The following is a 57671-nucleotide window of genomic DNA, read 5'->3' on the forward strand; positions in this document are numbered from 1 at the left end:
TGCAGGCGGTAACGCAGTCTGGGTGCCGTTCTGGGCCTGGCGGTCCTCGCGCCGCTGACGCGGTACCTTCACTTCACTCGTCAGCCTGACGGACCGGCGCAGACGGAACATCCCTGTTCCGGCTGCGCCTTTCGCCAGCATCCATGCTGGCTCTCCTGGCTTCCTCATTCCGTTCAGCGCTGCGAAATGCCTGCCCCAGAACGGCACCCAGCCTGCTCTGAAGCTTAAGTGCGTGTTGTGAAAAAGGGCACGATAGTGGAGGCCAGGGCGCCTCTGCGGCTGCAAGGGCTATCCGCAGCGCTGAGGCTTTTACGTTGAGCCAGGAGTCAGCCGCATGGATGCGGCTGGCAGTTCGGGTTGGCCAGGACGGCCTTACCCGAACGGTGCGTCGGCACGACGTGGAAGCCGAGGGCACCGCGTCAGCGGCGCGAGGACGGCCCTTGCAGTCACAGAGGTGCCAGGGCCAGCACATCAGCACATCAGCACATCAGCACATCAGTATTTTCGCCAAACAAAATGCCGCCACTTTTGACAGTGGCAGCATTTGCGAATGAAGCCTTAATTGACCAGCACTCCCCCCTGGTCTGCTGATTAGCTCATGTGCGGTTTAGGGCATGAGCCTAACTAATGGCCGTTACACCTTCATCCAGCGACGCTCGACGGCGGACACCGCGACCGCTTCCAGTACTTTCTGTACCTGCAAGCCTTCGGCAAAATCAGGCCACATGCGATCGCCTGCCGCGATACCGTTGATCAAATCGCGGATCTCGACGGTTTTCTGATCGTTAAAACCAATACCGTGGCCCGCTGATACGCAGAAGTTGGCGTAATCAGGATGGGCCGGGCCGGTCAAAATGGTTTTGAAGCCCTGACGTCCAGCGGGTTCATCATGGATATACAGCTCAAGCTCGGCCATACGCTCCTGGGTGTAGCGCAGGGTGCCTTTGGTGCCGGTGACCACATAGGTCAGGCCCATTTTGCTGCCGCAGGCGATGCGTGAAGTTTCAAACACACCGTGCGCACCGTTTTTAAAGCGCACCAGCGCGCTGGCCTGATCTTCGTTCTCAACTGGCAACAAACGTGAATGATCTTTCGGATCGGGACGCTGTTTAATCACCGTCATCATATCGCCGCTGACTTCTTCGATATCGCCGACCAGATAGTGCGCCATATTGACGATATGCGCCGCCAGATCGCCCAGCGCACCTAAACCGGCCAGCGCTTTCTGGCAGTGCCAGTCAAGCGGTGTTTCCGGACGCGCCAGATAATCTTCATTATGTGTACCGTAGAAATGGATCACGTCACCAATCTCACCGCGCGCAATGATTTCACGCGCCAGCTGGCTGGTGGGGTTTTTCATGTAGTTGAAGCCCACCAGCGTTTTGACGCCTGCCTGCTGCGCGGCTTGCGCCATCTCTTCTGCATCGGCCACGGACAGGGAGAGCGGTTTTTCCGAGTAAACGTGTTTGCCGTTACGAATCGCTTCCAGCGCCATCTCTTTATGCAGGAAGTTCGGCGCGCAGATATCGACCACATCAATGTTGGGATCGCGTACCAGCTCATGCCAGTCGCCGGTTGAACGGGCAAAGCCAAAGGTTGCCGCCTGTTTCGCGGCCAGTTCCGGGTTCACCTCTGCCAGCATTTCCCGCACGATTTCACCTTTCAGTGCGAAAACAGTGGGGGCCTGCGCGTAAGCAATGGCGTGACAACGACCAATGTAACCACTGCCGATCATACCGATTCTGACTTTGTTCATGCTGCACCTGGAGTTGTGGGTGGGAATTGATCTGGAATATATGTTTCGCTTTTGGCCCCGACAACGACGAAATGAAATATCTGTGATCATACATGCGAGGTATTCGACAGAATCGACAAATCAGAATGTAATTTTGCATAGCATTAGTGACTTACATCACAAACAGGCCCGATATCGAGTGTGATTCGCCGCGTGAGAGGGAAGAGAAACGCAAAATTGACGCTTTATTCAGCAGTCAGTAAAAAATGTGGAAAAGGCCTTTGACAACCCAGAGCCTGCTCGTTATTATGCGCCCCGTTCCAAACGATTCCTCTGTAGTTCAGTCGGTAGAACGGCGGACTGTTAATCCGTATGTCACTGGTTCGAGTCCAGTCAGAGGAGCCAATTTCCAGTTCTCATGCATCCTTGCGAATTTCTGCATTATTTTGATTCAACAGGTGAGCGTGAAAACTCTTCCCGATGTACTTTTATTTTACCCTCCGCATCGGGGAAAATTGGTGGTCAAATCTGGTGTCAGATAGACATAGACAAAGACCCATCACATGCGAATATTGATCGATTAGGTAATAAACTTGCTCACCGCATCTACTGCAAGCTGAAACCGAATTCTCTTTGCAAGTGTAAGCAATTTTGTCGATGCTTTGCCCTGCACCGCTAGCCACACGTTATGCGCCAAATCAGAAGTGATCTATGGCGTACCATTCTATACCTTTAATATCTTGGACGATTTTAACTGGGAAGCACTGGCGATAAAAATCTGTTTGAAGATCCCGGCTTAGAGTATGGTGCAAGTCCTGGACATAATAGTGTTGAATTGTGGATATCTGCTAAAATGCAGAGGGATAAAAGGCCAAAACTGTTGCTCTTGGCCATAGCTTAGCATGCAGAATACAATTTGAGACTTGTAAAGGCATTTACGAATTACGCACAATATAAAGCGCAACTGCGCCGTAACTAATACCGATAATGGCAAGTGATTAAGACAGCCTCTCAAGAATTTCCACATCTTTCTTGCTAAATGTCATGCTGTCATCAAATTTAATAAACCAATCATTACCTTCTATTTTAATCTGAGGGTTAGCATCACCCGAAACTTTAAGAAACCCTTCGTTTACAAAGCTCCTCATATTAGAACTCGCATTCCACAGACCTAAATCACTATTTAGATTAGCTATGGTATCTTCCTTTTTATCATCCTTTACATGGGGGCCTAAATCATTCCTTAGCTTTGAAAGCATCTTTAAATAAGATTTATTTAATTCAATTTTGGCTTTGGCAAGAGACTTAAATGAGTTCATCAGATCTTTATTATTTTTAAGTTGATCGTCTTTATTTCTAGATCTCAAGATTAATAATAAAGATACAAATATTGAAGTTGAACCGGCAGAGTACAGCGCCACCCTAACACTTACTTCTCTCATTATTGCGGCAATTGTGCTGCCTGAAGTCAAAAAGGTCCCAATTGGGGCTAAAATCTCCCAGAGATAGTCTCTTGATGACTTGTTATACACGTCTCTAACCTTTAATGGATTCCACCACTCGGAATTGCCAGATTTATATTTATTATAAAAACCTTTATTGTCTGGCGTCGACAGGACTAAATTAGCTCTGTTTGCTAATAACCCCATTTCAAGATCATCACCTCTTACAGAAGCACGACCACTGCTGTTTGCAAGAAGTGATGTATAGGTTTTCATAGCCTGTTCAACATCATCATTCGCAAAACTATATAAATCATCGTCATGAGTATTATTGATAATATCAACCAATAATTCCATCTCTGAACTATTGAATGAACCGCCATTATTGATAGCATTGGTTATAGAGGATGCTATTCCAGCCATTTTGAAGCCCCCAGTAATTAAATTTCTTTATTCTGTTTAATATCCCATCCCGCTTGCGTTTCTGCACCTTTCGTACCCTGTTCTGTCTGTTCCCAGTAATGAACATTGGCTTTTGCCGACTGGAAATAATAACTGACCATGATTTTATCGGTACTTCCAACGCCAGTGAATTTACAGCCAGTGACCAGGACATCTTCGAGTACTATGCGGGCATATTCAACTTTTTGGCCTCCGGCTTTACATACTGACAGTTCTACGCTGTTAACATGCTTACCAGATGCGCAAAACTTCATAATGGCCGGTGTAGCTTTATCAATAAAAGCCTGCACAGCAAAGTCGCTGAACTGAACCTTGCCTGCGCCCCCGCCACCACCTACTGACATATTACCTGGCTGGCTGGCTCCCCAGTTAAAGGACTGAATATCTATCCAGTTTGTATGGTTAGAGTCGTTAGATTCACCATTGACTCCCTCTACTTTCAGATACATATCTACGGCCATATTAGGCTCCTTTGCTTATATAGAATGATTAACGGTATTAATAAATAATCTTAATCAATCTTTATTTCAACTATTTGGACCAACACTAACTCATTCTAGGACATTTCTTAAAAGGAGCTTTCATGCTCAGGACCATTACAACTAATCAGTTTGTTAACATTTTAAAGATCTAGAATTAATTTGAGGCGGACATAAGGTAACGGCGAAAGTTGAACAGGGCTAACTCACTCTGATTTATTACCGCTAAATATAATAAGCCGAGGGATCGTAGAGTTCGCATACGTCTTTTTGTTAAAAATGGATGGGCTCATCATCCAATATTCTATCCGCTATTTCTATAACGCTTAGGCCTTCCTGGAAGAAATAATTGCAAGCCGCGTGCTGATCTGAACAGATTTTAACGCGGCAATAAAGGGTGGACAACCTTGATCACTGCTCTCCATAGTAACTAAGCGAGGAAATTATCGTGACTGGAACGCGGCACTACCGCAGATAAAGCTGCAAAGCGGGAACGGCAGTATGTTCTGGGATACCGCTCGCACCGGGGAGACCGGAGCACGCCGCAGGTGAACATTGCCGGGAAGTGACTGACTCAGACGGTGTTTGAGGTGAGTATGGGTATGCGCATTCGCGTGCAGGTAATGGGCGGCTATCCGAAGATTTCAGCCTGGCCCGTGTGAATGAGGTAGTGGCCCGCTATATGCAGCAGAAGCGGGACGCCAGACAGACCCGGCAGCAGATCGAGACGTTGCTGGCTCAGATCAGTGGCTTTTTTATTATAACTGGATGGGCTTATAATCCAGTATTCTATCCGCTATTTCTTCAGCGCTTAGGTCTTCCTGGAAGATATAATTAGCTGCCTGGGGATCTGCAACACTATTGCACAGAACATCAATATCATTATCCACTTCTTCTTCAGTACCTTCACTGCGTTGTATTTTTTCAATTAGCTCAATAAGTTCTTTTTTCAGCATATATAACCTCAAAAATGGTAAGCGCGATCTAGTACATTCAAATGATATCTTGGCGTAGTAATAATAATATTATCAACATTATAGAAACCTCCACCATGTTGGATGGGGGTTCAATGATAAAGTAAATAAAATTTACTCTTTCCATTCCATTGGGACTTATGAGCGATTGGCACTTTACCACTTTTATTCGGCTCAAATTGGAAGGGCTCAATCTCTGAAATAAATATAAATTAGTTCCTAATCCACTCCACACATGCCCCTGGAAATCATTCAATAATTTGAACTGTAGATTACATAATTTATCAGTTACAGAGGATGGTAAAAGACCAATATTACCGTGATTTCTTCTGAGCAAATTCCATAAAATATGAGTACGTTAGCTTAAAGCAACAAACGGTAAGTATCCATTCAAGCCCAGTGGTTTCACGCATATGCATTCAAATTCAAACTATCCCTGAAACCTATCTGATCTGCAAGGTTGAATGGACATTAATAATTAATTTCCTTGAAGGCGTTACTGATAAATGATAGTGGGTAATATCGTATTTTGCGATTAGTTAAGATCAGACGTAGGAAAATGAATCCAAGGATCTCAAAAAAATGATACTTCAACATGAACAACCAGGTGAAATATTTGTTCAATTCACCTGGCATTAATTCGTTCATTGTAAATATAAAATATTGGATTCAAGTAATGGATTCACAGCCTCGCCTTCGCTTTCTAATCTCTGGAGATGGAATGTCGGAATCGGATAATTACTATCACTCTGAGAAAAGGCGCTTTTGATGTATAAGGTCAAACTTACAAAATCCCCTTCACCATCTAATGAGATTACTGGCCATTTTTTTTTCTTACATTCATGCCAGTTCTTAAGTTCATTACCTGGGATAACGCTGTAATAACCCGATGTATTTTGAAGCTTATAAATACCTGAATAAATTGTCTGCTCGCCAATAAGGGGGGAGACTTTATCATAGTTTACTGAATTCACATAATACACCCAAGGAGTGTGCCCCCAACTTAGTATCATTAATCCTTTATCGAAAAGCTCATTAGCAATTTCTGTCGTTGTAAACTCTTCTATAAGATCATTCGATTCTGCATTCATAGATATATACTTATCAAACTTACTAATATCTACCACAGCAAAACCTAACGTACCGTACCCATCAAAAACCTGACTAGGCGGGCATGGTAATATCTCGCTTCCGTTGTTTTTCGCAGAAACTATAAAAATATTTAACACCTCAGACATCCGTACATATCTTTCTTTTGATTCTGGCACACCACCTTTAGCAATGAACGGTATGTCAATTGAACTAACAACATACAAATATCGTTTTTCATGCGAATTTATTTTAAAAGAATCGTTATAGAAATCATTAATAGATGCATCATTAGTTTGAATTCTAAAAATAAAATCACTATTAATTTCATGTTCAAGTTGTATTCTATAATTATCTTTAATGGATACAATGCTTTGATTTAATAAATCAACCTCCTCAATACTAAAAACAACCTTACCGATAAAATTTTCAGGTATGAATTGAGTCAGTTCAATAGAGTCTTCACGGTTAAATTGATTTATTAATTCTGCATTTTTTATCGAGCCAGCGCTATCTACAGCGTATACCTTGTGCATTTTAAAGCCCCCTTAACACTTGACTTCTTTAGCCCAATTTTGGGTAACTATCCAGGCTTCAGCAGCTGTTACATTTTTTGCTAAAAGCTGTCCTTTTCTAACTGCTGATGTAATCAAGTGTACATCTCCACGAATATTTTTTAACTCTGGATTATTATAATGAGTCTCCAGAGAAGTTAGCCATTCTTCTTTAGTCATCCCAGACTTTATCACCGCTGAAGGTTTAACTAATGGTTTAGTGCTTGTACCGATACCATTATATCCATGCATCGCACTATGCTCAATATTCGACCACTGTGAACTATCCCAATACATCGCAGGAACATTGGTCTGCGAGTTAAATGGCGTAATTTCTAAATGAGTCGCTACTTCATGAGGAACCATATGATGCCCTTGATTAACAGGGTTTTGTAATGGCATTAATCCTAAAGGATCAATAATTGTGATAGGATCAGTTACGTACAAATACAAATTCAACCCACCCATCAACCCTATCGGGTCCAGTTGCGTATAACGCCCACCGCACGGGTCATAGTATCGGAAAGTGTTATAGTGTAGACCCGTTTCCCGGTCAAGGTACTGTCCCTGAAAGCGCAGGTTCTGTGGCACATCCCAGTCGATACCGGTGCTTTCCCGCGTCGTGCGTCCCCAGGCGGCAAATGTCCCCTGCCAGACGGTGTCGCCACGGCTATCCGTCACCCGATCCGGCAGGCCGTTGATCTCGGTGTGATACCAGTAAACCTCAGCGTGCTGCTGATAACTGTCGACGCGCGCTATCGGTTCGTAGCTGTTTTCTGCATAGACATACTGCACTGCGGCCTCGGGTTTGCTGTCGCTGTGCTCACCCACCATCTGCATCCCGGACCACGCGTAGTGCGTGCATTCCGGCCGCGCCGCATGGCGCCGCCACACCTGTTTGCCGGTGCGACGCCCCAGCGCATCGTATTGATACTGCGCGCGGCTGTATTCGGCATCCCCTTCAATCAGCACCTCGCATATGCGGTGCTCTTCGTCGTAATTAAAGCGCTGCACAATGCCACGCTGGGTGTCATGGCGCTCCGTCATACGACCAAAACCGTCGTACTCCCAGCGGATACCCGCCAGACGTTTCAGCAGGTTATCCCACACCGGATGCAGATCCTCACCGGTGCGGTTATCCGCCGCGTCATACCAGAAACGCTCTTCGCCACCCGGCTGAATGCTGCGCGTCATTCTGCCCGCCGCATCGTAGCCCCACAGCGACTGGCTGTATTTTTCCGCCGGGCTGGCAGGTGCGCCATCCGTCACGATCTGCCGGATGATCTGATCGGCACGGTCCCACTGGTAGCGACGTTCAGACACCAGACGCTGCCGCAGATTATCAACGCTGCGTCGCCGGGTGATGCGCCCGGCAATGTCGTACTCCGTCTCCAGCTCCAGCTCACCCTGGGTACGGTGCGTTTCGCGATGCAGACGATCACGGCGGTAGCCCGCCAGCGCATACGTGCGCCCGCCCAGCGTCAGCTGCATCTCCAGCAGATGGCCGGTGCCATAGCGCAGGAACTGCATTTCGCGCCCGTCAGGGTAGACCGACGCGCTCAGGTTGCCCAGCGCATCATACTGATGGTGATAAGCGCCAGAGTGGTTCTGCTCGCTGACCAGGTTGCCCAGCGCGTCACGCTGAAACACGATCACTTCCGCATCCGCCGGTTCACACTCGCAGATCATCGCCTGCCTCCATGCGGCGTAGGGGAAACGATGGATCTCGGTGTTCAGCGCGTGGTAGTGATATTCGCTGCGATGCTGTGCCGTTTCGCGTGCCGCTATCCTGCCCAGCACATCGTATTCGTAATTCACCACCCGCGGTGCCAGCGGGCTGTTGGGCACCGGGTGGCTGATCACGCTCTCCACCTGTTGCACACCGTTATACTGGTATTCGGTTTTACGTCCGGCGTAATCCTGCTGCTGCGTCAGCAGCCCGGCCGGAGTGTAGTCAAAATGCCACTGCTGCCGGTTGCCGTTGGTGAGCGTCACCAGCCGCCCGGCCCGGCTGAAGTCATAGCGCGTCACCTGTCCGGCGGGATCGATAGCCTCGATGACCTGCCCGCGCGCATTGAGCGTGACCCGGCGCTCCAGCATGCCGTCGATGTTCTGGCCACACAGCAACCCGGCTTTGTTGTATTTAAACAGCGTTTCCCGCCCGTCGGCGCGCACATAGGTTTGCAGGCGTCCCGCGGCGCTCCACGTGTTACCCTGCGCATGGGTGGTGCTGAGCAGTTTTCCGCAGACGTCGTAGCGGCGGCTATCGCCCACAGGGCGTTGACCGCAGCTGAGCATCACCGGGAAGTGGCTGACTCAGACGGGGTTTGAGGTGAGTATGGGTATGCGCATTCGCGTGCGGGTGATGGACGGCTACCCGAAGATTTCAGCCTGGCCTGTGTGAATGAGGAAGTGGCCCGCTATGTGCAGCAGAAGCGGGACGCCAGACAGACCCGACAACAGATCGAGACCTTGCTAGCGCAGGTCAGCGGCTGACGATAAAAGACGGAAAGATCATTCAGATCTCTTCTGGATTTTTGTAAACATTGTCTAACCATGACTATGCTCGTAATTCGTATAGATCTTTTGCTTCTTCATCCATATCCAGACTGCCAAGTGCTCCAAGATCTAAGCTATAAATTTTATCACTCTTATTCTTTAAGTTGATAAAATACCCTAGACCACCGTCTTGACCAATCAAAAAATAGTCAGGTTCTACATCTTGGACAGTATAGATTTCATTTCTCTCAGCGACACTCATAAAATTAAAAATAAAAACAGAATTATCTTGTTTATCTTTTATCTCATAAACATCTGCATCTTGTACTTCTTCAGATAAAAACCGCTTATAAGCACTTGGAAATGCTATATTTAAATTAATCTCTATAAATCTTAACTCTTCTAAAACTTTATTTTTATCCATTGAGACACCTTAACTTGTGCGTAATGAAATTTCAAATCTCAAACAATGGATTTTTTAGTTACTTAATTTGATTCCATCAAAGTAGTTATATGCATAGAAAAGTAATTTCTTAGCTGGTTACCAGGAAATTTATAATCAAGCATCTCTTGTTAGAGCCTGACAGGTTCTTCAGAAGATGCGGGTCGCGCTGGCGCGATGGGCTGCTGAAACGAAAATCCGGAAGGATCACAGAGATCGTTTTCGGCGTTTTGATTATTATACATCTCATTTATGATAACGTTAGTAAATTACTAATTTTCCTGCTGGCCATTTACCATCCCAGCCACAGGGTATATACCCTAATTCATATACTTTAATAATGAAATCAAAAAAATGTCACCTTTTAAAGGTTTTTTATAGGTATCTTACATCAAAAAATTAAAAAAATCCCATTTAAGACTATCTATTATAACATCCTCACTTACACCTTTATCTCTCAACAATGGAAGAAGCTCATTATCAATGATTTTTTTTGCTTCCCGAACAATGACATTCCATTCCTGGTAATCCTTGGTATGTTTTTTCGCCAAGTGGCCAGTTATCTCATTACCGGCTTCAAGAGTAGTATTTTCCCAATCAACATTAGTTATTTCAGTAACAAAATCCGAATTATTTGTTACCTGCCTTACACTCTGTGAAACGGTTTTTTTTCCAATATTTATAAACCAATTAATTTTCAGCAAACGTTCCACTGCTAATCTGGATATATTCATGGTTCCAGCTGATTTGTTATTGCTGTAATTCTTGAAATATTCCCCCCACCAACAACATCATACTCCAGACGGGTTTTTATACTATACTTTACTGCTGTATTAACCTCACCTGGAGTATAACCTGTCGCCTATAAAATATTAACACAGATAAAAATAACTTTTTAATATTTTTTCAGCACATTAGGGTTGAAGACTGAAAGTGTTCTTCCATCCCTATTAATTCCACACGGCATGCAGCCTTTTTTGAAAATTAAAAAAACCTCTTCTAGCATTGATCCCTCTAGATATCCCTTCAAATATCTTTGTGTTGCCACCCAGTTAAGCATATTAATAGCTTCATCAGTTACTTCATTAACAAATAAATCATATTCTCCATTGTCTATTAATCCATTTTTCTTTCTCAGTAAAAATGCCTTTCTCTTACGAATATTATCCTTGAGAACATCCCCCTTTAATTTTTTTGCGTTATCAATTATTTCTTTTTGAGAGTTTTTGTAATCTTTATCAAGAATTAAATCAGAGATCAACGCGGAGAAAAAATCACTCCAATTCAGGTATGGTTCACTCAAGTTTTGATCAAAAAGCAATTCCTTAGCTTTTTTTGGATCCAAAACAACATCATAATTTAAAAGGGGATCATTTGTTCCCGAGAGAAAAAGTGCATCATTAATAAAAACCACTGGTTCCATATAATCATCATATTGAATATTCATACGATTGCTCAAATATGTTAGGCCACTTACTATATACTCTCTGCCAATCAAGTTGATATATTTCTTTTTGGCGAATATAAAAAGCATGCCCCTCCTCGGCATGAGTAAAAGTCTCCGATATTTCAAAAGAGGCTTGAATTCCTAATTTATCAAGCTCATTTTTGTAATCTTCAGAAGCATCATCAAACCACTACCCTTTATTTTTAAGATGTTCTTTGACTTTCTCAGATAACATATGGCTCTCTATAGCTGATCCTTGAGTTTAGTTTTTATATATTCTGTGCATCACCACCCAGCCCAGGGATCATATTTAAAATCTTCATCAATAATTTTGAATTCAATACCTTTCATTCCTAAAGTCTGGAATTCATCTTTAAGAGCTTTAGAGCAAACAGGCTTAGAAAGTTCCTGACAAAAAAACAGGTGTTTTTCAACATCTTTTTTGATGATAAAGCGATCTATTTTATCATAGTATGTTTTATCCAGCCCCCGGGCCTCTGGGGTGTCAGGTAGCCCTGACTCAATATCATGAGAGATATTAAAAAGTGATTTTTCCTTATCAAGGATTTCAATATAATCAACGAGAAAAAACAAGAAGTATTCTTTCTCCGGTTTTTTCTTCTTGAGCAAAGTTATATCAGCATGACGACTAATTTTTCTCACACCGAATTTTTCACATAAATTTAAAAAACCAGAAGAAACTAAATTATCGCTAATTAAATAATCACCATCAAGTTTCTCAGAAGCAGCTTTCAATGCATAGCTTTTGGCAAAGTTAGACTCTACAGGCGGAGAGACAAAAATATCATAATCCGGTAATTCAGGATCCCAATTTTTATCCATAAAATGAGGACAACCAGCATCATCCGGTAAATATTCCATAACATAAAAAATTTCATTTGATTTATTCATAATAATCTCCCTGTAGTCGAATCAATTTTAAACATGCCAGACTCAAGACCATTAGTCGCCCAATTCTGAATATTTTTCACACCTAAAGCTAGCTGAGAATCACTCATTCTATTAGCCTGGCTGGCCAGTTGCGTTAAGCGACCTCTGACCGCTGCCGTATACTGGTTGTGGTTCGACCAGTGTCCTGGCAGACCAATTTGACCGGCAAGCTCCCGAGAACCAGGTAAGAAAATACCATTCGATGCTCCATCTCCATCCCAGCCAATCTTTCTTAATCGTTCAAATATCGACTTAAAGTTTTTATCCTTCATTAACTCTTCGGGAATGAGGTGATGGTTAGCCATTCCATCACCACTGCGTGCACCCATATTTCGACCCAAGGTACAACTACTCAACCCCAGCGGATCCACCCAGTTCAGCGGATCCGGCACATACCCATACAGGTTCAACCCACCCATCAACCCTATCGGGTCCAGCTGCGTATACCGCCCACCGCTCGGGTCATAGTACCGGAAAGTGTTATAGTGCAGACCCGTTTCCCGGTCAAGGTACTGTCCCTGAAAGCGCAGGTTCTGCGGCACTTTCCAGTCAACCCCACTGCTTTCCCGCGTGGTGCGGCCCCAGGCGCTAAACGCCCCCTGCCACACGCTGTCACCCTGCCTGTCCGTCACCCTGTCCGGCAGGCCGTTGATCTCCGTGTGATACCAGTAAACCTCCGCGTGCTGCTGACTGCTGTCAACCCGCGCAACCGGCTCGTAGCTGTTTTCCGCATACACATACTGCACGGCGGAATCAGGCCGGCTGTCGCTGTGCTCACCTACCATCTGCATCCCGGACCACGCAAAATGCGTGCATTCCGGCTGCGCCGCATGGCGCCGCCACACCTGTTTGCCGGTGCGCCGCCCCAGCGCATCGTACTGATACTGCGCGCGGCTGTATTCGGCATCCCCTTCAATCAGCACTTCACATATACGGTGCTCTTCGTCGTAATTAAAGCGCTGCACAATGCCACGCTGGCTGTCATGGCGCTCCGTCATACGACCAAAACCGTCGTACTCCCAGCGGATACCCGCCAGACGCTTCAGCAGGTTATCCCACACCGGATGCAGATCCTCACCGGTGCGGTTATCCGCCGCGTCATACCAGAAACGTTCCTCGCCACCCGGCTGAATGCTGCGCGTCATTCTGCCCGCCGCATCGTAGCCCCACAGCGACTGGCTGTATTTTTCCGCCGGGCTGGCAGGTGCGCCATCCGTCACGATCTGCCGGATGATCTGATCGGCACGGTCCCACTGGTAGCGACGTTCAGATACCAGACGCTGCCGCAGATTATCAACGCTGCGGCGCCGGGTGATGCGCCCGGCAATGTCGTACTCCGTCTCCAGCTCCAGCTCACCCTGGCTACGGTGCGTTTCGCGGTGCAGACGATCACGGCGGTAGCCCGCCAGCGCATGCGTGCGCCCGCCCAGCGTCAGCTGCATCTCCAGCAGATGGCCGGTGCCGTAGCGCAGGAACTGCATTTCGTGCCCGTCAGGGTAGACCGACGCGCTCAGGTTGCCCAGCGCATCATACTGATGGTGATAAGTGCCTGAGTGGTTCTGCTCGCTGACCAGGTTGCCCAGCGCGTCACGCTGAAACACGATCACTTCCGCATCCGCCGGTTCACACTCGCTGATCATCGCCTGCCGCCATGCAGCGTAGGGGAAGCGGTGGATCTCGGTGCTCAGCGCGTGGTAGTGATATTCGCTGCGGTGCTGTGCCGTTTCGCGTGACGCTATCCTGCCCAGCACATCGTACTCGTAGTTCACCACCCGCGGCGCCAGCGGGCTGTTGGGCACCGGGTGGCTGATCACGCTCTCCACCTGCTGCACGCCGTTGTAGTGGTATTCGGTTTTACGTCCGGCGTAGTCCTGCTGCTGCGTCAGCAGCCCGGCTGGCGTGTACGCAAAATGCCACTGCTGACGGTTGCCATTGGTGAGCGACACCAGCCGTCCGGCGCGGCTGAAGTCATAGCGCGTCACTTGTCCGGCAGGGTCAATCGCCTCGGTGACCTGACCGCGTGCATTAAGCGTCACCCTGCGCTCCAGCATGCCGTCGATGTTCTGACCGCACACCAACCCGGCTTTGTTGTACTTAAACAGCGTTTCCCGCCCGTCGGCGCGCACCCAGGTCTGCAGTCGTCCCGCTGCACTCCACTGGTAGCGGTCGGTGTTACCCAGTGCATCAGTGGTGCTGAGCAGTTTTCCGCAGGCGTCGTACTGGCGCTGACTTTGGTAGCCGGAGCAGTCCTCTTCACGGATCAGCTGTCCGCGCATGTCCCACCAGAATTGATGGCTGTTTTCCAGTGCATCGATACGCCGCGTCAGATCCCCCTGCTCATTCCATTCGAAACGGGTCACGCCGCCCGTGGGATCGGTCAGTGCGACGACATCACCCGCCAGGTTATAGTCATACTGCCACTGTGCGCCATCTGGCAGCACCTCTTTGAGGGGCAACGCGTACAGCGGATGCCAGGTGGTGATGCGGGTGCGATCCAGCGGGTCACGCTCCATCGTCAGATTACCGCGTTCATCCCAGGCGTATTCCCAGCGTGCGCCACCCGGCTGCGTCATCGCCAGCAACTGTTCGCTGTCGCCGCTCCAGGTATATGACCAGTGTCCGCCGTGTGCATCGGTCCAGGCGGTGATGCGGCTCAGTGCATCCCAGTGGTGCTCGCTGCTGACGCCTTCATCATTACTGACACGCGCCACCCGCTGCTGCTCATCCGTTTCAATGCGCCAGCTCTCCAGCACGTCACCCTGTTCGTCACAGACCTGATAAGCATCGACACGCCAGTGCCGTGAGTTGAGTGCGGGCCGCCACTGATACTGGACCTTCAGTCCGGTGGAATAGCTGTGCCACGCCAGCATATCGCTCGCCTGATCCCAGCCATAACGACGCGTGACGACAGCGTCGGCGTCCGTCACCGTCGTGAGTTGCCCCTGGTCGTTATAATCATAGGTAACCAGCAGATGCCGGGATCCTGCCGCTATCTGGTAAACCGCGCTCAGACGCCCGTAATGGGTGTCATATTCCAGTTCCACATCCAGCGCATCGTTATCGCTGGAGATACGGAGCAGCCTGCCCTCATCGTTCCAGCTGAAATGCTGTACGTTTTCATGGCGGTCATAAATACGGTGGATGCGCCATTCCCCCGGTCGCGTGGGATCCGGCTCAAACAGCTGATGCTCACCTTCACTGGTTTGCATCACCATCGCGCCGTTCGGGCTGCAAAACAGCTTCAGCCCCTCGCCCTGGAAATCAATCACATCGCCCGCATGCACTTCCCCCATGCCCAGCTCACGGCCAGTCATGTCCTGGTAGATCAGTTGATTGTCCGGCAGGCGCCAGAGGCGCACCTCGAACGGCAGCATCCAGCCAGTACCGAGCATCCCGGTCGCCAGATTGCGGCTGTGGTAGATGCGCTGCCAGTAAAGCGGCATGCGGTCCGGCAACACAAAATCGAGATCCTCTTCCCGTGCCAGAATTTTCGCCCCGGTGGCAATATTCACCGGGTGTAGCGTCTGGACAGCGCCTTCCATCACGATATTCCCGCCGATGGGGCAAACGATATCTTTTGCCAGCCCGCGTAAAATCAGGCGGCTGAAGCCGAAGCGGTAGAGCTCCGGCAGAATACCTACCAGCGCCCCGCCAATCAGGTTACCGGCCATGTATGCCCAGATGTTTTTACCGCTGTGGATATCGCGCACCGTGATGGTATCGCCACCGATGCGTACGCGCGGGTTTTCGCTCAGTTTGATCTCCGCTTCACAGGTACTTTTGTGGCCGTTACGTGCGGCAGGCTGATTGTTGATCAGCACCTTTTTCGAGCCCTGCGCAATAAAATTGCTGCTGGTGACCATATGACCTTTAGTACAGGCCACGGTATCGAGCGGCAGTGGGGTTGCATACGGACTGGCGCTCTCCACCACAGGCTGCATCAGGCTGGTCCAGACGTTCTTGCCCCACTCCTTTACATCATCCACTGAGAGATGGCTGGCGCGCTCGGCTACCGCCATCAGCGCGGCACCAGGGTTAAGCGCGGTCTTCATCGCCGCCGCCACACCGGTCAGTGCTAGCATGCCAACCGCCGCCCAGTCGATGCCATTGTCAACCGCGGCGGGCGCGTTGAGGTAATCACGCGACACGCTGCCCGCCGCGCGCGCGGCCAGCTTCCCTTTGATATGGACGTTGCCGGACCCGCTGACAATAAACGCATCCGGCGGTCCGGGGTCGATCAGGCTGTCGACCAGCGATGCCGCCGCGTTGCCGATCTTCTCCAGCCCTCCACTGAACACCAGCGTAGCAATGGCCACGCCACCCAGCAGCGCCCCAACGCCGGTGCCGGCGGCGATCATGATGCCTGCGACAATCGCTCCTTCCACCAGGCCGCCGACAAAATCCGCCAGCGCCGAACTGTGTACCAGCGGATCGCCAATGCGCGCCGCGAGATAATCTGTCATCCTCAGCCTCCCGGTTGCAGACCCGCTTTGATCGCGGTCCAGAAGGCATCGCCATCGGCATCAAACGGCTGCATGCGGCTAAGGGTAAACGCCAGCAAGTGGTCATCCACCCGCGCCACGGCGAGTTTTTCATATACCATCACATGTTGATTTTCGAAGCGCAGCGCCACCTCGCGGGCAGGGATCCCGGCGATGTTGCTATCTGCAACTTCACTCAGCACCACCTTTTTCATATTGCGTTTAATTTTGCCCAGTTGCTGGCTGAGGTATTTCTCCTCATCCCCTGCCGGGACATCCCAGGCCCGGGTAATGACCAACGTCGCATCAGCGAATTTCAGCACATTGATGGTGTGGTCTTGGACTGCGGCGGGCAGGTTAAGTACGCCTTCTGAGAGGGCAAAAGGGACGGTTTTCATGCTTTATCTTTTCCTTGATCAAATGCCGCTTTAACGGCGTCCTGGATTTGCGCTGGAGTGGGTTCCACTGCGGGTAATGCTCCGGGTTGTTTCAGGTTCAGATCCAGCGTACCGCCGGTGTTGATCTGCCCGGTGCCGGAGGCATCGATATTAAAATTCACGCACTGCAACGTGACCTGGCCGTTTGCGCCTAATTCCAGCACCGATTGGCCCGCCACCAGACGAATGCCGCTGTCGGAAGCCTGCACAATTGCCCCCTGCACTCGTTGGATAAAACCACCGCCCACCAGTTGGGAATGGGCCAGTTGCGTTGCCTCCGTGTGGCTGCCCGACACCGTGCCGTTGTAGTCCTGGGTGACACTGACGGTACGCGAACCACCCACGCTGTGGGTTTCGTCGTTTTTAACATTGGTATCCATGTTCTTCTGCGCCTGAATCCACAACTGCTCCTGCCCAGACTTATCCTCGAAGCGCAGGGCATTGGCGGTTTCTGCGGTGCCATCTTTGGTACGGCTGAGGAAGCCCATCTGGGTTGCACCGGCAGGCAGCGCCCAGGGCGGCATACTCGCCTCGTTATAGACGCGGCCAATGATTAGCGGACGATCCGGGTCACCATTGATAAAATCCACCACCACTTCGTCGCCGACACGCGGGATCTGCACGCCGCCAAATCCCTGACCCGCCCAGGCGCTGGAAACACGCACCCAGCACGAGCTGGTATCATCGCCCTTTGCCAGCCGGTCCCAGTGAAACTTCACCTTCACCCGGCCATAACGGTCGGTCCAGATCGATTCCCCCTTGGGCCCCACTACTTTCGCCGTCTGTGGACCGTGGGTTTTTGGCCATGGCGCGCGCGGTGGCGCACGGAATGTGATCGAGTTCGGCAGCACGGTAAAGGTGATATTGTGCGAGGAGGTAATATCACCGCTGGCATAACTGTTTTCCTCGAAGTTATATTCAGCACTGGTGGTGAGATAAGTGCCGTTATCGCTGAAATGCGGCGCATCGAGCAGCCCAAAGGTGTAACCCGGCGCAATGCCGGTCGCCGTGCCTGTACCACTGACGCTGTGATGCTCCACTTCCCACACTTCCTGGCGGATGCGGGTGTAAAACTCGCCGTGGCTGTGGTCAACAAAATGCCCCGGCCAGTCGTAGACATCCACCGTACCTGGCGTGGGCGCCACCGGGTTCTGCCGCGCCTGCAGCATCCAGGCATTCGGTTTACGGAAGTCATAGTCATCCGTGCTGTACATCCCCGGCGTGACGCTCTCGGCCAGTGACCACTGGCTGATCCCCTCTTCCGTGATGCTGCCACCGGAAGGGGCTACGTGGTAAGGAATGGTGGCATAGCCGCTGAACGCCTGGTGCTGGTCGGTCGCATCGCACAGTACCAGCGTATGCTTATCGGATTCGTGGCGGAACCAGTAGTAGATCCCCTCCAGTTCCATCAAACGGCTGATAAAATCGAAGCTACTCTCCTGATACTGTACGCAGTATTCCCACACCCGGTAACTACTGGCGAGTTTTGATTCGACGTTGACGTTGTACTCTTTCAGCAACGTCTGCACGATTTGCGGCACGGTCTGGCTCTGGAAAATACGCAGGTTACGATCACGTTTCATTGGCCACACGTCGGGCTCAACGGTCAGGGCATGCACCGCATAGCGCGAGCCATTCAGCTCCTCACTGCGCACGGCTACGCGGGTGATTTTGCCGTTGAAGTAACGTGGCGTGAGCAGGTTCTGTGTCGGCAGGGTAAAAGTCACCGACTTGCCCAGCAGAGCATGGCGGTCGATGCGGGCATCGGTCGCCAACAACTCCGCCTGGAGGGTGAATGATTCCGACAGGGCTTCACGCCCGCTGAGTTTCCAAAACAGCAGGCCCTCCGTGGGCAGCTGGACGGTGATGCGTGAGAACATAAGTAAATCCCAGAAAATAATTAACTGTGAGGATCGAGCAGCCAGACACCTTCCGCACTGATGGTGAGTGTCTGTTCACGAGCGCCGTTATGGCTGCTGATCGAGAAGGTGTAGTTGCCCGGTGCCAGTTGCAGCGCGGCAAAACCATTCGCCGCAGGCACCACTGCCTGCTGTTTGCCGTTGACCTGCACGTGTTCACCGGGTTGCAGACGGATGTAGACCTGTGCCACCGGTGCCGGAGGCGGTGCAGGTTCCACTTTAGCCTGAGCGGTCTGGACTTCGGCCTCGGCCACCGGTTTCTCTGCCACCACCGGGGGCGGTGTAGCGGGTTGAGCCACGCTGGTGTTTTGCGCCTGTGCGGGCACGTCATCACCGCCTCCGGCCATTAATATACCCACGCCCAGCCCGACCAGCACACCCGCCGCCGCCAGGCCTGGCAGTGCAAAGCGGTGTTGCAGAAAACGTTTCGCCGGTGATGGCGGAGCCTCGGCTTCCACCTCTTCGAGCGGCACCAGCATGGTGCCCGGCCCACTGATTTTCGCCGCGAGCAAGGGTTCAGATTCGCGCTCGGGCAGCGCCATCAGTTCCGCAAATGCATCGATATTTTGTGGACGATCCTCGGCTTTCAGCGCCAGTGCCTTGTCAATCGCACTCAGCAACGCCGTGGAATAGCCAGCAGGGCGACTTTGTACCAGTGGCTGGTAGTTGTCTTCGATGCTGCGCACCACGCTAACCGGCGGCGGCGCACCGGTGATTAACATGTGCAGTACCGCCCCTAGCGCATAGATGTCAGTCCAGGCCCCCTGCTCGCTTTCATCGTTGTCGCTGTACTGCTCAATCGGCGCAAAACCAGGACGCAACATGGTCTCGCTTTCATCAGACAGGTTACCGATGGTTTTACGTGCGGATCCAAAATCGAGCAGGACGGGTTCGCCATTGCTCAGGATCTGGATGTTGTCGAGCGAGATATCGCGATGCAGATAACCGGCATCGTGAATGGTTTTTATCGCCCCGAGCAATGGGGGGAGAAGACGACGGATCCAGCCTTCGTCGATCTGCTGTGGATTGCGCGCGCGTAGATTAGACAAAGTGGTGCCACTGTAGAACGTCGTCCCCATATAAGCAGTGTCATTCTGCACCCAGAAGCGCAGCACATGTAACAAGTTGGGATGATTGAAACGCGCCAGCAGACGCGCTTCCTGGATAAAACTGTTCAGACCGGCATGGAAGGTTTTGCTAAACCGCTCGCTGCGCAACACCAGATTCAACCCATCACTACGCACCGCCAACGAGGCGGGCATAAACTCTTTGATAGCGATATCGCGCTCCAGCTGATGATCCCAGGCACGATAGACGATGCCAAAGCCGCCACCACCGATGACTTCTTTTATCTCAAACTCATTAAACCGGTAACCCAGCGGCAAGGCGTTGGGTACATTGAGGTGATTATCGTGTTCCGACATAGACGAAAACTCTCTGATAACAAACGGCTTTAGACATCAAACTGGCAAACAAACTCGCCCTGTTCACAACGCACCAGCACCCGACGATAACGTTCATCGCGGGCGTGGGCGCTGAGCAGTATCTGGCTCATTTGCGGCAACAGGGTATTGGTGAGAATGGCATCGACCATACGTCCGCCGGACTCAACTTCGGTGCAACGCTGCACGATCTGACTGACGACGCTATCGTCAATTTCCGTTGAGATTCCGTGATTCTCCTCCAGACGGCGCACAATACGCGCCAGTTGCAACCGGACGATCTGTGCCAGCATCGCGTCGCTCAGTGGGTAGTACGGCACCACCAGCAGGCGTCCAAGCAGCGCGGGCGGGAACACCTCCAGCAGCGGCTTACGCAGTGCATTGCTGAGCGCGTCAGGTTCCGGTAACAATTCCGGATCGGCACACAAGGCGCTGATGAGCTGTGTACCCACATTGGAGGTCAGGATGATGATGGTGTTACGGAAATCGATATGGCGTCCTTCGCCATCTTCCATCCAGCCTTTGTCGAACACCTGGAAGAACAACTCATGCACATCCGGATGTGCTTTCTCGATTTCATCCAGCAGCACCACACTATAAGGCCGCCGGCGAACCGCCTCGGTCAGCACCCCTCCTTCGCCGTAACCGACATAGCCCGGAGGCGCGCCTTTCAAAGTGGAGACGGTGTGTGCTTCCTGGAATTCGCTCATATTGATGGTGATGATGTTCTGCTCGCCGCCATACAGCGATTCGGCCAGCGCCAACGCGGTTTCGGTTTTCCCTACGCCAGACGGGCCACACAACATAAACACCCCGACCGGTTTGTTGGGGTTATCCAGACGGGCGCGTGAGGTGCGCACACGTTTCGCAATCAGATCCAGCCCATGGCGCTGGCCGATGACTCTTTGGTTCAGGGTTTCCGCCAGGTTCAGCACCGCATCGATCTCGTTTTTTACCATGCGTCCTAAGGGGATGCCGGTCCAGTCTGCCACTACGGCCGCCACCACGCTGGCATCCACGGCGGCAAACAGCAGCGGTGCTTCACCCTGCAATTCATGCAACTGCTGCCGGGTGGCATCCAGCTCACTGCGCAGCGCAGTTTCATCTTCAGTGACACAACGTGCACGCAACGCGATAAGTTGATCCACCAGCGTTCGTTCCTGCTGCCAGCGCGCGGTCAATGCCTCTCGCGTAGCGCTGAGTGATGCCTGCTGCCGGGCAATTTCCTGCTGGCGCTCAGGGGCACCGAGCCCCACTTTCGCCTCGCGCCCAGCGATTTCCGCTTCAATGTCGAGTGCCGCCAGACGATGCAAACAATCTTCCAGCGCCGGAGGCTGTGACCCCTGACTGACGGCGACCCGTGCGCAGGCAGTATCCAGCAGCGCCACCGCTTTATCCGGTAACTGCCGCGCCGGGATGTAACGATGCGACAGCTTGACCGCTGCACAGACCGCTTCATCCAGCAGCAGTACTTGGTGATGTTTTTCCAGCGCACTAACCGTACTGCGTAGCATCTGGATGGCTTTGGCTTCATCCGGCTCCTGCACTTGCACGGTCTGGAAACGACGCGTCAGTGCCGGGTCCTTCTCGATATATTTTTTATATTCGGCCCAGGTGGTGGCGCCGATGGTGCGCAGTTGTCCGCGTGCCAGTGCCGGTTTTAGCAGATTAGCGGCATCACCCGTGCCTTGCTGTCCCCCCGCGCCGACCAGGGTGTGAATTTCATCCACAAACATTACAATCGGAGTAGCGCTCGACTGCACTTCGTTGATCAACGCTTGCAGACGCGCTTCAAACTCGCCCTTCATCCCCGCACCGGCCTGCAGCATGCCGATATCCAGCAGCCAGAGTTGTACATCGCGTAATGGCGCAGGCACATCACCCGCAGCAATGCGCAGTGCCAACCCTTCCACCACCGCCGTCTTGCCGACACCGGCTTCGCCGGTCAGTAGCGGGTTGTTCTGGCGACGGCGCATCAATATATCCACTATCTGACGAATCTCTTCATCGCGCCCGGAGACCGGATCGATACGGCCCTCACGCGCTCGCGCAGTAAGATCCTGGGCGTACTGCGCCAGGGTGCTGCTGCCGGTGGCTGCCGGGGTTGCAGCGACCTCCGGTTGGGACAGCGCCTGTTGCGCCTCTTTACTCTGGCTCAGTAAAGCATCGAATTGATCCAACAGCGCATCGACGTTAATGCGTGCAAACTGCGCTGAAATTCCTTTCAGCACACTGGCGAGGCTGTAGGTTTTAAGCAGACCCATCATCAGATGACCGCCACGAATGCGGCTGGCTCCGTATTTGAGCGAGGCATAGACCCAGGCGCGCTCCACGGCACTGTCGATGTGTTCGGCAAGATCGGAGACGGCACTCGCACCGCGTGGCAGACGGTCAAGCGCCGCCACGATATCCCGCGTCAGCGCGTTTTCATCCAGTGAAAAATGACTGATTATCTGCTGTAAGTCACCGTCCTGTTGTTGCATCAGTTGGTGCAGCCAGTGCACCAACTCAACATAGGGATTTCCGCGCAGTTTACAAAAGGCGGTGGCGCTTTCCAGCGAGGTAAATAACAGCGTGTCCAGTTTGCCGAATAATACGGCGCGGCTGATTTCTGACATATCGAATCTCTGTAATAGAAGAAGCAGGCTATGTAACAGGAAAAGGCGATGGGCTAGCGCGAGGCTGCCTCAACTTCAAAAACAAAATCTTCTCGATCGACAGGCTTTGCTGGTTGTCCCAGCCAGCTGGTGTAACCCAGTCGGGCGCTGCCGCCCAGGGTCGCGCCCTGGACCTCGTTCGCGGCGAGGATCAGGCTAAGATCCCACTGCATTTCAATCCCGATGTAGTGTTGCACCCAGTCGCGCACTTCACATGCCCCTGGCGCATCGGGTAAGAAATGGGCATATTGCGCGGCGGTGAGTGGCCCCAAACGCAGGCGAAAACGGTGCTGCACATCGCGCACCGCCACCCCGAGAAAAGCCGATTCACCCAGGCGTGGCATGTGCCGCCCGGCGGCCAGACGCGCCTGATCGCGGCTATCCAGCGTCAGCCACTGCGGTTGGTTTTGCTCCAGCCGCACCGGGATACCAAAATAGAGGCGCAGAATGCGCACCAGACCTTCTGCATCATGTCCGTGGCGACTGAGATGTCCCACCAACATCAGTCGTGCGTGAAGGCTTAGCGAGCTGGCCTGTTGCTGCGCCGGTAAACCAATCCCGGCCAGACAGGCGAGATAGTCCTGAAAACGTTTGTCATCGCCGCGATCGAGAGAAGCGGTCGGCTGCGCATCCGCCCAGGCGCGGTAAAACAGTAAGGTGGCCCGGTGATGAAACAGGTCAGCAAAAGCCGCCAGACTGTAATCCTGATGATGGTCGATACGTTCGCGCACATACTCAGTCAAGTGCGTGGGTAGCGGGCCGTTAGGGCCAAACAGGCCAAAGCTGTAGATGGAGACATCATGACGACCGTCCTCTTCGCGCTCACGCACCGAGGCAAGCGTCGCCGGGGCGAAGGTCAGGGAGGGCATCTGGCCGATACGCAGACTTTCGAACTTTGGCAGCGGCGCGCGCCCCAGCGCATAACGCTGACCACCTTGCGCATTTAACCGTCGCAACAGTTGGAACAGGTCATAGCGCCAGGGAGTCGCCATCACCGCTGGCCAGAAATCGTCCGGCAGACGGCTGGCGCGCGATAAATGGATAATCTGTGCCACCTCACTCATAGCAGCGCCTTCTGGCCCATACGCGGCGGCCAGTAACCTACTTCGCCACGTTGCTGGCTGGTTAGCGTCAGTTCGGTGAAACTGTTGAGCGCCACAAGACGCGAGAAGACCCGTTCCAGCACGCTGCCAAACAGCCACGGACTGGCTCCGGAGAACACCTGCTCATCCACTTCCAGCGCAATACTGACCCCCCGTGCAAACACCACCGGCCCCGGTTCCGGCACCCGCCGATGTACCGCACTCAGTTGGCAATGGCGAATGCCCTCGATCTGACGCGCCACTGGCGCTTCCGCCAGATTGGCATACAAACTCAGCAGTTGGCGCAAGGCGGCAGCCCCTTCCCCGTCAGCGCTGTCCATCAGGCTTAGATAGTTCATTTGCAGATGGCTGATCAGCCGCCAGGAGGATAAACCTTCTGCCAGCGTCGGACGCGGTGGCGTTGGCCCTTTGCACAGTGTCAGCTGACTCACCGGGATTGAATCCGGCATCACAAACTGGCCGTGTTCCTGTTGCAGCAGCATCAGCGGTAAATCGCGGCTGGTGCACATGACCTCAGCAGAAAGATGGCGCATATCGTCGCGCCACGGTGTGTGGTGTTCATCCACCAGCGAGAGAAACACTTCAGAGCCAATATAGCCGGTGCGGGTGCCATAGCGTTGCGCATGTTCGGATAGCGTGCGCTGTTCACGACGCAGGGAAAAATAGGCGCCGTAGTCACCGTTATCCGCGCTGAAGGTGCTCCAGAAGGGTCGGAATACCTGCTCCTCGCGCTGCCCTTGCACGCTGGCAAACAAACGTTGCACCGAATGCACTTCGTAATCCAGCGGGCGGATGTTATCCACCACCAGATGATATTCATGCTGGCTGTCGCTGACTTTCAGTCGCTCGGCCATTTTCGGGAACAGGTTGATCACCGGGGTGCAATGCAGCGCCAGATGGCTGCGATCCACCACGCTCTCCAGTTCGGCGTCGGCCTTATCCAGCAGAATGATGATGTCGAATGCGGTGGCCTGTTCGCAACGGCTTAGTAACGCCGCCAGTTGATGCAGGCTGATAAACTGAAAGCGTGCCGGGAAAGCAAAATATTCCTGCAACAGACGGTAGCCATCGAAGTTGCGTAAATCGTCCGGTAACAATGCCTGCTCCGGTGCAAAACCCTGTTGTTGCAGCGCGTTATCGGCCAGTACCTGGCGCTGCGGCTGTGGTTCGACCGATTGCAGCACAATGCCAACACGGTGCTGCATCAACAGCTCCAGCAACCTGAGCGCCTGAATATCCGGGCCGCTGAGGTAGAGCATCAGTTCATCGACTGTCAGTTGGCTGAGCGACGCAACGCCTTCGCACTCGATCCGGATGCGCAATGCGCTGGCCGCCCCCAGGCCGCTCAACTTCAGCTCACCGAGCGGGATGTCACCGGGTACACCGCCGAGCGCCACATCGCTGATGCGTAACGGATGCAGCATCACGTCATGCGCTGTGGTGTAGCTACAAGTGACGCCCGATTTCTTCAGGCTCTGGCTCTCCATCATGGTGCCACGCGGCACCAGAAAACCGTTGCTAATATCCCCTTTGCGGCTATCCGGCGTTAGCTGGGCAATAGCCATTGAAGGGGTTGGCGCTAAATAGCCTGGTGCAATCATCTCCAGCAGGCGCTGGGAAAAACGCGGGAACTCCGCATCCATTTTTAGCTGAACGCGTGAGGTGAGAAACGCAAAGCCTTCCATTAAGCGTTCAACATAAGGATCGGCGATTTCTATGCCGCGCATCCCCAGCCTTCCGGCCACTTTGGGATAACGTTCGGCAAACTCCCCGCCCATCTCACGCAGATAGGCCAGTTCGCGGTTGTAGTAGTCGAGCAGTTTACTGTCCATGATTACCCCACATCCTGGAGTTCAAAATGACCATTCTCGAGATCGACTTGGGTACGAAACAGAAACTCCAGCGGATACGGCACGCACCACAGGCGACCTTTGATCTCAATCGATAGCACGTTGTGCAGGTCAAGTGCTTTCAGGTCGCTGACACAACGCACCTGCAAGCCCTGTGGCAAGATGCGGGGTTCGAAATGCAAAATGGCGTTAGTCATTTTGCGCTGGATGTCCTGCCATTCGATGTCAGACATGTTTTGTCCGGCCAGCGGCGCTACACCGAAATTCCATACCGAGCGCTGCACCTCGCCAAACGGGCTGAGATCCTGCTGCGCTTCGTTATTGATGGTGTTGAACAGCCACTGCAAATCGCGCAGTACATGGCGGCGTAGCGTGTTATGGGTAATCAGCACGCTGTTTCCCGGCTCGCTGCGTTTGTCAGGGGCATCGTCAGTCAGGCGATCCAGTAGCGAGGATTGCAACTTGTCGCGCGAGGTCAGCGTGTCGCGGTTTTTACGCGCACGATAGCCGCCGTGCAGCTGTGCATAGCCGTCTTCACGACTCATAAGCTGGCCCGATACGGTTAAAAGTAAGGCGTTGCAGTGCCAGCAGTGAGAACTCCTCACTGTCGCTCAGCCAGACTTTCTGTCCCAGACCAATAAACTGATCATCCTGGCTCCCCAGCGGCTGCCATTCGGTGACGCTGGCGCGCAACCAGGCTTCCTGCGCTGGTGCCGGTAAGGGATAGCGCACCGGGATCTGGCACACCTGTTCGCTGCCATCTACCAGTTGGATCAACGTATGGCGCCACACCAAATCCGTTACGCTGGCCGGTGGCTGGAACTGCATTTCCTGGATCGCAGCAAACGGCACCCAGTAATAACGGCCATTAACGATAGCTTCACACACCGGACCAAAACGGCTGTCGCCATCCATCAACCACGGGAACGCCACGGACTGGTCCTGCTGCTCTAACATACCGGGATTGACGTCGGCTTGTTCCAGCGCTTGCTGGCGTAACTCCGCACCGCGTGCCTCATCCCCTTTGACCTCGGCTTGCAACGCCGCCAGCAGGGTTTCACTCCATGCCCAGGCACTGCCCGGCAGTTGGGGTTGCGCCTCACCGCGTAACACTGCCGCACGTTGCAACTCTCCGGCAATCGCCTGTTGCAATAGGGTGATGGTGGGTTGTGCCTGCGGGGTAAGCGCCAGCCAGGATTGCAGTTGTGTTTGGGCACGCGTCCAGTTACCGGCCAGGCACAGCAGTTGGACAAAGGTGGCGCGCAGATCGGCGTCAGCAGGATTGGCCTGGATTTGCGCCGTGGTACGGGCAAGATTCTCCGCCAGTGATGCATCAGCCAGACGTTGTTGTAGCGACTCCATGCAAACTCCTTTTGCGTTAGTTGAGGGTGCGGTAAGCCGCTGCGGCCGGATCTTTCAATTCCGGATGCAGTTGCTCCACCAGTTGTACTTTCAGCGGCGCGGCGCTTTTCAACCACGGCGACCAGACTTTACGTACCTCTTGCAAGCGGGCACGCAGGGCGCTTTCATCGGCCGCATCGCTAGCGTGCATCTGCACTACCACCTGGTCCGGTGCCTGCCAGCCATTAAATTGCCTACTGAACGGCAGTACCAACCAGCTTTCCGGGGATTTCTCATTAGCCAGCACCATACGTTCACGGTTGACGGTGGTGATGGTCAGTTCGCTGGTCGACTGCCCGCTGCTTAAACCGGCAATCGGGAAACCTTGTAAAAAGCTCACAGCCACTGATTTTGTGGCCCCGTTACCCATCTGTGTCAGGTTGCTGTTGCCGCTCAACCAGCCATCCTTGCCACACACCAGCCCCTGCTTTGTCGGCACAAAGATGGCGCTGGATTGAGCCGGTTGCTGCCACCAGGTGCGGAAGTGGCAGCCATCCAACAGACTGAATTGCTGCCAGGGCGTGGTGTCCGCAGGCGGTGAACTGAGAGTGGGTGCCGCAGGTGTCGGGATCGCCGCCTGAGGTGGCGGGGTAACCACCGGCTGCCAATCTTTCGTGCGCTCAGCTGTACCTTCTGCCAGGGCGTTACCCTCTGCATCCTGTAATTGCCAGTGCAGTTGTTGCAGCGGTTTGCACTGCGACGCCATCAAACCGGCGACACGCGGCAGGAAGCCATCCAGCACGCTGGCACTTTTTTCACCTTTGCTGACGATGCGCAGATCCACACTCTTCTGACACCAACTCGCCAGCTGGTTATCTTTGACGTCATCAATCCAGACATCCAGTTTCTGTGCCGGGGACTGCACAATGCGGTAGTTCTCGGCAAATACCTGTGTACTCAACAGCAGCGCAGCCAGCCCCAATAATCCATATTTCATGTTGGCGTTCTCAATCGCGAAGAGGGAAAAACTGCGCCGCATCTGACAGCGAGTGCAGTAAGGTGGTGTCCTGAGGTGAACCAACCCACACGGCTAGCGCACTAAAGTTGTCCTGCTGCCCCTGTTGCGGTTGTTCGTTTTTAATGATCTGCTGCATCAGCGTGAGCCACTCTTGCGGCGTGTTGACCATATGCAGTGACTGCTGCATCTGTTCCAGCGTGACGCCATGCCAGAAGCCGTCGGTACACAGCAGAAAGGCATCACCATCTTCAATCGCCACCACATCGCTGTAGCTGGCATCACGCTGCTCGTCGCCCATGCCGAGCGCAAAATAGAGCAAATTGGTGTTGATGCCCTCGGTCTGATGCCCGGCATCTTTCATTTGCTGCACCAGGCTGTGGTCAGTGGTGACGTGGTAGAGGTAACCGCGTCGAAACAGATAGAGGCGACTGTCACCGGCGTGTGCCCAGTAAGCCAGGCCGTAATCACGATCGATAAACAAGCTCACCAGCGTTGTACCCATCCGGCTGTGCTCGCTGCTGGCTTTCTGTTGCTGGCGGATGGAGTGATTCGCGTGATTGACATAGTTACGGATCGACTGCGCATTCAGATGGGTTTCGCCGTTGAAGGTATCCATCAAACTGCTGCGGGCGATAGTGGCAGCGACGTCTCCACCAGGGAAACCGGCCACGCCGTCACAGACGACAAAGCAGGCTGAACGTTCACCGATGATCTCACCGGTCTGATCCTGATTGCTGGCGCGGTCGCCCTGATTCGACGTGGAAGCAATAGTGATATTCATGCGTCATCCGTGTGGGTTTGTGAATCTTTGTACTGATTAACTTCCATGTCATAGGCGTGCAGGAACGCTTCGCCAAACAGGGTGTGAAAGTCGTCTTCGATCTCGCCTGCGGTTTCGCCGTAGCGCTCGACAAAATGCTCCCACAGCGCCGCCTTACGGCTCCCCGGCAGGCCAAGGCGAGACACGGAACCCGCCTCGCGCGCTTCTTCTTCTAGCTGATCCGGGTTAAAGGATTGCAGCATGGAAGCGATGATGGCGCGGATTCCGGCGATCATCCCTAACTGGTGCGCCTGGAGGTCGATCAGCGCATCACGTACTGCCTGGCGTGGCGGCATAAAGCCGGGCATGCGGCTGCCAAACATCTGCATCAGCACGGTTTTGCCCGAAGGCAGCAGTTTGAACGGGTTGTTGGCATCGTCGAGGATCACCGTCATATCCGCTTTTACGCCACGCTTGAGAATCGAGCGGGAAGAGAGCAATGCGACGGTGCCCTGCGAGAACATGCTGAGCATCTGGCCGAACTGGCGCATTTGATCGCAATCGAACTGCGGCGTGGGCTGCAAATCCTGTAGCCCCATTCCTTCCAGCAAGGCATCCAGTAACTCACCTTTCAACGCATCACCACTGCTCTGAGCCGCCGCCTCGCGCTGGCTGTGAGACGCCACCGGATCAATGCGCAGACGCCCTTTCGGGGTGGGTGATGGGCTACGCTGCACCGCCTGCGGAGTAGGCAGGGTGATACCACCATATTCAATCGGTGTCGGGCTGGCTTCGGTCGGTTCTTCAGCTTCTTCAGCTTCTTCAGCTTCTTCACCCACGATGGGCGCAGGCGTCGTGTCAGTGTCATCAAATAATGGCGAGCTGCTAAGTTCAGCCAGATTGACGGTGTCTGGCGCGGCCGACGCTGGCTTTAGCTCTGGTTCTGGTTTTGGTTCTGGTTCAACTTCTGGCAGCGGCGGTCCTTCGGGTTGTGCCAGCGGAGCCGCTCCGCTCATCATCAAACCTAGTGGGTCATCGTGATGGCGGGGGTCAGGAGTGTTCTGGCTGCCAAACAAACTAAGAGGATCCAGCTCATCGGGCTGCTTCTCAACCGGTGCAGAGGCCGCAGCACTCTTCTGCCCCACCAGTGCACTCGGGGTCGCATCATCAAAAATGCTATCCTGGGCGAACAACGCATCCTCTTCATCAAACAAACTGCGGTGAGGTCGCTGTTGGCCGATATCCAGTGGCGTCTCACTGATCAGCGCAGCCAGTGGATTTTCCGGATTACGGTCAACTGCAGCGGGAGCCGTCAGCGGATGAGCTTCGGATGGCGCTGGCACAGGTTTGTTACGTTGCGATAAATCGTCAGAGATGGAGAATTCTTTCGCCAGGCTGTCCCAGATCTCACTGGGGATGGCGGCAGTGGGACTGCTCACCACTCCGGCGGGCTCATCAACAATGACGGCCGCTTTGGCGGCTGGCTTAGCGACCACGCTGGCAGACGATGCGGCGTGAATATCGTTCACCAGCAACTGATAATCATCAATGCCAAGAATATCGCCGTCCTGCAATTCCACCTGACGTCCACGTTCCAGTGGAATATCGTTCAGAAGCACGCGAGTGACGTTACCACGGTTGGTCAGACGACATTCACCGTCAGCAGTAATATGCACAATGGCCTGTAATCGGGAAATGGTACGGTCATCATCAGGTAATACCAGATTGTTATCCACCCCACGACCAATGGTGCCGCCAGGGGGTAAGAAGTCAAAAAGAGTTTGCGGCGGCTGGTGGCCGGGTTTAGTCGTTATTATCGTAAAGCGCATAACGGATTCCTGCGGTTGGCTGTTCGGCATCTATATCGCGCCTCTCTCGTGAAAGAGGCGGAATATAGGAAGCGTTTTATGACGGGTTGCGGCGCGATTTATCGCGCTCTTTTTAGCTGGTTAGATATTTATTTATAACCGCGCGATAAATTGCGCCACTACGAAATACGGAAAATTATAAGAAATGAGAGAGACGCAACAATGATTAAAGGGCCGAGATATTTTTATTTTACTCATATCTCATTAGAAAAAACGCCCCCAACAAAAAGGCGCCAGCAATAAGATAAAACTTATCAATGATTATTCATAAGGCATCGATTTAAGTTGCTCTACACGTTCCAAATCAATTCTGGCAACGCATTTATCTGTCAGCGTATCGTGAGTGAGGGTTCCTTTCTCAGCCATAAAGGACTCAAGACTACATTGGCCATCGCGGTACTTGAGCCAACCACGCTGGGTATCGGTTAACGTTGTCATGTAACTTTTTAAATCTGCCATTGAAGCGGAATACTCAGCATTGATTCTTTTCTTTGCTGCGATATATTCTCTATTTAACGTTTTTTCTGCTGCCTGTTTTGCGGAATTAAAACAGGCGAAAACCCCACCATCATTAGCGACTTTGCTGCATTCACCCTGCGCATTAGCGTAATTCTGTAGCACACTTATAAACAGAAAGATAATAATTCCCTTTTTCACATCAATTCCCTTATTTTTTGAAATAATTCGGCCATCTCATAAAGACCACTGAATTTTACTTTTGATATGCCTTACGCAATTCAGCAATGTTTTTCAGCGAAGAATTCTGGAGTTTTTCAGTGCTACCATCATCATAGTAAACACCGTCACCCGCTTTAACTCCCATAACATAGTAGTCGGTACCGTAGTGAACAGCGGCTTCAATGGTATAAATCACGGCAATTTTTTCATTTTCATCATCTTTTTTAAATGAAACCTACCGAATCTACTTTATGGCAACCTACTGTTTCCCAGTCACCCTGCTCAATCGTTTGAATAAACTGATTAAGACATTAGTTCAAACTTCCGTAGAAACCATTATCTTTAAAGATAATGGTTAATTAGACTCAACGCAACAGCAATAAAAAGCACTGCAAAACTCGCGACATTCAGTTTATGGAGAGACAATAACCAACCCACCCTTTCCATAGGTTGACTCCTGATAAAATCACAGGATTCTTCACTAGCCGGTTTTTTTTTGTCAAGGATGGCTTTTTGGCCGTGATACAGGCTGGAAAAATAAGCAATTTTATGGGCATTAAACATTGGACCAAGAAAAGAGGCTATATCTGTGATCAGATCTAACTTCAGACCTCTTTGCCTGAAATCGCTAAGCAACAAATCATATTTATCTTGGTTGCGCTTGAATATTAAGTAAGAAGCAACCTGGGAGGTAAAAAAAATAAAATAAAAAAACAAAGATAAATAAAACAAAAAATCAAATCTATTCATAAAATTTTATCCATCAATGTGCCAACAGTCACTTCAGCACCTTTCGCGGAAATATAACTCCCGACAGCTGAAGTGACGATAGTACATGTCAGAAGCCCTACTGGTCCAGTCGCAGCTCCAACTGCAAGGCACGCTCCCCGAAGTGCTAATGCAGCGCCAATGCCCCCATAGATTCCAGCCGCTGTACTGCCTGAAAACTTTGCATATTCAATCACCGCCACTCGCCCACATTCATTTTGGCGCTCAACTGTACAAGCCTTATAGACTTCATTCGTTGTGTTCAACGCGCTAAATCCAATAGACACCCAACCACCAGCTTTCATAAATTTTGCTGCCTTGGCTGCACCATCAACATAAGTTGAATAGCCCCGGATGGCGCCAACTCCCGCCGTTTGCCAATCATGAACAATCGATGAGCTGGACAGATTCAACGCATGTTTCAGCTTCTCGTAAGGCTGTAACCTCAAAACCAGCCGAGAGAATTTATTCAACATTATGTCAAGCTCAGCAAACAAGCGACGGCGTTCGACAAAGAACTGTTCACCAAATAGTGTTCCAGAAGTGAGATATTGGTTACGGTACGCGCTCTCGATGGCCGTCAGTTTTTTTCCAATCTCAGCAAAGTATTTCTCTCCGGCATCGCCTATCAGACCCGAGGACTTGTCCATAAAGTTCGTCATTGCCGCAATCGAGGCGTAGTGCTGATGAAAAAAGCTCGCTTCATCGCTGGACAGTTGTGACAAACTATTATTCGTGGTCGTTTTCGCCGCTTTCAGAGCATTCATTGCTGCCGTTGTGTTGTTACCCTCAGGATCGGCCACAATCAAAATCTGACCTGGCTTTGCCCAGGCAACGTCTGCATTCAATTGCAAAAAGTAATTTGCTGCTGCAACATTGCGATTGCCAAATAAAAACATCGCCTGCTCCGTGAGCCTTCCAGGACGCTGCACCACACAAAAACCTGGTTCGACCCTACTTTTCCCGCTCATTACAATCTCCTTTTGTAATTCAATGCATTCAATAACGTTGAATACCGTAATGTAGCGGCGCGATTTAACACGTGCCTTTGAATAAAATTAAATCGCGCCGCTACAATTACTGCAGAGTTAATTAATAAAGAACATTACGCCTCTTTATTTTCCTTAATGTTCCAGCCTGAACTGCTTTCTGCTCCTTTACCACCGGAAGAGCTCTGCTCCCAATACTGCTGCTTGACTTTAGATGCCTGGAAGGAGTAGCTCATTCCCAGCGTATCGCCATTGTCAGAACCATTATAATTCACATTAGTTACCAGCACGTCTTCCAGTGTAATGCGGGCATACTCAACCTGAGTGCCACCCGCTTTACAGATAGAGAGTTCGACCTTCGTGAGATGTTTACCGCTGGCGCAGTTCTTCAGTAGCGCAGTGGTGGATTTATCGATCAGTGCATTGACGTGCAGATCGTTGAAATTAACCTTACCCGCACCGCCGCCACCGCCAACAGACATATTGCCTGGTTGAGAAGCTCCCCATGAGAAAGAGGTAATATCGGTCCAGCCAGTGTGGTTTGAGTCTTTTGATTCGCCGGTAACGCCGTCGACCTTCATAAACATATCAATAGCCATTATCTTTCTCTCTTAATTGATTGAGATTGTTGCTTTAAGAAAAGCAAGGATATGGCAAAAAGAAAAGCATGGGGCTGAATAAAACAGTCCATATTTTACCTTTGCCTTGCTTCTGAAACAGTGTCGTAAACAATATTTCAGATAACGTATTGCCGGATACATACCCGACAAAATTTGTATGCGTTTTTAAATCGATATATATATTGAGAACCTGATTCCTTTTTGCATACCCGGACTTCACGCGCTCATTTCATGGACAGTGACCTGACAGATAGTCTATAGTAGCCCAGCGTATCAAAAGTTCACCGAAGGAACGAATATGAAAAAGGTTATCTCAGCATTCCTGATATTAGTGTTATCGCTGCTCTCACTCTATTCAATTGCAGATATTATCGAATCGATAGTGCTGGTTTCTCGTTATGAAAACTTTAATGCTGCTTCTGCAGGTATCATTGCCGGTAAAGTTATCTTTTCAGCGCTCTGCATCGCTATTATTTTTGTTTTATATAAAACAGTATACAAAAAACCGCTTAATTAGTTCGCTTTAGCTTTTCGGCCACTGCATAGATTGCTATTGACGCAGTTATTGAAATCATTATCAGAACTGCGTGGATAACTTTCCCCACTAAAGAGACATTCCAGTCAAAGAACAGAATATAATAACCTGCACAGGTTATTAAAATCAGCGCAGATAAAAAGGTCAGCAAAAGGCTGATGATATAGAAGGCTGATTTTTTAAACATCCCGTATCCCTTCCAGAAAATTCGAAAACACCTGTTGCGCGAGTGGCGAATTATTCTGTTGTAGTGCAATCGCATCCAGCCAGGGATCAATATTATCTTGTAGCAGAAAATAGAGTAAATCGAGATCACCTGCACCGCGCAACATGGCATAAACCTCCCTATTCTTTTTCATCAAATCCCGTGAGGTATAGATTGCGCTTGAAACAGAAGCACCAATGGTGATGATCCCTGTCATCCCCGCGCTAAAAAGAAACTTAGGGATGACCCGGCTAAAGAATCGTGACACGATCTCATTCACAAACACGTATTTAAACGCAAAAGATCCCGCTGCACTCCCACCCATTTTTACCAGTAATTTTTCTAACTGCTCTTCGCTGAGCCGTTTGAAATATTGCTCAACCACCAGTTTTATCAACGTGCGCAGATCATCACTTGTCGCTCCCTTCTTCAGCAGGCTGATCAAGCGGATGCGATCCGTTTCGTTATCCCAACGATGATCACTATCGAGAAAGTCTTTGGTCAGCGCATAGAGATCACCCGGAATCGCGGCAAATCCACTCAGCGCACTCACCATAAACGTCTCAACATCCGATTTCTTTTTGGTATTGAACAGGGCCAGCATGCCATCAGCAATACTTTTCGGCGAATCCATATCCCGAATCCTTTTATACAGCGATGATTCCAGAAGACATCAGGCGCAAAACCCTCTAGCGCCTGACATCTTAAAAGTTTTAGGATGTGTTCTGCTCAGTGAGACTCAGGCATCGCACATCCTTTTAAACACTTACGCATTGTCATTTTTCAGCGAAGGCAGTTTCGATACCAGACGCAGCGAGACCGTCAGGCCTTCCAACTGATAATGCGGACGCAGGAAGAATTTCGCCGCGTAGTAACCTGGATTGTCTTCCTGCTCCTCAACGGTCACCTCGGCTGCGGCCAGAGGTTTGCGTGACTTAGTTTCCTGTGAGGAGTTAGCCGGGTCACCGTCCACGTAGTTCATCACCCAGTCGTTCAACCAACGCTCCATATCATCGCGCTCACGGAATGAGCCGATTTTGTCACGCACAATGCACTTCAAATAGTGAGCAAAGCGGCAGCAGGCAAACATATACGGCAGACGCGCCGCCAGACGCGCATTGGCGGTAGCGTCGGCATCGTGGTATTCCGCCGGTTTCTGCAATGACTGCGCACCAATAAAGGCCGCGAAGTCCGAATTTTTACGATGTACCAGTGGCATAAAACCGTTTTTCGCCAGCTCCGCTTCACGACGATCGCTGATGGCGATCTCAGTTGGACATTTCATGTCCACACCACCATCGTCACTCGGGAAGGTATGGCACGGTAAGTTTTCTACCGCCCCGCCCGATTCCACACCACGGATTGAGGTGCACCAGCCGTACTCTTTGAAGGAACGGTTGATGTTGGCTGCCATCGCATAGGCGGCGTTACTCCAGGCGTAATTGCCATGATCAGAGCCATCCGTTTGCTCTTCAAAATCATAACTGTCCACCGGATTAGTACGGATACCGTATGGCAGACGAGCAAGGAAACGTGGCATCACCAGGCCAAGATAACGTGAATCCTCTGATTCACGCAGACTGCGCCAGGCAGCATATTCAGTGTTCTGGAAAATCTTGGTCAAATCGCGTGGATTCGCCAGTTCCTGCCATGACTCCATCTGCATGACTTCGGGTGCCGCACCGGTAATAAACGGACAGTGTGCCGCTGCGCCAATACGTGCCATCTCTCCCAGCAACTCCACATCCTGTGGGCCATGATCAAAGTAGTAATCACCGACCAGGCAACCGAAAGGTTCGCCACCAAACTGGCCGTATTCCTGCTCATAGATTTTCTTGAACAGCGGGCTGCGATCCCAGCCCACACCTTTGTAACGTTTCAGGGTACGTCCCAGCTCCTGCTTGGAAATACTCATAAAGCGAATTTTAAGCATCTCATCGGTTTCGGTGTTGTTCACCAGATAACTCAGGCCACGCCACGCGCTTTCCAGTTTTTGGAAATCCTGGTGGTGAATAATCTGGTTAACCTGCGCCGATAATTTCTCGTCAATTTCAGCGATCAGTGACTGGATAGTGCGGTACGAGTCGTTGGAAATGGTAACGCTGTTCTCCAGCGCTTGTTGGGCCAGAGTTTTGACCGCGTTTTCAACCGCTTCCCGCGCCTGATCGTTCTTCGGACGAAACTCTTTACTGAGAAGCGCGCTGAATTCATCCTGGCTGAAGCTGGATGCGCTTTCCGCCTGCTGTTGCAATTTCTCGCTCATTATTCTTCCTCCTTACCTTCTGCTACGTCGGCTTGCTTTGGCAGATGCGTCAGCGCCTGCAGTAGCGTCGGGTCATGCAGAATTTTGCCAATCAACTCTTCCGCGCCGTTTTTGCCATCCATATAGGTCAACAGGTTAGCAAGCTGGGTACGTGCTTCCAGCAGCTTGTTTAATGGCTCAACGTGGCGGGCAATCGCATCAGGTGAAAAGTCATCCATGCTTTCAAAGGTCAGTTCGACATTGAGTTTTCCCTCACCCGTCAGGGTGTTTTCAACCTGAAACGCCGCACGCGGTTTCATCGCCTTCATGCGCTCGTCAAAATTATCAATATCGATTTCAAGGAATTTACGATCATCAACAGCAGCCTGCGGTTCCAGTGGCTTGCCAGCGAGGTCTGCCAGCACGCCCATCACGAACGGCAGCTGGATTTTGCGTTCCGCACCATAAATCTCCACGTCATATTCAATTTGAACGCGGGGCGCGCGATTGCGGGCAATAAATTTCTGCCCGCTGGATTTCATAGTGGCCATGATTTTCTCCATAAATGATGCGCGGTTAAGGCGCGCAGGTGTCACTGCGTGATGAAATGAGGAACGCGGCGTTAGTCGTGGCGTCCGAAGATGTTTTGCAACTGATGAACGCCGTCCGGTGCCAGATCGCGAATGATGTCCATAAAATCGAGTTCGACCAGCCGCTGTACGCGGTCAATCATTAACGGCGCCGGATGGCTTGGCTCATGCTGGGCGAAGTATTGCTTCACCTTTTCCAGCATCAATTGGGCATCCGCGCGGCTGGTAAGCTGTACTGTCCGCCAGTCTGGCGCATTACGAGTCGCCGTAGATGCTGGCACGTCTGCGGGCTGATCATCAGCAGCATCTGGCAGTGCCTCCGCTGAGTTTGCGGATTGCGTCAGGCTGACCAGCAAGGCAAAACTTTTCTGCAACTGCGTCATATCAGGCACCGCGCTTTCCCCGAGACGTTCGGCGAGCAGCGCGTGCAGGCTTTGCAGGTATTGATAGATGTGTTGCAAGGTGGCAGCGGCGGGTTGCCCCTGCTGCGCCAGTTCGTCGCGCAGACGCGCCATCCCGCCTGGGTAGTCAGGTGTCTCTAATTTGCTGCCATCACACAGGGCGATGGCATCACGTAGCGTGATGCCGTCCGAGGCGTGACGTAACAGCCAGGCCTGGCGCACGGCTGCCGATAACGCAGACGCATCTTCGAGCAGTGCCAGCGCATTGATGCGATAGAACGGATCCTGTTCGCCGTCCTCTTCCAGACGTGGCCAGAGCGGTTCCCAATAGCGCAATAGCGCCTGTTCAATCAGTTCCAGCCCCTGCGCATAGCCTGGCAGGCCATTCAGGTGAGTCCAGGCCTGGGTCAGGGCCAGCATCACGCGTAAATCTTTACTGCGGCTCAGCAATTCCGTTGCCAGCTTTTCCACCCGGTTCCAGTCAGCCGGCTCCGCCGGGATGATGGTTTCACCAAACTGTTGCTCAGCTTTACCGGCGCTGGCCTGCTCCATCGCCTGAAAATCGGCGTGATATTCCAGGTTGTCGCCGCAAGGGTCATCGTTGCTGATCGGCTCCAGCAACGCATCGAGATTGATAGTCATGCCGGTTGCACCTCAGGATTCAAACATCGGGGGATAAAGTCCATTTCGTCCGGGCTTCGCGCCGCCTGCCGGATCAAACAGCAGCGAAAACAGCTGGGCGGTGAAGTTGCCGCTATGCACATGGGTGTACAGCGGGAAGCCGTCGCTTTGATTGGTCCACCAGAAACTGGTGTAAAACTGGGGATCAAAGATGTCGGCAGGCAGTTGCCAGCTCAGGTTCGACACGCTGCTCCCTTCACCAATAGTCGCCAGAATCTCTGATGCCTCCTCCTCTGGCTGCTGCGGCAGAGGAATGCTGAGCAAAGCCTGATCCAACTGTTCCGGGCTACTGCCGTCGCGCACCACACGCAGTAGTGTGTTGCCGACCTGTTGATACCAGTCGCCCGCATAGCCCAGCATGGCAGGCGACCATTCTGTCGGGCTGAAGTGGCGCAGGGCGCACAGCGGATAGTGGCGGCCAACGCTATCGCGTGAAGCGGTCAGGCTCCCCATCTGCACCAGTTGGCTGCCGAGCATCGGTGGCACGACAAAATTCCATACTGGAGCGCTGAGAAACGCTCGCGAAGGCGCATTCTCCCCTTCGGCACTGGTTTGCCAGTGGTGTAACCCCACCTGAAACCAGTGTGACCATTGCCGTAGCAAGCTGTCGGGAATGCGTCGCTTAACAAAGTCCCCCGCACTGGGGAGTTTGCCGTACCAGCCGGGTGCTGCGTATTGCGTCATCGTAAGGCTCCGATTCAGGGACAGCTAAAAGCGGGAAGCTGGAACGGGTTGCGAATGCTGCCGGGGGTAAATGACAGCGTGACCTGATGTCCTTCCACGTTAAAGTTGGCTTCGCGCGTCAGGCCGCCGGACTGTGTCAGCCGGGCGCGATCGAAAAAGCGATTCAGCGCCCAGGGACCACTGGTGACCAGCGTGGAGGTGGTACCATTAGTTAAGCCAAGCTGCATACGCACTTGACTGGTGCCACCAGGCCCCGGCCAACTGACCATTTGTACCGCCTGTGGGCCATGGCTGTAGCGCAGGATCTGCCCATCGACATCCAGCGTCAGGGTGAGAATTTCGTTATCCATTTTTACCGTGCGCAGTGTGACGCGAAAAGATGGCGTGGTCGCGCCATTGGTAAAGAACGCATCGCGAATTGACTGCGACTGCTGGAACGGACGCAGCAACGCTTCACCACCCGGCAAGGTTTTGCCATCAATCCCGGGTGTGAAACGCCAGGCCGCGTGGGTGGTATCAACTTTGCTCGCCAGATTGTCACGGAAGAAGCTGTCCATCAGGCCGCTTCCCGGCGCAAACATGCGTGCCAGGTCATCGGGAGTTACTTCGTTGCGACCATTGCGCACCAGCGGATAACGTCCGGCGATAGCCTGCTGACAGAAACTGCCCACCTCCATCTGGATACGTTTGCGTACGTTATCCATATCGCGACGCTGGGCGTCTGAACTGGCCCCCACCGCCATGCTGGAAACCATGTTTTGTAATGTACCAGGTAAACGACCCGCACTGGCCTGTACGCGCCTAATGGCATCACTCGATGGCGGTGGCATACCGCTGTTAGCCGCATCTTGCACCGCGGTCAGGTAACGATAGAGATCGTCAATCTGGTGCAGAAAATCATCCACCGCCATCACTTTACTGCCCTGCTGTAGCGGCTGCGCCAGTTCGATAATCGAGGCAAAGTGCGCACCCACTACCTGTTCTGGTGCCGGATTCGCTTCGTTCTGTGCCGCACTGGCCTTCGGCGCACTAAATAACGCCTGCAAGGTGCGGGTAGCGCTATTGTCTGACGCTGGCGGCGCGGTTTGTGCTGCTTTGTCATCTGTTATCGGACGCGTCAGCGTCAACACTTTACTCAGGTTGATAACCAACTGGCGCAATGGTGAGTGGTTGCCGGAAAGTAAACGAGCGGTGTTAATACGCTGTGCCAGATCAGCGCTGTTATTGAGCTGAATATCGCTGAGGAATTGTTCCCACTGACGAATGTAATCCTGCATATAGAGCTGGCGCACCGCTAAGTCGGTCTGTTGGCTGTTTTCCTGTTGCGTGGTGCCGCCCAATACCCAGCGATCGTCCTGATACAGTGCCTGAGTTACCGGCGCAATTTGCTTATCAACGTACTGCCAGTATCCGTCCGGGGTATACAGGCCTGCGACGCCATCGTTAACCGACTTTCCACTTTTACGTGAGAACACCAGTTCGCTTTGCGGGCCACCGAGCGCGGCGAGGGTAACCGTAGGTAAGCTGCCATCACGTTGTAGCAGGCGCTTCAGGCGTCCGTAGACGCGCTGTGATAGCGGCATCTGATTAATCAGCGCCTGCTCGCGCTTTACCAGCGCATCATCCTGCGCATAAGGCGAGGATTGGATTTGCGTTTCCAGCAACTGTTGCAAATGCCACGCCAGCTGTTTGACTTCCTGCTGAGTCACGTTCTGCGGTAGCTCACGCGAGATATTCAGCATCAGCCAGGCTTGCAGGAACTTGCCGTCATAATGCTTAGGTTGATACAGCATCTGATATGCCTTCAGCGCCTCGTAGCTGTAATCCGCATCACTGCCGTTGTCATTACGCAGCCAGCGGGTGATGTTTTGTGCCACCTGCGGCAGCAACAATTGCTTCAACGCTTTGCTGTAAAGTGCCTGGCTGGCGTCACTTACTTCAATGCCACGGTATAACCACATACGACGCGTTAGCGGTGGTTCCTGCAATGAGAAGTCTTTGCTCTCCGGCAGATGCAACAGCATATTGAGGTAAGGCACCAGCGCAAACAAATCGCCATTTCTCTGCTTTTGCAGTTGATCGCCAAGTTGCTCAACCTGCGGCGTTTTAGCGGCCATCTCCTGCAAATAGGCTTTGTTTTTACTGTAACTGGTCAGCCATAACCCACCCGCAATCAGCACCAATGCCAGCAGCGCCAAATAGCCGGACCAAAGTCCCGCACGATTGCGCAGTTCCCACCAGCGATTGCTGGCTGCCAGTCCAGACTCCTGAAATACCACATCTTCCAGCATGTCTTTCAGGAAAAAACTTTGCCCTTTGGTCGGGGGGATGGGCGCATCTTTGCCAACCTGATCCCAGCGACCTGATTCGCCGTTCTGTTGTCCCGGTAAATGTAACGCACGGGTTAATTCACCCATCACGCGGTCAAACGGTAGTCCTTCCTGGGTGCCGCTGGCAAAGTAAATGCCGCGCGGTGCGAACTGGGTCTCAAAATCGGAGCGGGCGAATAAGGTCTCCAGTGCTTCGGCCAGCAGCGGACGTAATGCGGCAAACTCCTGCGGGAACAGATAACTTTCCGCGCGCGACTGCGCGTCGCTTTCAGCCAGCAAGGTATCGGCTAACCCGGCATCCAGACGTTGTTGCAGCAGCGAATACTCCTGCTGGAACTGACTACTCAGTTCGAAATCGGCCGTTGACGCCTGCGCCCAGGGAAAGGTGAAGCCCCATATCTGTTCGCGCTGGGTTTTATCCAGCCCGGCAAAATAGCTGCGAAACCCTTTCAACAAGTCCGCTTTGGTAACCAGCACGTAGACCGGGAAACGAATACCGAGGCGGTCGTGCAGCTCCATTAGACGCTGACGTAAAGTGAGGGCCTGATTGCGCAAGGCTTCCGGCGTCTGACTAAGTAGATCCGCCACGCTCAGGGTGACGATGACACCATTGATCGGCTGGCGACCACGGTATTTGCAGAGCAACGCCAGAAAGTGGTGCCACTCACTGGCATCACGCTCCTGTTGGCTCTCCTGAGTGGCATAGCGTCCGGCGGTGTCCAGCAGCACAGCATCATTGGTAAACCACCAGTCGCAGTTGCGCGTGCCCCCGATACCCCGCAGCGCGGCCTTACCAAACTTATCCGCCAGCGGGAATTGCAGACCCGAATTGACCAGCGCAGTCGTTTTACCGGCCCCCGGAGCGCCGATGATCATGTACCACGGCAATTGGTAGAGATACTGACGGCTGAAACGCTGTGCCCAAAACGGCGTCCCTTTGCTGTTATGACGCTGGAAATGCGCTTTTTTCAGCATCTCCGTCGCTTCGCCAAAACGGCTCGCCAGCACTTGCTCCTCGTTGGTGAGGCGTTTTCTGTCCTGTTCAGATTCGCCACTCGGGCGGGTTTCCAGGCTCGACATCAGTTTACGGTTGAGCCACATGTTGTAGAGGCGAGGAATCGCCTGGCTCAAACCCCACACCAGATACAGCAAGGCAATACTGATCACGCGATTCTGCTCAGGTTCAAGCGGCCGCGAATCGACAATCGAGAACACCGGGCCAATCACCCAGATGATAAATGATAGCGCCGTGATACCGACAAAACCCCAGGCGAGGCGGCTGGTCAGCACGGCAAAAAGCATATTCAGCATGGATTAGTTCCCTCTCGCCAGGCCGTTGAGTTCAGCTAGCGTCGCATCCGGCGCCACCAGCAGCGTAATCTCCACACGACGGTTACGCGCACGGTTCTCAGCACTGGTATTTGGCACAATTGGATTGCTCTCGCCACGCCCTTCCGCTTTCACGCGTGCCGGTTGGGTCAATTGCTTTTGCAGCAAGCTCTGAACCGTCTGGGCACGTGCCAGCGAGAGTTCATAGTTGGAAGCAAAACGGGCGCTGCGGATCGGTACGTTATCGCTGTAACCCACCACCAGAATCTTGCCGCTGACGTTATTCATCGCCGCCGCAATACGTTCGATAACCGCTTCATAACGGCCCCGCACCGTGGTTGCGCCGGAGGTAAACAAGCCATCCCCTTTTAGCGTCACGACGCTTTGATCGGCTTCATCCCGCACCACGACCAGGCCAGCATCAATTTCCGGTTTGAGGAACGTTTTCAGATTGAGCGCAGCCGGTGGCGGCGGTGCCGGATGACGAATCTGCATTTCCGGTAATGAAGTTTGGTAAATGTTGGCCAGCACTGGCGTGGTGTAATCCCCCAGCCGCCAGTTGAGAACGATATAGAACAGACAGGCACCGAGCGCGGCCACTGCAGCGCAGGCCCACAGCGGGATCATCGGACGCCACAACTTGCGCAACACCGGTTGATCGGTCGGATGCAACGACAGCGCCGCCGCATAGCTGCCGCGTACGCTTTTGATCATCTGCAACAGTCGTTGTTTGATGGTTTCCAGCTGCGAGCGCCCATTGTCCAGTACCCGATAGCGCCCTTCAAAACCGAGCAGCAGGCAAAAGTAGATCAATTCCAGTAACAGGATATGCTGACGCGGATTCTGCGACAGTTTTGCCAGCAACTGGAAAAATTTCTCCCCACCCCAAGTTTCATTATGAAAAGTGACCAGCAAACCTTTGCTGGTCCAGACGCCGCGGCTGCCCCAAGGCGTCAGCGCGGCGGCTTCATCCAGTGCGGTGCACAGGCAATAACGCGCACCGATGATCACTTCATAACTCAGGCCCGACTGCTGACAACGCAGTTCAAAGTGACGGATCTGGTCTATCAATTGCTGACGCAGACGTGCGGGATCGTCATGGGAAACGGAGTGCCGGATCTGCGGGATGGCGTTAATCAGCGGGTTAGCCGCTGCCACCAACGCATTCTGGTGGCTCACGTCGGGCTGTGCGACATCGCTATTCGATTTCTGTTGTGGCTGCATCATGCGTGCTCAGTTTTGATTATTCTGACTGACTGCGAATGGCCCAGAACTCCATATTCAGGCCAGGAAATTCTCCGGCGAGATGAAGCGCAAAGGCGCCTGATCGTTCCATCTCCTTCCACAACTCACTGTTTTTATCCAGTTCAAAGTAGCTATACCCGGCATGCCATGGAATTTGCGGTGGCGCACCCGGCATACTGATCAGAGACAAGCCAGGCAACTGAAGTTGCACCAGATCGCGAATTTTGGTGACAGGGGCGACTTTCATCTGCGCAGGGAAATGGGTTTTTAATGCATCGACAGGCACGTTGGCTTTTACCGCCAGCACGAAGCCAAATTCGCGCACCATGCTGCTTTCCGGCACCGTTGCCACATTCAATCCATGTGAGCGCTGGGTCAGAGGCAGTTGAATGGCGCTCTCCTCCATCACCTGCGACAACGCCTGCCGCAGTTGCAGGGTCAAGCGGGTAAAGCAGCCATACAGATCGTCATGGTCATAACGCGGAAACACATCCGGCGTGCGCGCGGGTGACCAGGTGCACAACTCTGACGCCAGTTGTAGCCAGTGGCAATATAGGGATTCAGGATGCAGCAACGGTAGGCTTTGCAGATGCGCATGCAGACCCAACTGCCGGTTTAATAAGGCCAGCAGCATGAAATCAACCATATCGGCGCTGTTAAAACGACCGGTGCCCGGTGTGCGCTGACTCAGTTGCTGGCTGCGTTGCAGAATCAGGCCATGCAGATCGTTCATCATACTTTGCAGCCCGTGACTCCCGGTCAGGGTCAGCATCGGCGGGATGTAATCGCTATCGAGACGCAGGTGATTATCGCTACGCTTTTCAACCACGCGCGCTACTCCCATCGCCGTCCATTCTGCGGTGAGATCCTGCTCCAGCATCAGGCGCAGGCGCAGTTTGCCGAATTGAACCGTGGCTGCCCCCACCGCCATTGCGTTGTCATCTTCCACCTCGCTTTCCCATGCCAGATAACGCGCCAGTGAGTCTTGTGAATCCTGAAATGTCACAGCCTCACGTCCATTGCGTCGCGTCGGGATCGCCAGCACCACTTTTGCCCGATCGACATTGTCTGGCAGATCCAACGGAGCCGGTCCCTGCTGAGGCTGGCTGAAAGCAAAAAAGGTGCCGTCCGGCAGGCAGCCGCTGGCCGTATTTAAAGCCAGCTTGCCCTGACGCAACAGCGCCTCATCAAATTCAACATCAAAAAAACCCCAGGTGTAGACGCGCTGGGACTGCCCCCATTCACGTAAGGTACTGTGCAGAAAATTTTCCGACTGCTGGAAGTGATGTGGCCGCAGAAACATCCCCTCCGTCCACACCACCTTTTCGGCTCTATTCATAATCATCCTTTACTGCTTAACCAGGTGCAGGCCATTGATATCGACAACGATGTTGGCATCCAGCTCGCCATCATGACTTTTCCAGAATTGCCAGAACGCACTGTCATTCCCATCCGGGAAGGGCAGCGCCAGACGCCAGACTTTTCTGTCCAATGTCTGGTATTCCGCCATGATGCCGATGAAGCGCGCTTGCTCGAGGCTTTTGCCACTGAGCGTGTTGCTTAACTGCCCTGCCCTGAGGAAGAACTCTTGATTGTTCAACAGTGAATTGCCCAGCACCGTAGCCGGCTGATTTTGCAGAGAATAGAAATCTGCAGACATAAATGCGGCGTCAGAGGTTAATAGCATCACCCGAACTTTTAGCGGCGCACCCGAATTGATTTGAGGGTGCGCCTGGAAATGCAGGTTGTAACGCGCCACTGAAGGCTGCCCGCCACTGCATGCAGCCAGTAGCAAGGCGAACAGCGGAAAACACCACTTTTTCAGACGGATTATCACCCTCACCTTTCCCTCCATGTTCAGCGCACTTAGTTAATGATCCAGGTACCGCTGTTACCGTTCTGGCAGGCTTTGCTGTCGCCATCGACCGACACACAGGTCTTTTTCTTCGCACTGCGTACACGGCGTTTAGGCTGGTCAGCTTTCAGGGTTTGGTCATAAAGATCGCTTTTCACCAACGCACGGAACGGCACATAACCGGTGAGCTGGGCAGCGGCTGGTGCGGCTGCGGCTTTTGCATCAGTAGTTTTCTGGCCGTCTGCCGGGGCGGCTTCTGCCTGCTGAGCCAGTTCGCCAATCGCCAGCCAATTGTTCTCTACGGTGCCGAGCACGGTGTAGGTTCCACCGGTTTCCAGGGTAGTCACCACTTTGCCGCCAAAATCAGGACGGGTCATAACCGAGGTCGGGTAGAGCGCACGATAGGTTTCGTTGATCGGGCTGAACTGGGCCGGCGGCATAACTGCATGGCGGTGGACCAGTGCCACACCGTCAACGGTGCTGGTTTCAAGCATGTCATCAGTGATTTGCTGTGGCGCTTTACAACCTGCCATAGCAAGGACAAACAGCAGGCTTAACGCGATGCGGAGATTCACCATTTTCTTCATGTTTAGTTCCATTAATCTCTAAAAAATGGCCATTGGCCGGTTGTTAGCAAAACAAATCACTAAATGCAGGGACAAGCCTATACATTCAGGACCATTTGATAGTTTGGCTCCGGAGTTTTCTGGAACCTTTAGATCAAATATCAAGTTAAAATAGATCAATACAAATTATGTAATTGAGATGCAATAAAAGGGAGTGCAAGACCAGGAAGGATTTTGAGTTGCAATGAAAACATTCATCAAAGTGATCAATATTTGCATCCCAAATAGAGTAAAGCAGCGTTCACAAGATTTACTAATGACATTCCTGGTCTGAAATCCACCCTGTCATATGAAACCACACAAGCAGGGCGCAAAAGTCGTGACGAATATAAATCGCGAGAAACATGAATCGTAATCGATCTAAATCAATTAGTTAAGATCAACCAGTCACGCCATAGCTACCGCACGAGCTCGGTAAAATCCGCTCGCGAGCACAAAAATCATCCCTGTATTTACATCTGCAAAAGATTTACATAAGCCTGACAAAATATCAACGTGCGCCAACCCCAGAAACATACATAAACATATCTTATTAAATATATTTAACTGAAATTCGCTCCGTTTGTTGATGATTAAATGAGAATTCTCTCAAAAAACCCTTTAATTCATAAGAAAATCACCACTTATGATGAAATTTAATCCATTAAAAATTCATAAAATCTCACAATTTACTGGAACTGATCGAGAATGCTTTTTCTCAATTTGAGTTAAGTGCAGCATCACCGGTTTTTATACTTACAAAACCCGCATCACGTATATTTAATCCCCGTAATGCAGGGTTTCGTCCTGTCTCTTAGACAGAAACGCTCACTACCAACGTGAAGTAAATGGAATGAATGGCTGATTGAGGCAGGAATGAACGTAAGAGAGTTAAAAAAAGCGCAAACCCCTCTCTTAATCCATCGCTAACACTTGATATTTGACTGAGTTTTAATGCTTGTTACCGCCGCTGCTTAACTGAATAGTGCCCCTAACGATCTTTTCCTTATCCATCACTTTGTGACTCTCTTCACAACTCTTTAACAACGACTTGTATGGTAGTATTTGCCGGCGTATTTTTCTTCCGTGCTTTCCCGTTAATGCCAGCACGACTCACTGAGTGCGCGTCTGGCAAGGAGTAAATGATGAAAAGTGTCGTAATTGAACAACCGGGTGAACTGGTGCTGGCGGAACGCGCATTGCCAGAACCTGCCGCAGGCGAAGTGCGTGTCAAAGTGCAGTTTGCCAGTATCTGCGGTTCAGATGTGCACATCTGGCACGGCCACAATCCCTTCGCCAAATACCCGCGCGTGATTGGTCACGAGTTCTTCGGCTTGATCGATGCCGTCGGTGAAGGCGTGGATGTCACGCGTATCGGTGAACGTGTTGCGGTGGATCCGGTGGTGAGTTGCGGACACTGCTATCCTTGCTCTATTGGACGCCCGAACGTCTGCAAAGAATTGCAGGTGATCGGTGTACACCGTGACGGCGGTTTCAGCGAGTTCGCGGTGGCACCAGCGAAGAACGCATTCGCTCTGCCGGCTTCCATTCCTGACAAACTGGCCAGCCTGGTGGAGCCCTTCACCATCGCGGCGAACATCACCGCCTTCCTTAAGCCGCAGGCCAATGACGTGGCGCTGATTTACGGCGCAGGCCCGATGGGCTTAACCGCGATTCAGGTGCTGAAAGGCGTCTATGGCGTAGAAAAAGTGCTGGTGGTGGATCGCCTGCCGGAACGTCTGGCGCTGGCGCAAGCGAATGGCGCCGATCAGGTGTTCAATAACAGCGACATTCCGCTGGCTGCACAACTTGAAGGTGTGCAGCCCACGCTGATCATTGATGCCGCCTGCCATCCCACCATCCTGGCCGAAGCCGCTGCCCTCGCCTCTCCGGCGGCGCGTATTGGCCTGCTGGGCTTCTCTGGTGAACCTTGCAGCATTACGCAGCAGGCATTAACCAGCAAAGAGCTGTCGCTGTTCACTTCGCGTCTTAATAGCCATCGCTTCCCGCAGGTGATTGAGTGGATGGAGAAAGGTCAGATTCAGCCAGAAAAACTCGTCACGCACTATTTCCCGCTGGCGGAGATTGAACGTGCGATGACGCTGTTCGAAAAAGATCCGCGCACTTGCTGCAAAGTGATTCTGCACATGGGTTAAGTTAATCTTCACACCAGGTGTCCTTAATCCGGTGCGTACCTGCCGGCCAATATAATAATCCTCTCAATGCTTCAGGCTGTATCAAGGCGGCCAGTGATTAAGCCCCCAGACGCTTACAACGATAGGCGAATGGGGTGCAATTACGCAGCCAACTTAAACACAGATTGAAGCATGACGGGGAAACGGAGTTTCTATGTTAAAGAATCTACGCTGGACCCTCGTACTGCTGTTGTTCCTGGTTTATATGATCAACTACCTCGATCGTATTGCCCTTTCTCTGACTGTACCGCTGGTAGAAAAAGATCTGATGATCAACGCCGAACAGTTCGGCATGATTTTCGGTAGTTTCTTCTTTGGCTACGCGCTGTTTAACTTTATCGGTGGCCTGGCGACCGATAAATTCGGCCCTACCATCGTGCTCGGCACCGCTGTCGGTATGTGGTCGCTGTTCTGCGGAATGACCGCACTGGCGACTGGCTTCTGGTCGATGATGATTCTGCGTGTGCTGTTCGGCATGGCGGAAGGCCCGATCTGCGCCTCGGCCAACAAAGCGATTAACGGCTGGTTCCCGAAAAAACAGGCGGCTACCGCGATGGGCTTGCTGAGTGCCGGTTCACCGTTGGGTGGCGCGGTAGCCGGTCCGATTGTCGGTTATCTGGCCTTGTCATTCGGCTGGCGTCCGGCGTTCGTGGTGATCTGCCTGATTGGTCTGGTGTGGATGTGCCTGTGGTTCTACTTCGCCGCCGATAATCCCGCGCGCAGCAAAAAAGTCTCTGCGGAAGAGCGCGCACTGGTCGAAAAACTGAAAGCGGAAGAACCGGCTGACGTTATCGATCCGACCGGCAAAGCGCACGGCATGGGCTACTACCTGCGTCAGCCGATTATCCTGGTGACCGCTTTTGCCTTCTTCTGCTACAACTACATTCTGTTCTTCTTCCTGAGCTGGTTCCCGGCCTATCTGGTGCAGGCGCACGGCCTGGACATTAAATCCATGAGTATCACCACCATGATCCCGTGGATTGTCGGCTTCGTCGGCCTGGCATTGGGCGGCTGGATCTCGGATAAGATTTTCAACATCACGGGCAAGCTGCTGCTGTCGCGCAAAATCGTGCTGGTGGTCTCGCTGCTGGCTGCCGCGATCTGCGTGGCACTGGCGGGAACGATTAAAGAGGTCAATTCGGCGGTGATCATGATGTCGATCTCCATCTTCTTCCTCTACATCACCGGTGCGATTTACTGGGCGATTATTCAGGATGTGGTGCACAAAAGCCGTGTCGGCAGCATCAGTGGCTTTATCCATCTGATTGGCAGCCTGTCCGGGATTGTTGGACCGATTGTCACGGGCTTTATCGTGCAGCACACCGGCAAATTCGATAGCGCCTTTATTCTGGCGGGCTGTGTCGCCGGGATTGGTGCGATGTTAGTGCTGTTTGTGATTCGTAGCCCAAAGACCATAGATAAACCAGTGTCCGCATAACAGATTGACCATAATGGGGCGCTCAGCGCCCCGTTTGCTAAAAGGAAAACGCATGTTAGAGCTTGATCGCCTTCCCGCCGACGTCCAACGTCCCGCTTATGACCGCAGCCAGTTGAAAACCCGCATGGTGCACATCGGCTTTGGTGCTTTTCACCGTGCGCATCAGGCGCTCGCCACCGATAAACTGGCGGCGGAAGGCAGTGACTGGGGCTACTGCGAAGTGAATCTCAACAGCGGCGCGTTGATTCAGGCGCTGCGCCAACAGGATTTGCTCTATACCCTTACCGAGATGGCCGATAGCAGCCTGCATACCCGCGTGATTGGCGTGGTGACGCAAGCACTGCATGGCAAAGGCGACGGCATTGATGCGGTGATTGAGGCGATGAGCCAGCCAGATGTAGCGATTGTCTCGATGACGGTGACCGAGAAAGGCTATTGCTATATGCCCTCCAGCGGCAAGCTCAACCCGGATCATCCTGACATCGTGCATGACCTGGAAAACCCCACGCAGCCCCGTTCACTGCCTGGCCTGATTCTGGCGGCGATTATCCGTCGTCGGGAGCGTGGATTAGCGACGTTCAGCGTGATGTCCTGCGACAACATGCCAGAGAACGGTCACGTCACGCGCAACGTCATCACCCAACTGGCAGCACGCCATAGCCACGAACTGGCAGAGTACATTCAAACGCACATCACCTTCCCTTCCACCATGGTGGACCGCATCGTCCCCGCGATGACTGATGCGGCGTTTGATGCGCTGGAAGCACGCTTAGGCAGCAGCGATCCGGTCGCGGTGGAAGCCGAGCCTTTCTTCCAGTGGGTGATTGAAGATAACTTCGTCAATGGCCGCCCGGCATGGGAAAACGCCGGTGCTGAGCTGGTGGGTGATGTATTGCCGTTCGAAGAGATGAAGCTGCGCATGCTCAACGGCAGCCACTCCTTCCTCGCCTATCTTGGCTTCCTCGCCGGATACGAACACATCAGCGATTGCATGGCCGACAACCACTTCCGCACGGCGGCGCGCGCGCTGATGTTGCAGGATCAGGCCCCGACACTGCGCACTCAGGGCGTGGATCTCACCGCTTATGCCGACTCGCTGATAGCACGCTACGAAAACCGCGCCATCAAGCATCGCACTTACCAGATCGCCACCGACGGCACACAGAAGTTGCCGCAGCGTTTGCTGGACAGCGTGCGCTGGCATCTGCGTAACGGCACATCTTGTGACTATCTGCTGCTCGGTGTGGCGGGCTGGATGCGTTACGTGAGCGGTGTCGATGAGCAAGGGCAGGCGATTGAGATTCGCGACCCAATGAAAGAACAATTGGCGAGTATCGTTGCGCACAGCGATGACGGTGCACAGCGCGTCGAAGCCTTACTGCGGATACAAGCGGTGTTTGGCGATGATTTGCGTTATCAGACCGCCTTTGTCTCGCGCGTCACCGAGTTGTATAACCAGCTTAATACGCAAGGTGCACGCGCCACAGTGCAAGCCCTTGTGACGCAGGCTTAAGCGCTTTAACAAATGTGTAGCGCAGATGCAGCGTGCTGATTAGACTGAACCTTTCTCATCGGGCTGGCGTAGGCCAGCCGTAATACGGATATTGCTGCATGTCGATTGCCTATACCATAACCACCAGCGAACCCGTAAATCAGCAGATCTATCGTTATCTGCGCAAAGATATCGTGACCTGCGCCATTCATCCGGGCTCGTTGCTGTCGGAAAAGGAAGTGTCCGCGCGCTTTAATGTGTCGCGCCAGCCGGTACGCGAAGCCTTTATCAAACTGGCGGAAGCGGGCCTGGTGCAGGTGCTGCCCCAGCGCGGCACTTTCGTGCGCAAGATTTCCGCCCAGCGCGTGGCCGACGGCCGTTTTATCCGTGAAGCGGTGGAGATTGCCGTGGTGCGTCGTGCTGCGCAGGAGATCACCCCCGAGGGGTTGATGGCGCTGGAGCATAACTTACAACTGCAACGCTTAGCTGCTGAACGCCACGACAGCCAGGCGTTTTTAACGCTGGACGATGAGTTTCATCGCCTGATTGCCGAAGGGATTAACTGCCTGCTGGCGTGGGAAACGGTGGAGAACATCAAAGCCACCATGGACCGCGTGCGTTTTCTGACCCTGAGCGAAGTGTCGCCACCGGAAAGCTTGATTCAGCAGCATGAAAACATCTACCAGGCGTTAAAAGCGCAAAATGTTGAAGCGGCAGAAGCGGCGATGCGCCGTCATCTGCAGGAGATGATTTTGACCATTACGCCAATTGCTGAGCGTAATAGCGAGTGGTTTGAAGCGCCTTAGTTCCTCTGCAATTTGATGCCCTCACCCCCGCCCCTTACACACAACTAAGGGGGATACAGCAGAGCTTGAGTAAAGTGCGGTTTGCGGGTGAGTGAAAAGCGAAGTGCTGGCCAGTAAAGCGAGCTAGGCAGATAAGATTTCGTCCCAATGCTGTCATTGATACTTCGTTGGATCGATTCCCCTCCCGCTTGCGGGAAGGGATTTGGGCAATCAATTACGCAATCGTCACATCTTTCGCCAGATAAACATCCTGCACCGCATTAATCAGTTGTACGCCCTCTTTCAGCGACTTCTTGAACGCCTTACGGCCAAGATTCAGCCCCATCCCGCCCGCACGCTTGTTGATCACCGCAGTACGCACCGATTCGGCAATGTCGGTGTCTCCGGCTGATGCGCCACCAGAGTTGATCAATCCTGCACGGCCCATATAGCAGTTCGCCAGCTGATAACGCACCAGATCGATCGGGTTCTCCGTGGTCAGCTTGCTGTAGACGCGCTCATCGGTGTGACCGAATTTCACCGCTTTGTAACCGCCGTTGTTCTCGGCCATCTTCTGCTTCACGATGTCTGCGCCAATGGTCGCCGCCAGATGGTTGGCCTGGCCGGTCAAGTCGGCGCTGGCATGGTAATCCACGCCGTCTTTCTTGAAGCCATCATTACGCAGATAGGCCCACAGTACCGTCACCATGCCCAGTTCATGCGCACGTTCAAAAGCGGCCGAGATCTCTTCAATCTGACGGCGTGACTGCTCAGAACCAAAGTAGATGGTCGCGCCCACCGCGATCGCACCCAGATTGAATGCCTGCTCAACGCTGGCATACAGGGTTTGATCGTATTGGGTCGGATAGCTCAGGGTTTCGTTGTGGTTAAGTTTCACCATGAACGGAATGCGGTGCGCATAGCGGCGTGATACCGAGGCCAGCACGCCATAGGTCGAAGCCACGCAGTTACAGCCCGCTTCAATCGCCAACTCAACGATGTTCTTCGGATCGAAATAAGCCGGGTTAGCGGCGAAGGAGGCGCCCGCTGAGTGTTCAACGCCCTGATCGACCGGCAAAATCGACAGATAGCCGGTGCCCGCCAGGCGACCGGTGTTGTACAGGGTTTGCATATTGCGTAATACGGCAGGAGAACGATTGTTGTCGATCATCACGCGATCGACGAAATCCGCGCCCGGTAAATAAAGGCTGTCCGCTGGAATGGTCATGCAGCGATGTTGAAGAAGAGAATCCGCTTCTTTGCCCAATAACTGTACGATGTCCGTCATGTTGGCTCCTGAATAAATGGCTGGAATGGAACCGGCAATGGCCGATTCGCCCCCAACAGCCTGGACCGAAAAGCGCCAGGCTGGCAAATTGCTGACACCATTTTTCAGACGGATACGCAGTAAAAAAATTCTGCCACCTTGCGATGGGCGGCCTGCAGATTGCATCCTGCAACGCTGAGGCACGCCTTAATGCTTGCCTACCACCACTGATGGAAATGGTGCACTGGCCCAATGCCTTTACCGACTTCCAGTGAGTCCGCATGCAGCAAGGCCTGCTGCAGCCAGGCTTTGGCTTCAGTGACCGTGTCCGCCCAGTTATCATGACGTGGACGCAGCGCCGCTAAAGCCGCGGACAGCGAACAGCCGGTGCCGTGGGTATGGCGCGTATTGACGCGCGGTGCGGTAAAGCGCTGACGGCCCGCGCGGGTGATTAGCCAATCCGGGCTTTCGGCATCACTGAGATGTCCGCCCTTCATCAATACGGCTTCACAACCGAGATCCAACAGCGCATCACCCTGCATCAGCATGGTTTTTTCATCCTGCGCCATATCCCGCCCCAGCAGCGAAGCGGCTTCGGGCAGATTGGGCGTGATCAGCGACACCTGCGGCAGCAGCAGTTCTCGCACGCTGGCAACCGCATCGGGCGACAGCAGCGGATCGCCACTCTTGGCGATCATCACCGTATCCAGCACCACAAACGGCAGGCTGGCGCGTTTCAGCCGTTCGGCAACCACTTCGACAATCGCGGTTTCAGACAGCATGCCGATTTTGGCGGCATCAATGCGCACATCATCCAGCACGGAATCCAGCTGCGCGCCAACAAAATCGGGTTCGATGCGATACACCGACTGCACGCCGCAGGTGTTCTGCGCCACCAGCGCGGTGATCACGCTGGTGCCATAAGCGCCCAGTGCGGAGAAGGCTTTCAAATCGGCCTGAATGCCCGCGCCGCCGCTTGGGTCAGTGCCAGCAATGGTTAACGCGTTAATGCGCTTCATACGGTGACCTCAAGCGTCCAGAGGTTATCCAGAAAAGCTGCGACAAAGCTGCCTGGCCCCTGAACGGCACGTGCCGCCTGTTCACCCGCCAGAGACATTACACGGCACGCCGCCGCTGCATGCTGCAAACGGTCGCCCGGTAAGCTGCTGAACGCCGCGACCACGGCTGAAAGCGCGCAGCCGGTGCCGACCACGCGCGTCATTAGCGGGCTGCCGCCAGGAATTGCCAGCGTGCGTGTGCCATCGGTGACGTAATCGACTTCACCAGTGACCGCCACCAGCGTGTGGTAATCCTGCGCCAGCTGTTGTGCCGCGCTCAGTGCGGCATCGGCCTGATGCACGCTGTCCACGCCGCGTCCGCCGGCAGCCTGGTTAGCCAGCGCGAGGATTTCCGAGGCGTTGCCACGAATCGCGGCGGGATGCAGGCTCAGCAACTGTTGGCAGAATTCGGTACGTAACGAAAGTGCGCCCACGGCCACCGGATCGAGCGTCCAGGGCGTGCCGACTTTGGCTGCGGATTGCACCGCCGCCAGCATCGCATCGCGCCGATCGCGGGTTAAGGTGCCCACGTTGATCAGCAGCGCATCGGCAAAACTCACGAACTGCGCGGCTTCTTCGGCATCGATTACCATCGCAGGAGAGGCTTGTAGAGCCAGCAGCACATTGGCAGTGAAGGTTTGCACCACGTCATTGGTCATGCAGTGCACCAGCGGTGCCTGCTGACGCAGCAGCTGCAGGGATTGCGCGAGTTGCGCGGGGGTAAGAAGGTCAGGCTGTGTCATAAAACTCCCAACCGGCGATCAAGAAGGCGAATGCGGTCAGGCATCTGACTTCCCTACGCTGGCATTATCCAGATCAGGTCAGCGGGTGTATCTCAGCCCTGTTTAACAGGGGCACCCCGAGTCATGGCATGGTGAACATGCCGCACACAGGATAAGGGCAGTTCGGGAGGTTGTAAATCGTGGTGCTTTGAAAGACGCTGAAAACGGCACTAAATCAAAATAGTTAAAATCTTTCGACAGGCTGAATTTTAAAAAAAGCTGTATCGGTCAATTATCATCATTAAATAATTCTCATCTGAATTTGCCAGACTTATTCTAATCACTGAAAAATCGACTAATAAACACCCGCCTTAGCATTCATTGATGCACATCAACGCCCCGCCCGCTGTGGCAAGGCCTAATCCCCCTCCGGACTTGAAGAGAGTCACTGCCTATCCAATTCCGGAATCGATAATGATCTCAAAATTATTCAGCTTTATTCCGCACGCCCATAAATGGCACGACATTCGTATTTCGCGAAAAGGCGCAATTTGCCTTTCCGGCCGCCACTATTTTTCTACCCATGTTGAAGCGCAATGCAAAGGTTGCGGCGAGCGTTTGCATAAAATTTATTATCGCGACATCAGCGATGCGGAAGCACGCCGTTGGTTAGGATGAATTACAGGCAAAAAAAAGCCCCGTAACATCCGTTACGGGGCTGCTGCGTGGCTATCGCAATAAAAGTTATTCAGCCGGTTGGGTGCGGATCAGATAATCGAACGCGCTGAGTGAGGCTTTCGCGCCTTCACCGCTGGCGATAATGATCTGCTTGTACGGCACCGTGGTGCAGTCACCGGCCGCGAACACGCCTTTCAGGCTGGTTTCGCATTTGGCGTCGATGATGATCTCGCCCATTTTGTTACGTTCCACCGCGCCTTCGAGGAAGGTGGTGTTGGGCAGCAGACCAATCTGCACGAAGATGCCGCTTAACGCGATTTCATGGCTGGTCTGGTTGTTACGATCGATGTAGCTCAAGCCGGTCACTTTGCTGCCGTCGCCTTTCACTTCGGTGGTCTGGGCATTCAGAATCACATCGACGTTTTTCAGGCTGCGCAGTTTGTCCTGCAGTACTTTGTCGGCACGCATTTCGCTGGCAAATTCCAGCAGCGTCACGTGCTCAACCAGGCCAGCCAGATCGATAGCCGCTTCGACACCGGAGTTACCGCCGCCGATCACCGCAGTGCGTTTACCTTTGAACAGCGGGCCGTCGCAGTGTGGGCAATAGGTGACGCCTTTGGTGCGATACTGCTCTTCACCCGGCACACCCATGTTGCGCCAGCGTGCACCGGTGGCAATGATGATGCTGCGTGATTTCAGTACTGCGCCAGACGCGGTTTCAATCGCGTGCAGACCGCCCTCTTTGGCAGCGGGAATTAGCTTAATGGCGCTCTGGGTGTCGATGACGTCAACATCGTAATCATCAACGTGGGCGCGCAGTGAACCCGCCAGCTTAGCGCCTTCGGTTTTCTGGACTGAGATGTAGTTTTCGATGTCTACGGTGTCGAGTACCTGGCCACCAAAACGCTCGCCCATCAGGCCAGTGCGGATACCTTTACGTGCCGAGTAAATCGCTGCCGCTGCGCCCGCTGGGCCGCTGCCGACGATCAGCACTTCATAGGCTTCACGCTTGTTCAGCTCTTCTGCCGCACGCTTCTCTGCGTTGGTGTCCACTTTGCCGACGATTTCCGCCAGGCTCAAACGGCCCTGACCGAACTCTTTGCCGTTGAGGAATACCGCAGGAACGCCCATCACATTACGCTCAGTGATTTCGTTCTGGAACATGCCGCCATCAATCGCGGTGTGGCTGATGCGTGGGTTCAGCACCGCCATCAGGTTCAGCGCCTGTACCACGTCAGGGCAGTTATGGCATGACAGCGAGTAATAGGTTTCGAAATGCAGGTCGGTGTCCAGAGCCACTACTTGCTCCAGCAGGCTCTGCGACTCTTT

At 52.8% G+C, this 57671-nt stretch carries 48 protein-coding genes, 1 tRNA gene and 1 riboswitch (1 of these 50 running past the window's edge); of the genes, 8 read left to right on the forward strand and 41 right to left on the reverse strand.

Going from position 1 to position 57671, the window contains the following annotated elements:
- Nucleotides 1–634: 634 nt before the first annotated feature.
- Nucleotides 635–1756, reverse strand: coding sequence for a Gfo/Idh/MocA family protein (locus VI01_RS00010; RefSeq protein ID WP_045813562.1), 1122 nt, complete (start codon nt 1754–1756; stop codon nt 635–637).
- A 308-nt stretch (nt 1757–2064) separates the two neighbouring features.
- On the opposite strand from VI01_RS00010, the gene VI01_RS00015 reads away from it, so the two are divergent.
- A tRNA-Asn gene (locus VI01_RS00015) sits at nt 2065–2140 on the forward strand.
- Between the two features lie 593 nt (nt 2141–2733).
- On the opposite strand, the gene VI01_RS00020 is transcribed toward VI01_RS00015, so the two are convergent.
- The 5 genes from VI01_RS00020 to VI01_RS00040 form a co-directional block, all read right to left on the reverse strand.
- On the reverse strand, nt 2734–3600 hold the full coding sequence (locus VI01_RS00020; RefSeq protein WP_045813563.1) for a hypothetical protein: 867 nt from the start codon (nt 3598–3600) through the stop codon (nt 2734–2736).
- A gap of 17 nt (nt 3601–3617) precedes the next feature.
- Nucleotides 3618–4100, reverse strand: a complete 483-nt coding sequence (locus VI01_RS00025) for a type VI secretion system tube protein Hcp (RefSeq protein ID WP_045813564.1) — start codon at nt 4098–4100, stop codon at nt 3618–3620.
- A gap of 776 nt (nt 4101–4876) precedes the next feature.
- Nucleotides 4877–5074 (reverse strand): hypothetical protein, encoded by a 198-nt coding sequence (locus VI01_RS00030; protein WP_045813565.1) that lies wholly within the window; start codon nt 5072–5074, stop codon nt 4877–4879.
- A 662-nt stretch (nt 5075–5736) separates the two neighbouring features.
- A complete protein-coding gene (locus VI01_RS00035; protein WP_045813566.1) occupies nt 5737–6717 on the reverse strand; it encodes a hypothetical protein in 981 nt (326 codons plus the stop codon).
- A 12-nt stretch (nt 6718–6729) separates the two neighbouring features.
- Complete coding sequence (locus VI01_RS00040; RefSeq protein WP_369801854.1) at nt 6730–9033, reverse strand: RHS repeat-associated core domain-containing protein; 2304 nt, start codon at nt 9031–9033, stop codon at nt 6730–6732.
- Between the two features lie 13 nt (nt 9034–9046).
- Here VI01_RS00040 and VI01_RS25880 point away from each other — a divergent pair, with 13 nt between their 5' ends.
- Nucleotides 9047–9139, forward strand: coding sequence for a hypothetical protein (locus VI01_RS25880; RefSeq protein ID WP_353655839.1), 93 nt, complete (start codon nt 9047–9049; stop codon nt 9137–9139).
- Between the two features lie 156 nt (nt 9140–9295).
- Here VI01_RS25880 and VI01_RS00045 read toward each other — a convergent pair whose 3' ends face one another.
- The 21 genes from VI01_RS00045 to VI01_RS00140 form a co-directional block, all read right to left on the reverse strand.
- Nucleotides 9296–9658 (reverse strand): hypothetical protein, encoded by a 363-nt coding sequence (locus VI01_RS00045; RefSeq protein ID WP_038646174.1) that lies wholly within the window; start codon nt 9656–9658, stop codon nt 9296–9298.
- A 404-nt stretch (nt 9659–10062) separates the two neighbouring features.
- The gene (locus VI01_RS00050; protein WP_052696956.1) at nt 10063–10410 is read right to left on the reverse strand and encodes a hypothetical protein; all 348 of its coding nucleotides are present in this window, start codon (nt 10408–10410) and stop codon (nt 10063–10065) included.
- Nucleotides 10411–10571: 161 nt separating this feature from the next.
- Nucleotides 10572–11210: a hypothetical protein gene (locus VI01_RS00055; RefSeq protein WP_231638434.1), complete on the reverse strand. Its 639-nt coding sequence runs from the start codon at nt 11208–11210 to the stop codon at nt 10572–10574.
- A 198-nt stretch (nt 11211–11408) separates the two neighbouring features.
- Nucleotides 11409–12035 (reverse strand): imm11 family protein, encoded by a 627-nt coding sequence (locus tag VI01_RS00060; RefSeq protein WP_045813567.1) that lies wholly within the window; start codon nt 12033–12035, stop codon nt 11409–11411.
- Nucleotides 12032–16537 (reverse strand): RHS repeat-associated core domain-containing protein, encoded by a 4506-nt coding sequence (locus VI01_RS00065; RefSeq protein WP_045813568.1) that lies wholly within the window; start codon nt 16535–16537, stop codon nt 12032–12034. Before VI01_RS00065 ends, VI01_RS00060 begins: the two co-directional genes overlap by 4 nt.
- Before the next feature lie 2 nt (nt 16538–16539).
- Nucleotides 16540–16953 carry a DcrB-related protein gene (locus VI01_RS00070; RefSeq protein WP_045813569.1) on the reverse strand — a complete coding sequence of 138 codons (414 nt, stop codon included), beginning with the start codon at nt 16951–16953 and terminating at the stop codon, nt 16540–16542.
- A complete protein-coding gene (locus tag VI01_RS00075) occupies nt 16950–18872 on the reverse strand; it encodes a type VI secretion system Vgr family protein (protein WP_045813570.1) in 1923 nt (640 codons plus the stop codon). The genes VI01_RS00070 and VI01_RS00075 overlap by 4 nt, the downstream gene beginning before the upstream one ends.
- A 20-nt stretch (nt 18873–18892) precedes the next feature.
- Nucleotides 18893–20335: a serine/threonine-protein kinase gene (locus tag VI01_RS00080; protein WP_045813571.1), complete on the reverse strand. Its 1443-nt coding sequence runs from the start codon at nt 20333–20335 to the stop codon at nt 18893–18895.
- A 29-nt stretch (nt 20336–20364) separates the two neighbouring features.
- Nucleotides 20365–22971, reverse strand: coding sequence for a type VI secretion system ATPase TssH (gene tssH / locus VI01_RS00085; RefSeq protein ID WP_045813572.1), 2607 nt, complete (start codon nt 22969–22971; stop codon nt 20365–20367).
- Between the two features lie 53 nt (nt 22972–23024).
- Entirely contained in the window at nt 23025–24074 is a 1050-nt protein-coding gene (gene tssG, locus VI01_RS00090) for a type VI secretion system baseplate subunit TssG (RefSeq protein ID WP_045813573.1), read from the reverse strand.
- Entirely contained in the window at nt 24071–25945 is a 1875-nt protein-coding gene (gene tssF / locus VI01_RS00095; protein ID WP_045813574.1) for a type VI secretion system baseplate subunit TssF, read from the reverse strand. Before tssF ends, tssG begins: the two co-directional genes overlap by 4 nt.
- A 2-nt stretch (nt 25946–25947) precedes the next feature.
- Complete coding sequence (tssE, locus tag VI01_RS00100) at nt 25948–26508, reverse strand: type VI secretion system baseplate subunit TssE (RefSeq protein ID WP_045813575.1); 561 nt, start codon at nt 26506–26508, stop codon at nt 25948–25950.
- Nucleotides 26498–27325, reverse strand: a complete 828-nt coding sequence (locus tag VI01_RS00105; RefSeq protein ID WP_045813576.1) for a type VI secretion system accessory protein TagJ — start codon at nt 27323–27325, stop codon at nt 26498–26500. Before VI01_RS00105 ends, tssE begins: the two co-directional genes overlap by 11 nt.
- 16 nt (nt 27326–27341) lie before the next feature.
- Nucleotides 27342–28301 (reverse strand): hypothetical protein, encoded by a 960-nt coding sequence (locus VI01_RS00110; RefSeq protein WP_045813689.1) that lies wholly within the window; start codon nt 28299–28301, stop codon nt 27342–27344.
- Between the two features lie 10 nt (nt 28302–28311).
- Nucleotides 28312–29103, reverse strand: a complete 792-nt coding sequence (locus VI01_RS00115) for a PP2C family serine/threonine-protein phosphatase (protein WP_045813577.1) — start codon at nt 29101–29103, stop codon at nt 28312–28314.
- A complete protein-coding gene (gene tagH / locus VI01_RS00120; protein ID WP_045813578.1) occupies nt 29100–30911 on the reverse strand; it encodes a type VI secretion system-associated FHA domain protein TagH in 1812 nt (603 codons plus the stop codon). The genes VI01_RS00115 and tagH overlap by 4 nt, the downstream gene beginning before the upstream one ends.
- 300 nt (nt 30912–31211) lie before the next feature.
- Nucleotides 31212–31607 carry a lysozyme inhibitor LprI family protein gene (locus VI01_RS00125; protein ID WP_052696957.1) on the reverse strand — a complete coding sequence of 132 codons (396 nt, stop codon included), beginning with the start codon at nt 31605–31607 and terminating at the stop codon, nt 31212–31214.
- 55 nt (nt 31608–31662) lie between these two features.
- Complete coding sequence (locus VI01_RS25280; RefSeq protein WP_156149321.1) at nt 31663–31824, reverse strand: hypothetical protein; 162 nt, start codon at nt 31822–31824, stop codon at nt 31663–31665.
- Nucleotides 31825–31970: 146 nt separating this feature from the next.
- Nucleotides 31971–32378 carry a hypothetical protein gene (locus VI01_RS00130; protein ID WP_052696598.1) on the reverse strand — a complete coding sequence of 136 codons (408 nt, stop codon included), beginning with the start codon at nt 32376–32378 and terminating at the stop codon, nt 31971–31973.
- Nucleotides 32375–33367: a hypothetical protein gene (locus tag VI01_RS00135; protein ID WP_045813580.1), complete on the reverse strand. Its 993-nt coding sequence runs from the start codon at nt 33365–33367 to the stop codon at nt 32375–32377. The genes VI01_RS00130 and VI01_RS00135 overlap by 4 nt, the downstream gene beginning before the upstream one ends.
- Nucleotides 33368–33501: 134 nt before the next feature.
- Nucleotides 33502–33984, reverse strand: a complete 483-nt coding sequence (locus tag VI01_RS00140; protein ID WP_045813581.1) for a type VI secretion system tube protein Hcp — start codon at nt 33982–33984, stop codon at nt 33502–33504.
- Between the two features lie 319 nt (nt 33985–34303).
- Between VI01_RS00140 and VI01_RS00145 the strand changes: the two genes are divergently transcribed.
- Nucleotides 34304–34522: a hypothetical protein gene (locus tag VI01_RS00145; protein ID WP_045813582.1), complete on the forward strand. Its 219-nt coding sequence runs from the start codon at nt 34304–34306 to the stop codon at nt 34520–34522.
- A gap of 197 nt (nt 34523–34719) precedes the next feature.
- Here VI01_RS00145 and VI01_RS00155 read toward each other — a convergent pair whose 3' ends face one another.
- The 10 genes from VI01_RS00155 to VI01_RS00200 form a co-directional block, all read right to left on the reverse strand.
- Nucleotides 34720–35379, reverse strand: a complete 660-nt coding sequence (locus tag VI01_RS00155; RefSeq protein WP_045813584.1) for a hypothetical protein — start codon at nt 35377–35379, stop codon at nt 34720–34722.
- A 132-nt stretch (nt 35380–35511) separates the two neighbouring features.
- Nucleotides 35512–37008: a type VI secretion system contractile sheath large subunit gene (tssC, locus tag VI01_RS00160; protein ID WP_045813585.1), complete on the reverse strand. Its 1497-nt coding sequence runs from the start codon at nt 37006–37008 to the stop codon at nt 35512–35514.
- Complete coding sequence (gene tssB / locus VI01_RS00165) at nt 37008–37538, reverse strand: type VI secretion system contractile sheath small subunit (protein WP_045813586.1); 531 nt, start codon at nt 37536–37538, stop codon at nt 37008–37010. Before tssB ends, tssC begins: the two co-directional genes overlap by 1 nt.
- A 71-nt stretch (nt 37539–37609) precedes the next feature.
- A complete protein-coding gene (tssA, locus tag VI01_RS00170) occupies nt 37610–38620 on the reverse strand; it encodes a type VI secretion system protein TssA (protein ID WP_045813587.1) in 1011 nt (336 codons plus the stop codon).
- Nucleotides 38621–38632: 12 nt separating this feature from the next.
- Nucleotides 38633–39343, reverse strand: coding sequence for a type VI secretion system-associated protein TagF (tagF, locus tag VI01_RS00175; protein WP_045813588.1), 711 nt, complete (start codon nt 39341–39343; stop codon nt 38633–38635).
- Nucleotides 39344–39357: 14 nt separating this feature from the next.
- On the reverse strand, nt 39358–42984 hold the full coding sequence (gene tssM, locus VI01_RS00180; RefSeq protein ID WP_045813589.1) for a type VI secretion system membrane subunit TssM: 3627 nt from the start codon (nt 42982–42984) through the stop codon (nt 39358–39360).
- Between the two features lie 3 nt (nt 42985–42987).
- On the reverse strand, nt 42988–44229 hold the full coding sequence (locus VI01_RS00185; RefSeq protein WP_081946721.1) for a DotU family type VI secretion system protein: 1242 nt from the start codon (nt 44227–44229) through the stop codon (nt 42988–42990).
- 16 nt (nt 44230–44245) lie between these two features.
- On the reverse strand, nt 44246–45586 hold the full coding sequence (tssK, locus tag VI01_RS00190; RefSeq protein WP_045813590.1) for a type VI secretion system baseplate subunit TssK: 1341 nt from the start codon (nt 45584–45586) through the stop codon (nt 44246–44248).
- Nucleotides 45587–45595: 9 nt separating this feature from the next.
- A complete protein-coding gene (tssJ, locus tag VI01_RS00195; RefSeq protein WP_156149322.1) occupies nt 45596–46090 on the reverse strand; it encodes a type VI secretion system lipoprotein TssJ in 495 nt (164 codons plus the stop codon).
- A 23-nt stretch (nt 46091–46113) separates the two neighbouring features.
- Complete coding sequence (locus tag VI01_RS00200; protein ID WP_045813592.1) at nt 46114–46701, reverse strand: hypothetical protein; 588 nt, start codon at nt 46699–46701, stop codon at nt 46114–46116.
- A gap of 1151 nt (nt 46702–47852) precedes the next feature.
- Here VI01_RS00200 and VI01_RS00205 point away from each other — a divergent pair.
- From VI01_RS00205 to VI01_RS00220, 4 genes are all read left to right on the forward strand, one after another.
- Entirely contained in the window at nt 47853–48863 is a 1011-nt protein-coding gene (locus VI01_RS00205) for a Zn-dependent oxidoreductase (RefSeq protein WP_045813593.1), read from the forward strand.
- 193 nt (nt 48864–49056) lie between these two features.
- A complete protein-coding gene (locus VI01_RS00210; protein ID WP_038645896.1) occupies nt 49057–50340 on the forward strand; it encodes an MFS transporter in 1284 nt (427 codons plus the stop codon).
- 52 nt (nt 50341–50392) lie between these two features.
- Nucleotides 50393–51853, forward strand: a complete 1461-nt coding sequence (locus tag VI01_RS00215) for a mannitol dehydrogenase family protein (protein ID WP_045813594.1) — start codon at nt 50393–50395, stop codon at nt 51851–51853.
- A gap of 98 nt (nt 51854–51951) precedes the next feature.
- A complete protein-coding gene (locus VI01_RS00220; RefSeq protein ID WP_045813595.1) occupies nt 51952–52638 on the forward strand; it encodes a GntR family transcriptional regulator in 687 nt (228 codons plus the stop codon).
- Between the two features lie 214 nt (nt 52639–52852).
- On the opposite strand, the gene fbaB is transcribed toward VI01_RS00220, so the two are convergent.
- From fbaB to thiM, 3 genes are all read right to left on the reverse strand, one after another.
- A complete protein-coding gene (fbaB, locus tag VI01_RS00225; RefSeq protein ID WP_045813691.1) occupies nt 52853–53905 on the reverse strand; it encodes a class I fructose-bisphosphate aldolase in 1053 nt (350 codons plus the stop codon).
- Nucleotides 53906–54102: 197 nt separating this feature from the next.
- Nucleotides 54103–54903, reverse strand: a complete 801-nt coding sequence (thiD, locus tag VI01_RS00230; RefSeq protein ID WP_045813596.1) for a bifunctional hydroxymethylpyrimidine kinase/phosphomethylpyrimidine kinase — start codon at nt 54901–54903, stop codon at nt 54103–54105.
- Nucleotides 54900–55685: a hydroxyethylthiazole kinase gene (gene thiM, locus VI01_RS00235; RefSeq protein ID WP_045813597.1), complete on the reverse strand. Its 786-nt coding sequence runs from the start codon at nt 55683–55685 to the stop codon at nt 54900–54902. Before thiM ends, thiD begins: the two co-directional genes overlap by 4 nt.
- Before the next feature lie 33 nt (nt 55686–55718).
- Nucleotides 55719–55814, reverse strand: a riboswitch (TPP riboswitch).
- Nucleotides 55815–56138: 324 nt separating this feature from the next.
- Between thiM and VI01_RS00240 the strand changes: the two genes are divergently transcribed.
- A complete protein-coding gene (locus VI01_RS00240) occupies nt 56139–56342 on the forward strand; it encodes a hypothetical protein (protein ID WP_045813598.1) in 204 nt (67 codons plus the stop codon).
- Between the two features lie 66 nt (nt 56343–56408).
- Here VI01_RS00240 and ahpF read toward each other — a convergent pair whose 3' ends face one another.
- On the reverse strand, nt 56409–57671 hold the 3' portion of the coding sequence (gene ahpF, locus VI01_RS00245; RefSeq protein WP_045813599.1) for an alkyl hydroperoxide reductase subunit F. The gene runs 306 nt beyond the window's last position; the window shows 1263 of its 1569 coding nt (coding positions 307–1569); its start codon lies beyond the right edge, outside the window; the stop codon is at nt 56409–56411.

It is taken from the genome of Pantoea sp. SM3 (assembly GCF_000963995.1).
Taxonomy (GTDB): domain Bacteria; phylum Pseudomonadota; class Gammaproteobacteria; order Enterobacterales; family Enterobacteriaceae; genus Pantoea; species Pantoea rwandensis_B.

Coding starts and splice junctions, on each gene's coding strand:
- VI01_RS00130 (WP_052696598.1), bottom strand. CDS start 32,378: ATGAATAGATTTGATTTTTTGTTTTATTTATCTTTGTTTTTTTATTTT.
- VI01_RS00155 (WP_045813584.1), bottom strand. CDS start 35,379: ATGGATTCGCCGAAAAGTATTGCTGATGGCATGCTGGCCCTGTTCAAT.
- VI01_RS00050 (WP_052696956.1), bottom strand. CDS start 10,410: ATGAATATATCCAGATTAGCAGTGGAACGTTTGCTGAAAATTAATTGG.
- VI01_RS00080 (WP_045813571.1), bottom strand. CDS start 20,335: ATGTCGGAACACGATAATCACCTCAATGTACCCAACGCCTTGCCGCTG.
- tssC (WP_045813585.1), bottom strand. CDS start 37,008: ATGAGCGAGAAATTGCAACAGCAGGCGGAAAGCGCATCCAGCTTCAGC.
- VI01_RS00070 (WP_045813569.1), bottom strand. CDS start 16,953: ATGAAAACCGTCCCTTTTGCCCTCTCAGAAGGCGTACTTAACCTGCCC.
- VI01_RS00045 (WP_038646174.1), bottom strand. CDS start 9,658: ATGGATAAAAATAAAGTTTTAGAAGAGTTAAGATTTATAGAGATTAAT.
- tssA (WP_045813587.1), bottom strand. CDS start 38,620: ATGACTATCAATCTCGATGCGTTGCTGGAGCCGATCAGCAACGATGAC.
- tssM (WP_045813589.1), bottom strand. CDS start 42,984: ATGCTGAATATGCTTTTTGCCGTGCTGACCAGCCGCCTCGCCTGGGGT.
- VI01_RS00200 (WP_045813592.1), bottom strand. CDS start 46,701: ATGGAACTAAACATGAAGAAAATGGTGAATCTCCGCATCGCGTTAAGC.
- tssG (WP_045813573.1), bottom strand. CDS start 24,074: ATGAGTGAGGTGGCACAGATTATCCATTTATCGCGCGCCAGCCGTCTG.
- VI01_RS00115 (WP_045813577.1), bottom strand. CDS start 29,103: ATGAATATCACTATTGCTTCCACGTCGAATCAGGGCGACCGCGCCAGC.
- VI01_RS00030 (WP_045813565.1), bottom strand. CDS start 5,074: ATGCTGAAAAAAGAACTTATTGAGCTAATTGAAAAAATACAACGCAGT.
- tagF (WP_045813588.1), bottom strand. CDS start 39,343: ATGACGCAATACGCAGCACCCGGCTGGTACGGCAAACTCCCCAGTGCG.
- VI01_RS00035 (WP_045813566.1), bottom strand. CDS start 6,717: ATGCACAAGGTATACGCTGTAGATAGCGCTGGCTCGATAAAAAATGCA.
- VI01_RS00010 (WP_045813562.1), bottom strand. CDS start 1,756: ATGAACAAAGTCAGAATCGGTATGATCGGCAGTGGTTACATTGGTCGT.
- VI01_RS00025 (WP_045813564.1), bottom strand. CDS start 4,100: ATGGCCGTAGATATGTATCTGAAAGTAGAGGGAGTCAATGGTGAATCT.
- VI01_RS00105 (WP_045813576.1), bottom strand. CDS start 27,325: ATGGAGTCGCTACAACAACGTCTGGCTGATGCATCACTGGCGGAGAAT.
- VI01_RS00065 (WP_045813568.1), bottom strand. CDS start 16,537: ATGACAGATTATCTCGCGGCGCGCATTGGCGATCCGCTGGTACACAGT.
- VI01_RS00040 (WP_369801854.1), bottom strand. CDS start 9,033: ATGCTCAGCTGCGGTCAACGCCCTGTGGGCGATAGCCGCCGCTACGAC.
- tssK (WP_045813590.1), bottom strand. CDS start 45,586: ATGAATAGAGCCGAAAAGGTGGTGTGGACGGAGGGGATGTTTCTGCGG.
- VI01_RS00110 (WP_045813689.1), bottom strand. CDS start 28,301: ATGAAATATGGATTATTGGGGCTGGCTGCGCTGCTGTTGAGTACACAG.
- VI01_RS00210 (WP_038645896.1), top strand. CDS start 49,057: ATGTTAAAGAATCTACGCTGGACCCTCGTACTGCTGTTGTTCCTGGTT.
- tssE (WP_045813575.1), bottom strand. CDS start 26,508: ATGAGTCGTGAAGACGGCTATGCACAGCTGCACGGCGGCTATCGTGCG.
- thiD (WP_045813596.1), bottom strand. CDS start 54,903: ATGAAGCGCATTAACGCGTTAACCATTGCTGGCACTGACCCAAGCGGC.
- VI01_RS00020 (WP_045813563.1), bottom strand. CDS start 3,600: ATGGCTGGAATAGCATCCTCTATAACCAATGCTATCAATAATGGCGGT.
- VI01_RS00140 (WP_045813581.1), bottom strand. CDS start 33,984: ATGGCTATTGATATGTTTATGAAGGTCGACGGCGTTACCGGCGAATCA.
- VI01_RS00135 (WP_045813580.1), bottom strand. CDS start 33,367: ATGAGCGGGAAAAGTAGGGTCGAACCAGGTTTTTGTGTGGTGCAGCGT.
- VI01_RS00240 (WP_045813598.1), top strand. CDS start 56,139: ATGATCTCAAAATTATTCAGCTTTATTCCGCACGCCCATAAATGGCAC.
- VI01_RS00185 (WP_081946721.1), bottom strand. CDS start 44,229: ATGATGCAGCCACAACAGAAATCGAATAGCGATGTCGCACAGCCCGAC.
- fbaB (WP_045813691.1), bottom strand. CDS start 53,905: ATGACGGACATCGTACAGTTATTGGGCAAAGAAGCGGATTCTCTTCTT.
- VI01_RS00060 (WP_045813567.1), bottom strand. CDS start 12,035: ATGAATAAATCAAATGAAATTTTTTATGTTATGGAATATTTACCGGAT.
- tssF (WP_045813574.1), bottom strand. CDS start 25,945: ATGGACAGTAAACTGCTCGACTACTACAACCGCGAACTGGCCTATCTG.
- VI01_RS00205 (WP_045813593.1), top strand. CDS start 47,853: ATGAAAAGTGTCGTAATTGAACAACCGGGTGAACTGGTGCTGGCGGAA.
- VI01_RS00215 (WP_045813594.1), top strand. CDS start 50,393: ATGTTAGAGCTTGATCGCCTTCCCGCCGACGTCCAACGTCCCGCTTAT.
- tagH (WP_045813578.1), bottom strand. CDS start 30,911: ATGCGCTTTACGATAATAACGACTAAACCCGGCCACCAGCCGCCGCAA.
- VI01_RS00075 (WP_045813570.1), bottom strand. CDS start 18,872: ATGTTCTCACGCATCACCGTCCAGCTGCCCACGGAGGGCCTGCTGTTT.
- VI01_RS00220 (WP_045813595.1), top strand. CDS start 51,952: ATGTCGATTGCCTATACCATAACCACCAGCGAACCCGTAAATCAGCAG.
- VI01_RS00055 (WP_231638434.1), bottom strand. CDS start 11,210: ATGCTTTTTATATTCGCCAAAAAGAAATATATCAACTTGATTGGCAGA.
- VI01_RS00145 (WP_045813582.1), top strand. CDS start 34,304: ATGAAAAAGGTTATCTCAGCATTCCTGATATTAGTGTTATCGCTGCTC.
- thiM (WP_045813597.1), bottom strand. CDS start 55,685: ATGACACAGCCTGACCTTCTTACCCCCGCGCAACTCGCGCAATCCCTG.
- tssB (WP_045813586.1), bottom strand. CDS start 37,538: ATGGCCACTATGAAATCCAGCGGGCAGAAATTTATTGCCCGCAATCGC.
- tssH (WP_045813572.1), bottom strand. CDS start 22,971: ATGTCAGAAATCAGCCGCGCCGTATTATTCGGCAAACTGGACACGCTG.